Origin of the sequence: Staphylococcus sp. FSL H8-0121 (genome assembly GCF_038008425.1) — a bacterium.
Classification (GTDB): domain Bacteria; phylum Bacillota; class Bacilli; order Staphylococcales; family Staphylococcaceae; genus Staphylococcus; species Staphylococcus pasteuri.
Map to the genome: position 1 here is coordinate 518,065 of NZ_JBBOZB010000002.1, position 57,671 is coordinate 575,735.

The 57,671-nt window shown below is 31.4% G+C and carries 45 protein-coding genes and 1 pseudogene (2 of these 46 only partly in view); 6 read left to right on the plus strand and 40 right to left on the minus strand.

Annotated elements, in window-relative coordinates:
- Together LFT63_RS08000 and LFT63_RS08005 are read right to left on the minus strand one after the other, a co-directional pair.
- Nucleotides 1-845 carry the 5' portion of a putative glycoside hydrolase gene (locus tag LFT63_RS08000; protein WP_340768641.1) on the minus strand. The gene continues 373 nt to the left of window position 1, outside the view, so 845 of the gene's 1,218 nt are visible here — the first part of the coding sequence; the start codon lies at nt 843-845; its stop codon lies off the left edge, out of view.
- A gap of 157 nt (nt 846-1,002) precedes the next feature.
- Nucleotides 1,003-1,461: a topology modulation protein gene (locus tag LFT63_RS08005; protein ID WP_029055942.1), complete on the minus strand. Its 459-nt coding sequence runs from the start codon at nt 1,459-1,461 to the stop codon at nt 1,003-1,005.
- Between the two features lie 155 nt (nt 1,462-1,616).
- Between LFT63_RS08005 and LFT63_RS08010 the strand changes: the two genes are divergently transcribed.
- Nucleotides 1,617-2,507 (plus strand): fructose bisphosphate aldolase, encoded by an 891-nt coding sequence (locus LFT63_RS08010; protein ID WP_017636636.1) that lies wholly within the window; start codon nt 1,617-1,619, stop codon nt 2,505-2,507.
- A gap of 58 nt (nt 2,508-2,565) precedes the next feature.
- Here LFT63_RS08010 and LFT63_RS08015 read toward each other — a convergent pair whose 3' ends face one another.
- From LFT63_RS08015 to betB, 12 genes are all read right to left on the minus strand, one after another.
- Complete coding sequence (locus LFT63_RS08015) at nt 2,566-3,144, minus strand: PadR family transcriptional regulator (protein ID WP_046466965.1); 579 nt, start codon at nt 3,142-3,144, stop codon at nt 2,566-2,568.
- Between the two features lie 141 nt (nt 3,145-3,285).
- A complete protein-coding gene (locus LFT63_RS08020; protein ID WP_340768643.1) occupies nt 3,286-3,600 on the minus strand; it encodes a YciI family protein in 315 nt (104 codons plus the stop codon).
- Nucleotides 3,601-3,631: 31 nt separating this feature from the next.
- On the minus strand, nt 3,632-5,071 hold the full coding sequence (locus tag LFT63_RS08025) for a 6-phospho-beta-glucosidase (protein ID WP_117239221.1): 1,440 nt from the start codon (nt 5,069-5,071) through the stop codon (nt 3,632-3,634).
- A 127-nt stretch (nt 5,072-5,198) separates the two neighbouring features.
- The gene (gene lqo / locus LFT63_RS08030) at nt 5,199-6,692 is read right to left on the minus strand and encodes an L-lactate dehydrogenase (quinone) (RefSeq protein ID WP_017636644.1); all 1,494 of its coding nucleotides are present in this window, start codon (nt 6,690-6,692) and stop codon (nt 5,199-5,201) included.
- Nucleotides 6,693-6,948: 256 nt separating this feature from the next.
- Complete coding sequence (locus LFT63_RS08035; protein WP_029055938.1) at nt 6,949-7,773, minus strand: pyruvate, water dikinase regulatory protein; 825 nt, start codon at nt 7,771-7,773, stop codon at nt 6,949-6,951.
- Nucleotide 7,774: 1 nt separating this feature from the next.
- On the minus strand, nt 7,775-10,405 hold the full coding sequence (gene ppdK / locus LFT63_RS08040; protein ID WP_029055937.1) for a pyruvate, phosphate dikinase: 2,631 nt from the start codon (nt 10,403-10,405) through the stop codon (nt 7,775-7,777).
- A 240-nt stretch (nt 10,406-10,645) separates the two neighbouring features.
- Entirely contained in the window at nt 10,646-12,235 is a 1,590-nt protein-coding gene (gene mbcS / locus LFT63_RS08045) for an acyl-CoA synthetase MbcS (protein WP_029055936.1), read from the minus strand.
- A 173-nt stretch (nt 12,236-12,408) separates the two neighbouring features.
- Nucleotides 12,409-12,882 carry an antibiotic biosynthesis monooxygenase family protein gene (locus LFT63_RS08050; RefSeq protein WP_340768649.1) on the minus strand — a complete coding sequence of 158 codons (474 nt, stop codon included), beginning with the start codon at nt 12,880-12,882 and terminating at the stop codon, nt 12,409-12,411.
- Between the two features lie 31 nt (nt 12,883-12,913).
- Entirely contained in the window at nt 12,914-13,123 is a 210-nt protein-coding gene (locus tag LFT63_RS08055) for a YozE family protein (RefSeq protein WP_017636649.1), read from the minus strand.
- A 388-nt stretch (nt 13,124-13,511) separates the two neighbouring features.
- Nucleotides 13,512-14,687, minus strand: a complete 1,176-nt coding sequence (locus tag LFT63_RS08060) for an amidohydrolase (protein ID WP_029055935.1) — start codon at nt 14,685-14,687, stop codon at nt 13,512-13,514.
- Between the two features lie 156 nt (nt 14,688-14,843).
- The gene (gene betA / locus LFT63_RS08065) at nt 14,844-16,553 is read right to left on the minus strand and encodes a choline dehydrogenase (RefSeq protein ID WP_017636651.1); all 1,710 of its coding nucleotides are present in this window, start codon (nt 16,551-16,553) and stop codon (nt 14,844-14,846) included.
- A 144-nt stretch (nt 16,554-16,697) separates the two neighbouring features.
- Nucleotides 16,698-18,188, minus strand: coding sequence for a betaine-aldehyde dehydrogenase (gene betB / locus LFT63_RS08070; RefSeq protein WP_029055934.1), 1,491 nt, complete (start codon nt 18,186-18,188; stop codon nt 16,698-16,700).
- Between the two features lie 383 nt (nt 18,189-18,571).
- On the opposite strand from betB, the pseudogene cudC reads away from it, so the two are divergent.
- A pseudogene (gene cudC / locus LFT63_RS08075) lies at nt 18,572-19,129 on the plus strand (choline uptake/conversion transcriptional regulator CudC).
- 401 nt (nt 19,130-19,530) lie between these two features.
- Here cudC and LFT63_RS08080 read toward each other — a convergent pair.
- The 17 genes from LFT63_RS08080 to LFT63_RS08160 form a co-directional block, all read right to left on the minus strand.
- Nucleotides 19,531-21,153: a BCCT family transporter gene (locus tag LFT63_RS08080; RefSeq protein WP_017636654.1), complete on the minus strand. Its 1,623-nt coding sequence runs from the start codon at nt 21,151-21,153 to the stop codon at nt 19,531-19,533.
- A gap of 350 nt (nt 21,154-21,503) precedes the next feature.
- Nucleotides 21,504-22,796, minus strand: a complete 1,293-nt coding sequence (locus LFT63_RS08085) for an anaerobic C4-dicarboxylate transporter family protein (RefSeq protein ID WP_017636655.1) — start codon at nt 22,794-22,796, stop codon at nt 21,504-21,506.
- 736 nt (nt 22,797-23,532) lie between these two features.
- Nucleotides 23,533-24,096 (minus strand): anaerobic ribonucleoside-triphosphate reductase activating protein, encoded by a 564-nt coding sequence (gene nrdG / locus LFT63_RS08090; protein ID WP_029055930.1) that lies wholly within the window; start codon nt 24,094-24,096, stop codon nt 23,533-23,535.
- Nucleotides 24,093-25,943, minus strand: a complete 1,851-nt coding sequence (nrdD, locus tag LFT63_RS08095) for an anaerobic ribonucleoside-triphosphate reductase (protein WP_029055929.1) — start codon at nt 25,941-25,943, stop codon at nt 24,093-24,095. The genes nrdG and nrdD overlap by 4 nt, the downstream gene beginning before the upstream one ends.
- 283 nt (nt 25,944-26,226) lie before the next feature.
- The gene (locus tag LFT63_RS08100; RefSeq protein WP_017636659.1) at nt 26,227-27,018 is read right to left on the minus strand and encodes a CHAP domain-containing protein; all 792 of its coding nucleotides are present in this window, start codon (nt 27,016-27,018) and stop codon (nt 26,227-26,229) included.
- Nucleotides 27,019-27,373: 355 nt separating this feature from the next.
- Complete coding sequence (locus LFT63_RS08105) at nt 27,374-28,591, minus strand: ArgE/DapE family deacylase (protein WP_117239279.1); 1,218 nt, start codon at nt 28,589-28,591, stop codon at nt 27,374-27,376.
- Between the two features lie 250 nt (nt 28,592-28,841).
- Entirely contained in the window at nt 28,842-29,459 is a 618-nt protein-coding gene (locus LFT63_RS08110; RefSeq protein ID WP_029055927.1) for an NAD(P)-binding protein, read from the minus strand.
- Between the two features lie 20 nt (nt 29,460-29,479).
- The gene (locus LFT63_RS08115; RefSeq protein ID WP_340768657.1) at nt 29,480-31,345 is read right to left on the minus strand and encodes an assimilatory sulfite reductase (NADPH) flavoprotein subunit; all 1,866 of its coding nucleotides are present in this window, start codon (nt 31,343-31,345) and stop codon (nt 29,480-29,482) included.
- Nucleotides 31,346-31,868: 523 nt separating this feature from the next.
- A complete protein-coding gene (locus tag LFT63_RS08120; protein WP_026083450.1) occupies nt 31,869-32,636 on the minus strand; it encodes a zinc-ribbon domain-containing protein in 768 nt (255 codons plus the stop codon).
- Nucleotides 32,637-32,814: 178 nt separating this feature from the next.
- A complete protein-coding gene (locus LFT63_RS08125) occupies nt 32,815-33,936 on the minus strand; it encodes a 5,10-methylene-tetrahydrofolate dehydrogenase (RefSeq protein ID WP_340768660.1) in 1,122 nt (373 codons plus the stop codon).
- Nucleotides 33,936-35,120, minus strand: a complete 1,185-nt coding sequence (locus tag LFT63_RS08130) for a 5,10-methylene-tetrahydrofolate dehydrogenase (RefSeq protein ID WP_340768661.1) — start codon at nt 35,118-35,120, stop codon at nt 33,936-33,938. The genes LFT63_RS08125 and LFT63_RS08130 overlap by 1 nt, the downstream gene beginning before the upstream one ends.
- A 358-nt stretch (nt 35,121-35,478) precedes the next feature.
- On the minus strand, nt 35,479-36,096 hold the full coding sequence (locus LFT63_RS08135; protein WP_340768663.1) for a hypothetical protein: 618 nt from the start codon (nt 36,094-36,096) through the stop codon (nt 35,479-35,481).
- A 299-nt stretch (nt 36,097-36,395) separates the two neighbouring features.
- Complete coding sequence (locus LFT63_RS08140; RefSeq protein WP_029055923.1) at nt 36,396-38,402, minus strand: FtsX-like permease family protein; 2,007 nt, start codon at nt 38,400-38,402, stop codon at nt 36,396-36,398.
- A gap of 5 nt (nt 38,403-38,407) precedes the next feature.
- On the minus strand, nt 38,408-39,160 hold the full coding sequence (locus LFT63_RS08145) for an ABC transporter ATP-binding protein (RefSeq protein WP_029055922.1): 753 nt from the start codon (nt 39,158-39,160) through the stop codon (nt 38,408-38,410).
- Between the two features lie 106 nt (nt 39,161-39,266).
- Nucleotides 39,267-40,160 carry a sensor histidine kinase gene (locus LFT63_RS08150; RefSeq protein ID WP_029055921.1) on the minus strand — a complete coding sequence of 298 codons (894 nt, stop codon included), beginning with the start codon at nt 40,158-40,160 and terminating at the stop codon, nt 39,267-39,269.
- Between the two features lie 5 nt (nt 40,161-40,165).
- Nucleotides 40,166-40,831: a response regulator transcription factor gene (locus LFT63_RS08155; RefSeq protein ID WP_029055920.1), complete on the minus strand. Its 666-nt coding sequence runs from the start codon at nt 40,829-40,831 to the stop codon at nt 40,166-40,168.
- A gap of 21 nt (nt 40,832-40,852) precedes the next feature.
- Nucleotides 40,853-41,008: a hypothetical protein gene (locus tag LFT63_RS08160; RefSeq protein WP_340768667.1), complete on the minus strand. Its 156-nt coding sequence runs from the start codon at nt 41,006-41,008 to the stop codon at nt 40,853-40,855.
- A gap of 265 nt (nt 41,009-41,273) precedes the next feature.
- Here LFT63_RS08160 and LFT63_RS08165 point away from each other — a divergent pair, with 265 nt between their 5' ends.
- Nucleotides 41,274-42,728 (plus strand): alkaline phosphatase, encoded by a 1,455-nt coding sequence (locus LFT63_RS08165; protein ID WP_029055919.1) that lies wholly within the window; start codon nt 41,274-41,276, stop codon nt 42,726-42,728.
- 91 nt (nt 42,729-42,819) lie between these two features.
- On the opposite strand, the gene LFT63_RS08170 is transcribed toward LFT63_RS08165, so the two are convergent.
- Nucleotides 42,820-42,921, minus strand: a complete 102-nt coding sequence (locus LFT63_RS08170; protein ID WP_017637237.1) for an SE2200 family small protein — start codon at nt 42,919-42,921, stop codon at nt 42,820-42,822.
- 233 nt (nt 42,922-43,154) lie between these two features.
- Nucleotides 43,155-43,604 (minus strand): MarR family winged helix-turn-helix transcriptional regulator, encoded by a 450-nt coding sequence (locus LFT63_RS08175; protein WP_340768669.1) that lies wholly within the window; start codon nt 43,602-43,604, stop codon nt 43,155-43,157.
- A 166-nt stretch (nt 43,605-43,770) separates the two neighbouring features.
- On the opposite strand from LFT63_RS08175, the gene LFT63_RS08180 reads away from it, so the two are divergent.
- On the plus strand, nt 43,771-45,411 hold the full coding sequence (locus tag LFT63_RS08180; RefSeq protein WP_340768671.1) for an alpha-keto acid decarboxylase family protein: 1,641 nt from the start codon (nt 43,771-43,773) through the stop codon (nt 45,409-45,411).
- Nucleotides 45,412-45,497: 86 nt separating this feature from the next.
- On the opposite strand, the gene LFT63_RS08185 is transcribed toward LFT63_RS08180, so the two are convergent.
- From LFT63_RS08185 to LFT63_RS08205, 5 genes are all read right to left on the minus strand, one after another.
- A complete protein-coding gene (locus tag LFT63_RS08185) occupies nt 45,498-45,710 on the minus strand; it encodes a hypothetical protein (RefSeq protein WP_029055916.1) in 213 nt (70 codons plus the stop codon).
- Between the two features lie 23 nt (nt 45,711-45,733).
- Nucleotides 45,734-46,741, minus strand: a complete 1,008-nt coding sequence (gene argF / locus LFT63_RS08190) for an ornithine carbamoyltransferase (RefSeq protein ID WP_029055915.1) — start codon at nt 46,739-46,741, stop codon at nt 45,734-45,736.
- A gap of 415 nt (nt 46,742-47,156) precedes the next feature.
- On the minus strand, nt 47,157-48,677 hold the full coding sequence (locus LFT63_RS08195) for a M4 family metallopeptidase (RefSeq protein WP_340768675.1): 1,521 nt from the start codon (nt 48,675-48,677) through the stop codon (nt 47,157-47,159).
- Nucleotides 48,678-48,837: 160 nt separating this feature from the next.
- Entirely contained in the window at nt 48,838-49,401 is a 564-nt protein-coding gene (gene isaB / locus LFT63_RS08200) for an immunodominant staphylococcal antigen IsaB family protein (protein ID WP_046466945.1), read from the minus strand.
- A gap of 160 nt (nt 49,402-49,561) precedes the next feature.
- Complete coding sequence (locus LFT63_RS08205) at nt 49,562-50,797, minus strand: ArgE/DapE family deacylase (RefSeq protein WP_029055912.1); 1,236 nt, start codon at nt 50,795-50,797, stop codon at nt 49,562-49,564.
- 131 nt (nt 50,798-50,928) lie between these two features.
- Between LFT63_RS08205 and LFT63_RS08210 the strand changes: the two genes are divergently transcribed.
- Nucleotides 50,929-51,459, plus strand: coding sequence for a hypothetical protein (locus tag LFT63_RS08210; protein WP_244971514.1), 531 nt, complete (start codon nt 50,929-50,931; stop codon nt 51,457-51,459).
- 285 nt (nt 51,460-51,744) lie between these two features.
- On the opposite strand, the gene LFT63_RS08215 is transcribed toward LFT63_RS08210, so the two are convergent.
- On the minus strand, nt 51,745-54,606 hold the full coding sequence (locus LFT63_RS08215) for a YhgE/Pip domain-containing protein (RefSeq protein ID WP_029055910.1): 2,862 nt from the start codon (nt 54,604-54,606) through the stop codon (nt 51,745-51,747).
- Nucleotides 54,607-54,858: 252 nt separating this feature from the next.
- On the opposite strand from LFT63_RS08215, the gene LFT63_RS08220 reads away from it, so the two are divergent.
- On the plus strand, nt 54,859-56,916 hold the full coding sequence (locus tag LFT63_RS08220) for an amidase domain-containing protein (RefSeq protein WP_029055909.1): 2,058 nt from the start codon (nt 54,859-54,861) through the stop codon (nt 56,914-56,916).
- A 63-nt stretch (nt 56,917-56,979) separates the two neighbouring features.
- Here the strand turns inward: LFT63_RS08220 and LFT63_RS08225 are convergent, their stop codons facing one another.
- Nucleotides 56,980-57,671 carry the 3' portion of a cell wall anchor protein gene (locus LFT63_RS08225; protein WP_029055908.1) on the minus strand. Its footprint extends 1,327 nt past the window's final position, so the window shows 692 of its 2,019 coding nt (coding positions 1,328-2,019); its start codon lies beyond the right edge, outside the window — the gene reads right to left on this strand; the stop codon is at nt 56,980-56,982.

The following is a 57,671-nucleotide window of genomic DNA, read 5'->3' on the forward strand; positions in this document are numbered from 1 at the left end:
GCGTCAACATTTTTAGAGATTTTAGGGAAACTTTGTCCAATTCCTGGCGCATTTTTTACTAGTGCAGAATAACCAAAAACATCTGCAGATATTTTAACTTTATACGGTTTTAATTCTTTATGTGCATATTCTAAGTAATTTGTGACCGTATCTACACTTTGGTCACCTTTACTTAATTTACTGTTTTTATAATCGCCTTTATCATAATCTAATTGATCTGCTTCATTTTCAAAACCTTCAGGGAATCTAACATAATCATATTGAATATCTTGGAATCCGGCTTTTGCGGCTGCTTTTGAAATGTTTACATTATATTTCCAAACATCTTTGACAAATGGGTTAACAAAACTTTCTCCTTTGCCATTTTGCCAAACTGAGCCGTCCTTTTCTTTAAATGACCACTCTGGGTGTTCTTTAGCTAATTTAGTATCTTTAAATGTGACTATACGAGCAATGGGATAAATATCATTATCTTTCAATTTTTTCAATAATGGTTTTGCTTCTGCAATATCCATCGTATTTTTATCTATCAATTTATTACCTGTATTAAATTTCATAGTGACATTACCTTCGTCATCTTTAACATCGATAACCATTGCATTTAATTTTGCATCTTTTACATATTTAATCAATTGATCTATTTTCTCACCTTGTGTTGAATTACTCGTAACATAAATACCTTTAACACCATCTTTAGGGTATGCTACTTTATTCTTTTGGTTTGCTGTTTGTTCTGATTTATTAGTATCTTTATTATCATTGTTGCCATTATTGCTACCATTACTACAACCTGCGATAATTATTGAACTTGCTGCTAATGTCACCCATAATTTTTTATGATTCATCCCTAAACCCCTTATGTGTATTAAAAAAGATTTCTTAACCATTTTATGTTTTTAAACAATATATTAAATTAAAGAAAACTTTTCTTAATTATATATTAGCACATTGCATCATTTAATTTGTATTTTACATACATAAATTATCGGAAATAATTGTTGGTTATTTAATAATCCATAATTTCTCTGGATATTGACGTTTAATCGCTTTTATTTTTTCGTGATTTTCTTTAGGAAAGTCCCATATGTACTTTAGAAATTCTATACTCATTGTTTTAGGATTCGCACCGACATTTTTATTGGTTACAACGTGTTTGATATATCTTTTAACTGCTCTCAACATACACTTTAATCGTGTTTCTTGTAACCAAATTATTGTATCAGCCTTACACACTCTCATTTCTAAAGTATCTGTATAGTTTCCATCAATAATCCATTTATTTAACATTATTATTTTCTGAATTTCACTAATAAATTGTTGTTGGCTTATAGTTGAAATTGAATTTTTCCAAAATATGTCATCTAAATGATAAAGTGGTAAATTCATTTGATGGCTAAGTAGATTGCTTAAAGTTGATTTACCAGTTCCTGGACTACCAATGATTAGTATTCTTCTACACATCATCCCCACCACCTTTACGAACATTATTATAAGTCGATTTTTTGACTTTATACTATTATATTGTAATTTTCTTGAAATTTATAAGTTGAATCGCTTGAGAATCAGATTAATTTTTATCATACTGTAGATGAAAGTTAAGTTAAGGAGTGGAAAGTATGAATAAAGAACAATTAGAAAAAATGAAGAACGGTAAAGGCTTTATTGCAGCATTAGACCAAAGTGGTGGTAGTACACCTAAAGCTTTAAAAGAATATGGTATTAATGAAGATGAATATAGCAATGATGATGAAATGTTCAAACTTGTTCATGATATGCGTACACGCGTTGTAACTTCACCATCATTCTCAGCTGATAAAATTTTAGGTGCGATTCTTTTCGAACAAACTATGGATCGTGAAGTTGAAGGTAAATATACTGGAGACTATTTAGCTGATAAAGGTGTTGTTCCTTTCTTAAAAGTAGATAAAGGTTTAGCTGAAGAACAAAACGGTGTTCAATTAATGAAACCAATTGACGATTTAGACGACACTTTAGATCGTGCTAATGAACGTCATATTTTCGGTACTAAAATGCGTTCAAACATTTTAGAATTAAATGAACAAGGTATCAAAGATGTTGTTGAACAACAATTTGAATTCGCTAAAAAAATTATCGCTAAAGGTTTAGTTCCAATTATTGAACCTGAAGTAAATATCAACGCTAAAGATAAAGCAGAAATTGAAAATGTCTTAAAAGATGAACTTAAAAAAGGTTTAGACAATTTAGACAGCGATCAATTAGTTATGCTTAAATTAACTATCCCAACTCAACCTAACTTATATAAAGAATTAGCTCAACATCCAAATGTTGTACGTGTTGTAGTATTATCAGGCGGTTACAGCAGAGATGAAGCTAATAAATTATTAAAAGACAACGAAGATCTTATCGCAAGCTTCTCTCGTGCATTAGCTAGTGACTTAAGAGCTAGTCAATCACAAGAAGAATTCGATAAAGCATTAGGTGACGCAGTAGATTCAATCTATGATGCTTCAGTTAATAAAAACTAATATATTAATATAGAAAAGACACGTGATTAAATCACGTGTCTTTTTTTATTCTTATCTATTATTTAGTTAGTTGTTCTAATTTTTCTTTAGTTTCTTTAATAATCGCATCAAATTTTTCTTTTTTCTCGTTATCATTCATTGCTTGTTGTGATGCTTCCATAAATAATTTAAACACTTCATGTAGTTGTTTACGTGCTGCTTTCATTCCTTCAAAATCAGCATTTTTAAATTGTTCCATTCGTTTCTTAAAGTCTTCATTTTCAGGATTTTCTTCTAAAAATTGAGTACCTTCATCAGTAATAGAATATACTTTTTTATTTCCTTCTTTATGAATAGATACAAAATCTCTATCTTCTAACATTTGTAATATTGGATATACTGAACCTGGGCTAGGTGCATAGAATCCATTGAATCTTCCTTCTAAATCTTTAATAATTTGATACCCGTGTCTTGGTTCTTCTTGTAACATTTGTAAAATGACATATTGAAGATTTCCTTTTTTAAAAAATCTATCTTTGCCATTCATTTGTCTAAAGCCACCAAACTGTCCTGGTCCTCTACCAGGTCCTCCATTCATACCAAATCCTTCAAATCTTCTCATATGACCGTTCATTCTATTTTCATTTCTATTAAACATATTAATCACCTTTCTCTATTTCGATATATCAGTATCATAAACGATATATCGAAATAAGTCAACGATATATCGTTATTTTTATAATTTAAAAAAACACTATGAGTAATTTAACTCATAGTGCCATTTATAACAGCTATATTATTATTCATCAGGAGGTGTTATATAGATATTTTCAGGATTCCCAAACATTGGTGTCCATTTTTCGATAGTATAATCTGATACTAACCCTTGTTTCCAAAATGGATCAGCTTTCAACAATTCCATTAATTGTGCTTCATTGTCTGCTTTGATTACCAGATAAGCTTTTTTTTGATGATCATCATTATTTTCAATAGGTCCTGAAAGTAATAAATCTCCTGATTCAACAAGTTGATATAGATATATTGCATGATCTCTCACATGTTGTTTCCAATGTTCTATATCGGTGTGTACAAATTTTACTAAATAATAGGCCATCTTGCGTCTCCTTTAGTTTGTTATTATATTTCTATAAATCCTCACCATTGGTTTCAATCACGTGTTTGTACCAATCAAATGAATCTTTCTTAGTACGATCAAGTGTACCATTACCTTCATTATCTCGATCAACATGTATTAAACCATAACGTTTTTTCATTTCTCCTGTTGTAAATGAAATGATATCAATAATCCCCCAAGGTGTATAACCCATTAAATCTACGCCATCTTGATCAACCGCTTCAATTGAGGCTTGAATATGTTCTTTTAAATAATTGATTCGATAATCATCATGTATTTCTCCATTTTCATCAAACTCATCCACAGCACCAAAACCGTTTTCTACAATGAATAATGGAATTTGATAACGATTGTATAATACATTTAATGTAAATCTAAGTCCAACTGGATCAATTGCCCAACCCCAATCACTTGTTTGAATGTAAGGATTTTCAACTGAATTAGGTAGTCCTCCATTAACGATATTATCTTCAACACTTGTGTCACTATCAGATTTAACAACAGTAGACATATAATAGCTAAATCCAATATAATCTACAGTACCTTCACGTAAAATTTGATCATCACCTTCTACCCAACCAATATCCATATTCTCACGTTCGAACATTTTTGTAGCATAACCTGGGTAATAACCTCTTACTTGAACATCTGGGAAGAAGAATCTTAATCTACCAGCAATTTCTGCTTCCATCATATCTTTAGGGTTGCAACTATATGGATAAATTGGAACATGAGAAATCATAGCACCAATTTCAAAATCAGGGTTAATTTCTTTACCAATTTTAACAGCTTTAGCGCTAGCAATAAGTTCATTATGTGCAACTTGATATAGCACTTCTTCTTTATTATCATCTTCTGAAAGTAATACTCCAGAATTCGTCCATAGGAAAATTGGATTATTTAAATCCATTTGGTTATTAATTTCATTAAAAGTCATCCAATATTTAACTTTATTTTTATAACGTTTAAATACAGTTTCTGCAAAATGAGCAAAGAAATCTGCTACTTTTCTATTTTTAAAACCACCATATTCTCTAGCTAAATGAAGTGGCATTTCAAAATGAGATAATGTAATAATTGGTTGAATATCGTATTTTAGTAATTCATCAAATAAATCATCATAGAATTTCAAACCTTCTTCATTTGGTTCTACTTCATCGCCATTAGGGAATATTCTTGTCCACGCAATAGAAGTACGAAGACATTTCAATCCCATTTCACTAAATAATTTCACATCTTCTTTATAACGATGATAAAAATCGATACCTTCATGATTTGGATAATATTTATTAGGATCAACATCTTGTGTAATTTCACGTGCTTTACCATGTTCACCAGCTGTCATGACATCAATAACACTAAGACCTTTTCCACCTTGATCATATCCACCTTCAAATTGGTTGGCTGCTAACGCGCCACCCCATAGAAAATCTTTTGGTAATTTAGACATTTATAAAACCTCATTTCTCTATTTATTGGTTTTATTATAACAATTTATTTTTCAAATTTTCGATAAAATAAACAAAAAACTCAACCAAAGTGTTCGTTCAACTTTGGTTGAGTTATTCTATCTATTACTATTCGTAATAACCTAATTTTAGATCTTTTGAAGTTTGTTTACGGATTTTTCTCATTAATTGTTCATCTTCAATTAATGATTCACCGTATGAAGGAATCATTTTTTTGATTAATGGTTTCCATTCATCAGCATATTCAGCGAAGTTCTTTTCAAGTACTTCTAATGCTACTGATACTGAAGTTGATGCCCCTGGTGATTCACCTAATAATGCAATTACTGAGTGATCTTCAGAGTTTACTACTTCTGTACCAAATTGGATATAACCTTTACCGTGTTCTTTAGTATCTTTGATTACTTGAACACGTTTACCTGCTGTATAAACTTGCCAATCTTCATCACGTGCTTCTGGATAGAACGTACGTAAGTGGTTCATACAACCTTCTTTAGTCATAATCACTTGGTCGAATGAATATTTAATTAATGGTAAGTTTTTAACAGCAGATGCTAATAATGTTGTAATATTGTATGGTTTAACTGATTTGAATAAATCTAAGTTTGAACCGTTTTTAAGGAATTTAGGACCTACATTCGCAAATGGTCCAAATAACAATGTTCTTTCACCATCAATATAACGTGTATCTAAGTGAGGTACAGTCATTGGTGGTGTGCCTGGTGGTTCTTTACCATAAACTTTGGCATCGTGTTGTTTAATCACTTCTGGATTTGTACAAGCGATAAATTGTCCACTAATTGGGAACCCACCTAAATGTTTACTTTCAGGGATACCAGTTTTTTGTAATAGTGGAATTGCTCCGCCACCGGCACCAATAAATACATAGTCAGTTTCTTGTTCAAAAACTTCACCAGTGTTACGGTTTTTAATTTTAACTGACCATTTACCATTAGATAAACGTTCAAAATCAATGATTTCATGATTATAATGAACATCTACATTGTCAGTTTCTTGAAGGTGTTGAGCCATTTTACGAGTTAATTCACCGTAGTTAACATCTGTACCTTCATTAATTTTACTTGCTGCCATGTAGCTACCATCATCTTGACGGCCTTTCATCATTAATGGAATCCACTTTCTCATTACATCAATATCTTCTGTGTATTCGATATTATCGAACATTGGGAAAGCTTTCATTTTTTCATAACGGTCTTTTAAGAACTTAACGTTATTTTTACCTCTTACAAAGCTAATATGAGGTAATGGGTTAATGAATGCACGTGGATCTTCAATGTTTCCAGTTTTAACTAAATGACCCCAAAATTGTTTAGAAATCTCAAATTGTTCGTTGATTTCTTTTGCTTTTTCAATATCAATTGAACCATCAGGTTGTTGAACAGTATAGTTCAATTCACAAAGTGCGGCGTGACCTGTACCAGCATTGTTACGTTCATTAGAACTTTCAATACCAGGACGGTCTAAACGTTCATATAAATGAATATTCCAGTCTGGCGCAATTTCTTTTAGCATTGAACCGAATGTTGTACTAAGTACACCGGCACCAATTAAAATTACGTCTTTTTTGTCAGACTTTGCCATTTTGTTCACCTCTCCAATATAATAAATACTTACACCAGTCCACTAAAACTGTATTTTCAATCAAAGCTCAATACAATTTTTCTAACAATCCATCTCGCAAACTAGTCTTCTATTATTATGTTAAATCAAGCTATCGGAAAAGTAAATTATTATTCTTTATAATAATAGAAATTGGTTTTGTTTATGATTATATTTTATTCACAAAAGCATGCAAATCTATATATTACTTTACTTCATTTCATAATAGTTTTAACTTTTAGTCTTTCTGTTGTAAAAACCTTTCGATATAAAATGCCGATTCTTCTATCGATTTGTATTCTGTATTAATCACAATAGCATTTAATTTATTAAATATTTCTTCAGCGTAGGACAGTTCCTTCTTAATTCTTTCTAAACTATTGTAAGTTGATGTTTTAGAAATACCTAAAGCTTCTGCACGATTTTTTCTAATATTGGCAATATAATTAGGGCTTGCTGTTAATCCAAATACTTTTAAATTTTTATGTTGAAATACACTTTCAGGAATTGTAACTTCAGGTACTAATGGTATATTAGCAATTTTGTAACCTTTATTAGCTAAATACATACTTAACGGTGTTTTAGACGTTCTGGAAACACCGACAATTAATGCGTCCGCTTCTCCAATATCAGTAAAATGTTTACCGTCATCGTACTTCACAGAATACTCTATAGCTTCTATTCTATTAAAGTATTCTGTATTCATCTTACGTAACGCGCCACTTTCCATTAAAGGCGTATATGTCGTATGTTTTTCAATCATCGTAATTAATTCTGACATATAGTCTATATATGATAATTGATGTTCGTTCGCGTATTGATGTCCTAATGCATTAAATGATTCATTAACTAATGTTGTAACAACAATGGCATTTTTTTCACGTGCCAATTCTAATACGTTAAGAAACTCCATCTCATCTTTAATATAAGGAAATTTCTTAATTTCTATTTGTGTTAAATCTGGAAATTGAGTTAGCGTTGCATGAATCATTCGCTGAGCTGTTTCCCCTATTGAATCAGAAACAATATAAATCGTTAATTCTTGTTCATTATGTTCTTTCACCTTATCTCTCACTTTCTTCAGCTTGACTCTGAGCTGTAGCTAAGATTGCCCCAGGCACGCGGAATGGAGAACATGAAACATAATCAATAGATAACTGATTAAAACGATGAATTGATTTAGCATCGCCACCTAATTCTCCACAAACTCCAATTTTAATAGACGGATTGACTTGTTTAGCATTTGTTACGGCTAAGTTAATCAATTGACCTACACCATCATTATCTAATGTTTGGAATGGATCAAGCTGTAATATGTTATTTTCAGTATACACGTTTATAAATTTACCTGCATCATCTCTTGAGAAACCATATGTCAATTGTGTTAAATCGTTAGTTCCAAAGCTAAAGAAATCACAATGTTGTGCTAATTGGCCAGCAATCAGGCATGCTCTTGGTGTTTCAATCATTGTGCCAATTAAATATGGTACTTTGCTATTCGTTTCATTCTCTAAATCATTGATTGTTGTAATTAATTGTTTTTTTAGTGTCGTAAATTCCTCTACTGTAGAAACTAGTGGAATCATAATCTCAGGTTGGGATTCTATTTCTTGTTGTTGAAGGTTAAATACACTACTCATAATTGCTTCTACTTGCATCTCATATAATTCAGGATAAGTGACTGCCAAACGACATCCTCTATGACCTAACATTGGATTGACTTCATTCAAATCATTGATTCTTCTTTTTAAGTAATCAGTTGAGACATCTAATTGTTTGGCTACAATTTGAACATCCTCCTCTGAAGCTGGTAAAAATTCATGTAATGGTGGATCGAGTAAACGTACAATTGTTGGACGACCATCCGATAATTTAAAAATAGATTCAAAATCTTCTATTTGATATGTTTTAATTTTGTTTAATGCTTCAACACGTTCTTCATAATTTGACGCTAAAATAAATCTTCGCATTTCTACTAGTCGTTCAGCTCCAAAGAACATGTGCTCTGTTCTTACTAAACCAATACCTTTAGCATTAAATTCATACCCAGATTTAATATCTTGAGGAGTTTCAGCATTCATGCGTACTTGTAATCTAGCCGTTTCTTCAGACCACTGCATAAACTGTTCAAATTCATCACTATGTTCTGCACTTACTGTTTCAATTTCCCCTAGATATAAATCACCTGCACTACCATCTACGGATACAATATCTCCTTCACGTAAAACATCTCCATTAGGATAATTTACAGTTTTATTCACTGTATCTATCTCTACATCAGAACATCCAGTAACACAACATTTTCCCATACCTCTTGCAACGACTGCTGCATGAGATGTCATTCCACCATGAGTTGTTACTATAGCTTCACTAGCTACCATTCCTTCTATATCCTCTGGAGATGTTTCAGGTCTCATTAAAATCACCTTATTACCACTTTCTGCTTGTTCTTTAGCTTCCTCCGCAGAAAATACGAGTTGACCAGTAGCAGCCCCTGGACTGGCTGGAAGTCCCATTTTAGAAATTACAGTTGCCTGCTTTAATGATTCTTCTTTAAAGTTTGGATGTAAAAGTGTTTCAATTGATTTAACATCTACTTGAGTTACAGCTTCTTCTTTAGATATAAGACCTTCATTAACTAAATCAACTGCAACTTTTATTGCTGCTCGTGCTGTACGTTTACCATTACGTGTTTGAAGTAAGTATAGTTGTCCATTTTCAATAGTAAATTCAATATCTTGTAAGTCTTTATAATGTGTTTCTAATTGCTTTGTTACTTCGACAAAATTTTTATGTACATCAGGCATTTGGTCTTTTAATGTATTAATATCTTGTGGCGTACGTATACCTGCCACTACATCTTCACCTTGTGCGTTTAATAAGTACTCACCGAACAATTTATTTTCTCCAGTAACTGGATTCCTAGTAAACGCCACACCAGTACCGCTTTGTTCTCCACTATTACCAAACACCATTTCCTGTATATTTACAGCTGTACCTATGTCATGAGGAATATCATTCAAATCTCTATAGACACGTGCACGATCATTGTCCCAAGATTTAAATACTGCTTCAATTGCTTCTTTTAATTGCTTATAAGGATCTTGAGGAAATGGTTTACTACCATACTCCATATAAATATCTTTATACTTTTCACATATATGTTTTAATCCATCGGCAGTAATATCTGCATCTGACTCAAATTGATGTTTCTTCTTATAGTTATCAAAATATGTATCAAATCGATTCATTGGTACGCCGTATACAACGTCCCCAAACATTTGTAGTAAACGACGATAACAATCATATGCAAATCTGGCGTCATTAGTTTTATTTGCAAGTTTTTCAACGTTTTCGTCATTTAATCCTAAATTTAAAATCGTATCCATCATCCCAGGCATCGATATTTTTGCACCACTACGCACTGATACAAGTAATAAGTCTTCTTGAGATGAAAATGACTTACCTGTTCGATTTGAAAATGCGTTTAAATGTTCTTGTAATTGTGATGTCACATTATCAGATAACTGTCCACCTTGTTTCAAATAGTCAATACATGCTGCAGTTGTAATAGTAAAACCATCTGGAACTGGTAATCCTAACCGTTTCATTTCAGATAAATTCGCACCTTTACCTCCAAGTAAATCTTTCATAGTCTTATTACCTTCATCAAATGCATAAATTAATTTTTCCATAAATAAGCACCTCTCTTAATATGTCATACTAATCATTTTAGAGTATGTCATATTAAGCTAAAAAAGACAAGATTTATATGTAAACGTTTTCTATTAGTTAATAATATTGTCATAATTTGGTTATAAAACATTCTTAAATTAGAACTGTTTAAATATTAATATTATTTTGGTTAAATGTGTCATACTAATATCTATTAAAAAAGACACCACTTTAATTAAAGCGGTGTCTAATATACTTATTTATTCATGTTGTTGATTATATTTTTCAATTTCTGCATCTCTTAATTCTACACGTCTAATTTTACCTGAATTAGTTTTAGGTAAATCTTCTACAAATTCAATAGAACGAGGATACTTGTATGGTGCAACTTCATTTTTCGTAAATGTTTGAAGTTCTTTAATTAATTCTTCAGTTCCTTCATATCCATTTTGAAGAATAATAAATGCTTTTACAATATTACCTCTCAATTCATGAGGGCTTGCAACGACAGCACATTCTTTGACAGCTGGATGATTTGTTAAAGCATCTTCAACTTCAAATGGTCCAATCGTATAGCCAGAGCTAATGATAATGTCATCTTTACGACCTTCAAACCAGAAATAACCATCTTCATCTTGGTGTGCTAAATCTCCAGTAACATAGTAATCGCCTAATCTTGCTGAAGCAGTTCGTTCTGGTTCTTTATAGTAACCTTTAAACAGTGCAGGTAAGTCTAATGGGACTGCAATATTACCTTTAACATTGGCTTCTACTTCATTACCATCGTCATCAATAATTGTTGTATAACTTCCTGGTATAGATTTACCCATTGCTCCAGGTCGAGGTGCTGTATCTTTCAGGAATCCAATTAATAATGTACTTTCTGTTTGACCATATCCATCTCTAACAATAATATCAAAATATTTTTTAAACTGTTCTACAACTTCTCTATTTAATGGTTCACCTGCAGAAACTGCACTATGCAAATGTTCTAAATTATATTCATCAAGATTTTGTAGTTTAGCCATCATACGATACTCTGTAGGTGTACAGCATAGGACGTTAATTTGATAATCTTGTAATAATTCTAGATATGTTTCTGGTTTAAAACGACCATTATAAACAAATGCTGTTGCTCCAGAACCTAAAGTTGATAAGAAAGGACTCCATACCCATTTTTGCCATCCAGGTGCAGCAGTTGCCCAAACTAAATCATCTTCTTTAATACATAACCAATGTTTAGGTGCCATTTGTAGGTGGGCATAACCCCAACCATGTGAATGAGTAACTGCTTTTGGGTTTCCTGTAGTGCCTGATGTATAAGATAATATAGCAACATCTTCACGAGATGTGTCTGCTGCTTCAAGTTCATCACTAACATTTGCTTTTTCTTCCTCAATCGAAATCCAATCTTCGTGTGTATCACCAACGATAAATTTAGTAAGGCTTTGATATTCTTTTAATCCTTCAAATTCCTTAATAAATTTTCCAAATGAAATAACCGCATCAATTTCTCCATGACTTACACGATATTGTAAGTCTTTTGTACGTAACATTTCAGAACTTGGAATAATGGCAATACCTAATTTTAAAGCTGCAATGTATAATTCATAGGTAGCAATAGCTCTTGGCATCATAATTAAAACTTTGTCACCATATTTCAAACCATGCTTTTTAAATATATTACCTACTTTATTAGCATTTTTTATTAATTCCTGATAAGTCACTTCTATATGATCATGTTCTGAATCACGATAAATGATTGCTTTTTTAGATGCGTCTGAAGCATATTGTTCGATTGCAGATGTAATATTGTATTTTTCTGGTGCTAGTAAATCAGTTTTTTCCATTATATTACTCCCTTTCCTTAACATTCACTATTATATTATCAAATGTATAATCTCATTGATATATTTTACTCTTTAGTATCTATCTACTAAACTAAAATGATCTTTTATAATAAAAAAAGGACGGATCCGAAATAGCATTTACATAAAATGATTTCTGTCCGCCCTTCTATGATTTAAAATATATCTTCATAATCTAGCATTTGTTTTTTCAAATCTTCTAATTCTATTCTAATGTTATATGACAAATCACGATTCACAATTTGATTATCAACGCCTTGTTTAGTACCTCGTTTACGATGTGTTTGTGCGTATTCTGATGAATTTTGCCAGTCATAAAACGCTTGTCTCGATTCCCATAATGTAACAATAATATAATGTCTATGATTTGTTCGAGGTTTAAGGAAGCGCAATGCTTTAAACCCTGGTACATCTTGAAGGTGTTTTTGACGTGATAAGAATTTATCTTCAAATTGGTCTTCTTTATCTTCATTTACAAATAAATGATTGAGCACACAAAATGTATCATTTGATAATTGATTAATTGATTCTAAAATATCATAATATTGTGCATCATTATTTTTCTTAATCATAAATTCATCATTAGATTCATTCATTTTATACGTTTTATAATAATCATTTAGTAACATATTAGTTCCTTCATTCTAATTCATTTTACGTTTAAATATTTTGTTCATATATTGAAAGTGATCTTTTAACTATTTCTAGTATTTCATCATCTAAATTTGTTATTTGTTTAAAATAATTTAAAATATTCTTCGCTAATTTTTCTTCTTTTGGAAATTGTACATCTTTATCAACCCAAGCGGCTAGTTCTCCTAGAGGTGTTTGGTCTCCAGTAAATCCTTGTATAAACTCATAAAACGTCACTAAATTACCTCTTCTTACTTAATATATTAATGATATCACGAATTAGTAAATAAAACACCAATCAAAATTAAATAGTCTAATATATTTTTCTATTTGCAAAATAATGACGAAATTAATTAGTTCGTTTTTATATCATAAATTTCTCTTTAATACATTAGTTATTAATGTCTCGTTCATCAGTTTGCTTAATGATTTAAACAACGTTAAATATAAGTTTAAACATGGGTTTGATAAGTTAAAATATTAAAACTTATAAGCGCAATAGTCATATGTATGAGTAGCCCGCCAGTACTAATAGCAACATAGCACATAAGAGTGCTGTTAGACTGACGGGCATACTTATTATTTTAATTTACATATTTTAATCTGTAACTTATAGTCATCTATCTTAATTTAAATAGTCTAATACAACAGTACCTACTGCTTCAGCAGCAACTAACATAGATGATTCACTAATATTAAATTTAGGGTGATGGTGTGGATATACTTCGCCATCTTCTGGTGCTGCTCCTGAATAAATAAATGTACTTGGTAGTTCTACTGCATAAAATGCAAAGTCTTCAGAAGGTGGTTGTGCTTCACATTCTTCAACACCTTGAATGTCTGTTCCTTCTGCATTTTTAATTGTTTCAGCTACATAAGATGTGAATTCTGGATTGTTATATAATGCAGGGTAATCTTTGTTAAATTCGAAATCACATTTTACGCCAAATGAAGCTTCTAATCCTTCAACAAGATGTGTTAATTCTTTTTGAATTGTATCTCTTGTATCATCGGTAAGCGCACGCACGTCACCTTCAATTTCGATAGTGTCTTTAATCACATTGAATTGACCTTTACCATCGAAAGAACCAATTGTAACGACACCAGTTTCAAATGGACTTAAACGTCTAGATACAACTGTTTGTGCAGTTGTTACAAAGTTAGATCCTGCCACAATTGCGTCATTTGCCATGTGAGGTGATGAACCGTGACCGCCTCTACCATGAACTGTTAATCTAAAGTAAGCACGACCTGTTTGTACAAATTCTGGTTTGTAAAAAATTTTCCCAGCTTCCATCGTACTCATAACGTGAACACCTAATACATGGTCAACACCATCAAGCACACCATCTTTAATCATACCTTGCGCGCCACCTGGAGGCATTTCTTCAGCTGGTTGATGAATGACAATTACTTTACCGCTAAATTGATCTTTCATTTCAATTAATGTTTCGGCTAAAATAAGCATGTAAGCTGTATGTGCATCATGTCCACACGCATGCATAACACCATCATTTTTAGATGCAAATGATAATCCTGTTTCTTCTTTAATAGGTAGGGCATCAAAATCTGCACGAATTGCTAATGTTTTGCCAGGTTTACCACTATCGATAGTTACTTTGACACCATTTGGTCCCACATTTGTTTCCAATTTACAATCTTTATCTTTATAAAAGTCAGCAATATATTTTGGTGTTTCTTCTTCATGGAAGGATAATTCTGGATGTTGGTGAAGATGTCTTCTAATTTCTATCATTCGATCTTCTTTTTCGCGTAATTTTTCAACTAAAGTATTACTCATAAAATCCTCTCCTTTATCTATACATCTACATTATAATATGTTATTCCCGTTTATTGTTGTGTCACACTTTTATTGACTAAAAATGACATAAATTTAGAAAAAAATCACTCCAATATGAGCATTGTCATATTGAAGTGATTGAAATCATATAATTAATTAGTGCTTATAAAATGGATCGTTTTCTTTAGCGCCTGCCATTTCATCATGTACACCATGTTTATAATAATCTACATATTGAGGTTCTAAAGGTTTTCTACCTCGAATAATATCTGCAGCTTTTTCAGCTAACATAAGTACTGGTGCATGGATATTACCGTTAGTTGTTCTAGGCATAGCAGAAGCATCTACGACACGTAAATTTTCCATACCATGTACTTTCATAGTAAGTGGATCAACAACTGCCATTGGATCTGATGCTGGTCCCATTTTAGCACTACATGATGGATGTAATGCAGTTTCTCCGTCTTTACGCACCCAATCTAAAATTTCTTCATCTGTTTGTACAGAAGGTCCAGGTGAAATTTCTCCTGCATTAAATGGATCCATCGCTTTTTGAGATAAGATATTTCTTGCAACTCGAATAGCTTCTACCCATTCACGTTCGTCTTCTTTAGTTGAAAGATAATTAAATACTATACTTGGCTTTTCAAATGGATCTTTAGATTTAATTTTTAAGCTACCGCGTGAATTAGAGTACATAGGTCCAACGTGTACTTGATAACCGTGCGCTACTGGTGCTTTTTGACCATCATAGCGAACTGCGATTGGCAAGAAGTGGAACATTAAGTTAGGATAGTCTACTTCGTTATTTGAACGTACAAATCCTCCACCTTCAAAGTGGTTAGAAGCTGCTGCACCTTTTCGAGCAAAAATCCATTGCAATCCAATAAATGGCATACGTTTTACATCTAAACTAGGTTGTAAAGATACCGGTTCTTTACATTCATGTTGGATATACACTTCTAAATGGTCTTCGAAGTTCTCTCCAACGCCAGGTAAATGAACTCTAGGTTCAATACCTTTAGATTTTAAGAATTCTGAATCACCAATTCCAGATAATTGTAGCAATTGTGGTGTATTAAATGCGCCACCTGATAAAATAACTTCTTTGGCATTGATTGTTCTTTCTTTGCCGTTTTTCTTATAAGTCACACCTGTAGCTCTTCTACCATCAAAGTTAATTTTTGTTACGAATGCTCTTGTTTCTACATCTAAATTTTTACGTCTCATTGCAGGTCGTAAATATGCTCTTGATGCAGACATACGGCGTCCGTGATGAACTTGGCTATCAAATGGTCCGAAACCTTCTTGTCGGAATCCGTTTACGTCTGGTGTTTTATGATATCCTGCTTCAACCCCAGCATCAAAGAATGATTTGAATAATGGATTCGTTGCAGGACCTCGTTTTAATTTAATTGGTCCATCATGACCTCTGTATTTATCATAAGGCGCTGATCCATATGCTGTTTCTAACTTTTTAAAGTATGGTAAGCAATGTGCGAAATCCCAAGTTTCCATACCTTCTGGTTCTGCCCAACCTTCATAATCCATTGGGTTACCTCTTTGGAAGATCATTCCGTTAATTGAACTTGAACCACCTAACACTTTACCTCGTGCATGGTCAACTTTACGTCCCATGTGCGGTTCTTCTTCAGTTTGGTAAATCCAATCATATAAAGGATTTCCTGAAGGGAACATTAATGCTGCTGGCATTTGAATAAATAAATCCCAGAAATAGTCACTGCGTCCCGCTTCTAATACTAATACATTTTTATCTTTATCTTCACTTAGTCGTGCACCTAAAACTGAACCTGCACTACCTCCGCCAATGATAATATAATCATATGAATCATGTTTTCTACTCATCACAAATAACCTCCGAAATTAATTTTTTTAGTTTTTATATTCATCTCTTTCATAGTTATCTTGAATCGTTCTTACATATGTAAGAGGCCGAATGACCTATTAAGTAATAGCGCATCATTCAAACCTCTGAATAATTGTTATGTTTTATTTACTAAAGAAGTTAACTGGTTCTGGGTTTGTATTAGTTAAGATATGTTTAGTAGATAAATACTCTTCTAGGCCTTCTTTACCAAGTTCTCTACCAATACCTGATTGTTTATATCCACCCCATGGTGCTTGTGCAAAGTAAGGATGGAAATCGTTAATCCAAACTGTACCTAATTTCAATTTATTAGCTACACGTTGTGCTTTACCAATATCTTTACTAAATACAGCGCCTGCTAATCCATATATTGAATCGTTAGCTAAACGAATTGCTTCTGCTTCATCTGCAAATCCTTCAACAGTAACAACTGGTCCAAATACTTCTTCTTGCACTATACGCATAGATGTATCGCAATCTGTAATTACCGTAGGCTCGAAGAATAATCCATCTTGTAAATCTTTTCTTTCAGGACGTTTGCCACCTATAGCAATTGTTGCACCTTCATCTTTTGCAATTTGCATATAATTTTCAATTTTATCTCTATGTTCTTGAGAAATAACTGGTCCCATTTCAGTATCATCATCAAAGCCATTACCTAATTTAATTTTACTAACGCGATCTATAAGTGCTTTTTCAAATTTTTCTTTGATATCGTTGTGAACTAAAATTCTAGAACCCGCTGAGCATACTTGACCAGCGTGGAAGTAACCACCATTTAATGCTTGGTCTACTGCTAATTCAAAGTCAGCATCATCAAAAATAACATTAGGGTTCTTACCACCAAGTTCTAAAGCTACATTAGTTACGTGGTCTGCAGCCTGTTTCATGATATGTTTACCTGTTTTAATGCCACCTGTAAATGACACTAAATCTACTTCTTCGTGACCTGACATGACGTCACCAATTTCAGCACCTGAACCTAATACTAAGTTAATTGTACCTTTAGGAAATCCTACTTCTTCCATTAGTTCAAAGACACGAATTGTTGTTAAAGGCGTAATTTCACTTGGTTTCATTACTAATGAACAACCTGTTGCTAAGGCCGGTGCGATTTTCCAAGATGCTTGTAATAAAGGATAATTCCATGGTGTGATTTGAGTCACTACGCCTACTGGTTCTTTAACAACTTTACTTTCTGAATTTGGAATTGGCGTATTGATGATTTCTCCGCCATCTTTATCTGCTAAACCAGCAAAATACATAAATACATTATGGATGTCATCCATATCTGCGTATGACTCTTCCAATGTTTTACCAGTATCTAATGTTTCTAATTTAGCTAATTCGTCACGATGTTCTTTAATTTTATCTGCAATCGCTCTGACTTTTTGACCTCTGACTTCACCTGTTTCTGAAGATAACTCGCCATCTTCAAATGATCTTCTTGCAGCTAAAATTGCTCGTTCTACATCTTCTTTTGTACCTTCAGCTACTGTAAAAATAACTTCTTGATTATATGGATTAATAATCTCTCTCGTATTTTTATTTGAGCTGTCTACCCATTCACCATCAATATATTGGCGATTAGACAAGTCCTTTACAAGTTCCATCAAATGACCTCCGTTAAGTTTGTTAAATTTTTATTTAACGAATTTTACAGAATTATGTTAGCATAGAAATTGAAAATATGTCAATTTATCAAAAAGGTCTGGAGAATAAAGTATCACTCCTATTCTTAATAGGTTAGTGATACTTACGCATTAGCTTTAGCTAAGGTGTACCTTTTTAATCTCAGCAGATTCGAATTGGTGAGAAACAAAGAAATGGTAAAGAACTTCTTTTCATATATTCATCAATAAATAATGATAATATATAGTCGTTTTTCATCTCTTTAAAATAAAATATATAAAATGTTGGCATATAAAAAATGAAATCATGTTAAATTTGTTGTGATACGTGGTAAAATAAAATAATTATTATTGGAGGTACAGTCATGACACAATCGAATAACTACTCATCTCAAGTCGAGCAAGCCAAAGACTTGGTCATTAATTCCATTGGAGAAACTATGGATTTATATGGAATTAATCGTAGTGTCGGCAACCTTTACGGTATCATGGTGTTTGAAGGAAGTATGACACTTGATGAAATGCGACAACAACTATAAATGAGTAAACCTAGCATGAGTGCAGGGGTTAAAAAATTACAAGAATATGATATCGTCAAACAACAATTTACAAGAGGTAGTAGAAAGCAACACTTTATCGCTGAAAAAGATTTCTTCACTTTCTTTCGTAATTTCTTCACTAAAAAATGGGAAAGAGAAATTGACACTAATATGGAAGCTGTTAAAGATGCGGAAACACTTCTAAAACCGCTACTGGATAACAACGATTTAACTGATGAAGAACGTCAAGACATTAATAAAGTCAAAGCACAACTCGACCATTCAAAGGTTTATTACGAGTGGTTAGCTCAGCTTAGCGAAGCCTTAGAAACCGGTGAAATATTTAAATACTTCCCTATTCCAGAACATAATGATGATAAATAAAAATCAGCCTGGGACATAAATCAATGTCTCAGGCTACAATTATATATAGGCAGTAGTTGACTGATAAAGTAATTCTTTTTCTTTAGAAATTAGAATTACTTATGCATGAGTGTTAACTCATGTAATCCTTAGTGGAACACCTTAGCTAAAGCTAATGTGTAAGTATCACTAAACTATTAAAATAGTAGTGACACTTTATTTTTCAACTCTAGTCAACCTTGCCGGGGTGGGACAACGATAAAGAAATACTTTTTCTTTAGAAATTAGTATTTCTTAAGCATGAGTTCAACTCATGTGTTCCATTAATGTACACCTTAGCTAAAGCTAATGTGTAAGTACTACTAACCTAATAAAATTAGGAGTAGTGCTTTATATTTCTGTCCCGCTCCCATTTTCTTATTCTATAAATTATCGTCTTGTTCTTCTTCTCTAACTTGAACAATCCTCAATGAGCGTCTTTCTATTTCTTTATGTTTTTCAGCACGCGTTTGTAACTTGATACGATCGTTACCTAGAGTAATCAAGAATGAAATCATCATAAATATAAATATAACTATCAGCGGTACACTGGCTAATATGGAAGCTGTTTTTAGAACTTCTAATGCTCGCTCCCCGCCTACTAACATTAATGAGAATGGTAATAGACATAATGCAAATGCCCAAAATAAACGATTGGCTCTTAATGGTTCGCCGATTACTTTTTTCTGAGATGCAGCAGCTAAAATATATGATCCTGAATCAAATGTTGTTGCTAAGAATAAGAATGCTGATACTAGGAATAGAACAATAATCAGCGATGGGAATGGTAGTTGATGCATCACTTCAATAATTGTCGACTCTGTACTGTGATGATTTAAAAAATCTACTACGTTAAATTGTCCTGAAATTTGTAAATAAACAGCATAATTACCAAAAATACCGAAGAATAGAACACAACCTAAGGTACCATATAACATTGTACCTAGTACTACTTCTTTTAATGTTCTACCTTTTGAAATTCGAGCAATAAATAACCCTATAAATGGTGCATAAACTAACCACCATGACCAATAGAAAATAGTCCAATCTTGTGGGAAATGAGACTCTTTACGGTGCCCTATTCCTCCAAATGGTTCAACCCAAGTTGCCATATGGAAAAAGTCATTAATCATATTCCCTAATCCAGTAACTGTTGTTTCCATAATAAATATTGTTGGTCCTACGATGAATACAAATGCTAATAGTAGGAACGATAACCAAACGTTGACGTCACTTAATTTTTGAATACCTTTTTTCAGTCCAGTATAAGAGCTAACTGCAAAGACAACAGTAATCGTCAAGAGAATGATTGAACGCATAATCATGTTATGACCATCAAGTCCTGTAAGTCTTTCAATACCTGCTGAAATCATAGGCACACCTAATGCTAAGGATGTTGCCGCGCCGCCTAATAATCCAAAGATAAATAGGATATCAACTACTTTACCGACAAATTTGTCAGTTTGGCCTTTTAAAATTGGACGGCATGCTTGGCTAATTTTATAAATTGGTTGTTTTTTTACAAATACTAAATAACCAATTGGTAATGCTGGTAGCACATAAATTGCCCACGCTATTGGTCCCCAATGGAACATGCCATATTGGGTTGCGTATTGGAGAGCCTCATCAGACATACCTTTAGCGCCGTTTGGTGGCACTTGATAATAGAATGCCCATTCAATGACACCCCAATATAAAATATCTGAACCTATTCCTGCACAGAATAACATTGCTGCCCAAGTGAAAGTATTAAATTCTGGTTTATCAGTTGCTTTACCTAAGGTAACATTACCGTACTTGCCAAATGCTATGTATAATACGAAACAAAATATAACTAAACCTAAAAACAAATAAACAGAACCAATGGAATTTGAAATAGCACTATTGATATCTGTAATAATTGTTTCACTTGCTTTCGGGAAAACCATCATAGGTATAACAGCTATAAGTAATACTACGACTACACCTATAAAGGTCGTCCAGTCCATAACTTTTTCCTTTTTCAATCGTGATCCCCCTAATACTAAATGATTTATGAATCTTGATGTTCTAAAAGTTACACGCTCAAAATTATTCGATTCACAAAATTGACAATAACGAACATTTAATAATAATGCAAATTACATACAAACAATAACAACAGTCAAATTGAATATTTATATAATTTCCGTCATATAATTCATCACTATTAATTGTCGTGACAACAGTGTTAAGTTTAGATTTAACGTATTGAACAAACTTTACTTTAGTTTAATATTGAATTTTTATACGAAATAAAAGAATATTTATTTATTTCAAATAAAAAAACTATCTTTCATACGAATGATGAAAGATAGTTGCTTTATTTATATATTTGTTAATAACCTAATAAGAATTTTAATGCAAAACCAATGATGATAGATACGACAATGACAAAGAATCCTGGAATGATGAAACTAGTTGGTCTTGTTCTACCTGTCTCATCTAATTCAACTGCAAACAATAATGTTGGTTGTGCAGGAATTACAAAGTTAACATTAAGTGTTTGGATCATTGCGACAAAATAAATAGGCGGAATACCTAAACTCATAACGATAGGTACCATTATAGATGCAGTCGCAGTTTGAGAAATAACAATCATCGCAACAACTGAAACTAAAATAATAACTAACCAGGGTGTATTACTAATTGTTGCACCAATATCTTGTTTTAATATTTTCAAGTTATTCGGTGCATTAAATATAGTTGCACCTAACCAACCTGGTCCTAATACAGCAAATAAAGCACCAAATGCTGACTGTGTAATATGAGAAGTTAAAATGTCAGAAGTGTTAATTTTGGCTAGTAATAAGTTTGTTGCTGCACTTAAATACATAAAGAATTGAACAATATCAGTCATTTCAACATTAACGGTTTTACCGTTCACATTAAATGATGGCATCAAATTTGGAAAAATGCCGAATGTTAAAATACACAATACACACAATAAGAATGCTAGCACGCCAAATTTAACCTTTTTAGAAAATTGACTTTGCAACGTTTCTTCAGGTAACTCAACTAACTTATGTGATGGTATTGGTTCTTTTTTACCGACAAACGTACAAAATACACTTAATAAAAGCATACTCAATATAGCAGTAGGTAATACGATACTTAAATATTTACCCATTGAAATTTCATAACCTGCTAATACAGAAATGATGTATGCTGTAGCTGATGCAGCTGGACTACATAAAAGTGCTAAATTAGCTGTCAAAACTGATGCAGTTAAAGCCTTTTTAGGCTGTATATGGGCTTTTTGAGCGGTCTTTGCAATAATTGGTTCTAATGATAAAGCAATATTTGCAGTACCTATACCAAAAACAAAGATAAATACAATCATAGGTGCGATAAAAATGATTGATTTAGGAAATCTTTCGATAACTTTTGATGCAATATATACTAGATAATCAATACCTCCAGTAGCTTGTAACGTACCTCCTGCTATACCTATTGAAAGTATAATCAATACTGCAGTTACTGGTGCTGAACCTGGTGGCAATTGAAACCCGAAGATCATAATAAGTTGGGCTACGATGGCAAAGATTCCACAGCCAAGCGCGCCAGCTGTTCTTAAACCGAGTAGCACTGCTAAAATCATAATGATGATTTCTATTATAAATAGTAGCAATTCATGAACCCCTAATCTTTATTGAAGTTAAATTTTGGAACATTAATATTTTATCACTTTAATATGTGATAAGTATATATTTTCATATTTGATTATAAAATCAAAATCATGTTTTTGTATGTATAAAATATCTATCAGAACTGTTGTATCAATGGTTTTAATACAGTCAAAAATTAGTAACAATTGAGAAAATACATAATTTTAGTGTCTAGGACATAAAATTTTTGGACAAGTGAAAAAGTTTTTTAATATAACATGACATATAAATACGTAGTATTTATGGCGAGCCTCCTGAGGGAACAGTACTAGTTGAAGACCTTAGAAATTCTCACAGATTTATCTGTGTAGTATTTCTGGCTGAAACTGTACCCTAGGAAGGGACCATACACAGAGAAACTGATTAAATCAGTTTCTACAAGCAAAGCAAGTTGGGCATAGCGAAGCCATAAAATACGAAGTATTGGATATAAAGAAAGCACTAAAATGATTAAAATAAATCATCTTAGTGTTATTATTTTAGGTTTTATGTCTCAGGTATGTCTCATTTCACTTATTCATTTATTCTGTTTCTTCGCTTGACGTCGCTTTTTATAAATAGTTTCTTCGATGATTGAACCTGCGATAAGACCGATGGCGATAATCCATTTACCAATTAGTAACCACATAATGTCTCACCTTCTCTATCATTGACTTACTATTATATTTCCCTATTCAACTATTTTAATTCATCACATGATTATACATACTCAAATGTTGATGGACCGCTATAAATATATTCAACTACATGATGGTTCTTTAAAGAAAGTGGCACATCAATGACTCTTTGATTTAATGATCCTTTATAAGGTAAGTTAGGACGATACAATTGTGTTATAAACATTCCATCCACTAAAACGTCTACATATTCTAATAATTGATGACGTTTACCTTTATTTTGCGCTAAATATTCATATTGAAACCCAGTCCATACCCATATAGACTTTTGCTGTCCAAAATGTTGTCGAAACGTTTGTACTAACTTCAAGGTTACGTCTAAATTACAAAATGGTTCTCCACCTAAAATACTTATGCCACTTATAAAATTAGGTTCACAATATGTGATAATTTCTTCTAATATATCATCTGTAAAAGGTTCTCCATATCTAAAATTTTGTGCAGCTTCGTTATAACAATTAAGACATTGAAATGGACAACCAGAAACGTAGACACTACAACGTACGCCTTCTCCATCTACAAAACTATGCGTCTCTATTTTAGCGATATATCCACGCCCATTTTCAATTTTCAAATAAGATTTCATGCTTTAGATTCCTTCATATGTTTAACACGGGCGCACATTTCTTTATGTCTACCTTCAATGACAGGACGTTGTACTGGATTACCTAAATAGCCACATGTACGTTTAACTACATCTACTGTTTCTGGGTTATCATTGCCGCATTGTGGACATTTATAACCTTTCTTAGTAGACTCAAAATCTCCATCAAAGCCACATTCATAACAATGGTCAATAGGAATATTGGTTCCTAGGTACCCTACTCTTTCATAAGCGTAATCCCATACTGTCTCTAATGCCTTAATATTATGATTCAATTTTGGGTATTCGCAATAATGTATAAAGCCACCGCTCGCATAATATGGATAATCCTTTTCAAAATCAATTTTTTCAAATGGTGTAATATCTTTTCTTACATCATAATGAAATGAATTTTGGTAATAACCTTTATCTGTGATATCTGGAATGTCACCGAACCGTTCTTTATCTAATCGACAGAAGCGATCTGTCAAAGATTCACTCGGTGTACTATAAATACTGAACCAAATATCATATTGATTGGTCCATTGTTCTTGAAGACGTTTCATTTCCTTTAATATTTCTAGCGTAAATGCTTTAGCTTCTTGATTATCCTCCCATTCAGGTCCATAAAAAACTGTTGCAGTTTCATATAACCCAATGTAACCCATAGAAATGGTAGCTCTTTTATTTTTGAATAAAGTATCGACTTGGTCATCATCGTTAAGTTTGTATTTAAATGCACCACTTCTATACAGAATAGGAGCATTATTGACTGTAGCACTTTTTAGTCGTTCAATTCTATATACTAATGCATCATGCATTAATGTCATTTTGTCGTAAAATAGTTTCCAAAACGTCGTCATATCCCCTTCTGATTCTAAAGCTATTCTAGGTAAATTTAATGTCACAACACCTAAATTACAACGACCATTATTTTCAAATTCTCCTTTGTCATTGCGCCAACTTGGTAAAAATGATCGACATCCCATTGGTGCCTTAAAATCACCTAATAACTCAACAATTTTATCGTAATTTAAAATATCTGGATACATACGTTTCGTTGAACATTCCAATGCGAGTTGCTTAATATCATAGTTAGGATCATTTTGCTTCAAATTCACACCATCTTTAATCGAAAATACTAATTTTGGGAAAATAGCTGTTACCCTATCTTTACCTAGTCCTTTAATTCTTGTATTCAAAATAGCTTGCTGTATTTTTCGACTTAATCGATCAGTTCCTAATCCAAAACCTAAAGTCACAAAAGGTGTTTGGCCATTTGATGTATATAAAGTATTAATTTCATATTCCAAACTTTCTATAGCATCGTTAATATCTTTTGTAACTTGTTCGTCTATATACTTTTGAATCTGGTCTTCTTTCACATAATTATGAGCCATTTCACTATGATGCCGTTCATTACTTTCTGCGTATTTACTAAGTAATTCGTCTACACGATCAACTGTACAACCACCGTATTGACTACTAGAAACATTAGCAATAATTTGTACAAGTTGTGCTGACGCTGTTTGAATGGATTTAGGAGAAGTTACATTAGCATTACCGATTTCAAAGCCATTTTTTAACATACTTTCTGCATCTATAAGACAACAATTCGTTAAAGGTTGAAATGGATGATAATCTAAATCATGAAAATGAATATCACCACTTTCATGTGCTTGCGCTATATGTTTAGGTAATAAGTAATTTAAAGCATATGATTTAGAAACAATTCCTGCTGTTAAATCTCTCATTGTGGAAAATGTATTACTATCTTTATTAGCATTTTCATTTACAATAGTTGGGTCTTTTTCTATAAGTCCAGTTAATGATTGTTCTAGTTGATTCATCTTTTCACTCTTTTCTATATATAGTGTTTAATTTAAACTTAATCCACTATATATAGTTATTCAATGAATAACTCGACACTTAACCAAACTGTCATAAAGTTTTTACTAATTAATGAACAACTATAAAATAATACTTACATTATTGATGGCAATCCAATTGATAACAATGAGTGCGCTACTTATCAATACTATTATTTTAATCAGCATAAATAACTTATTTTTTTTAATAAAAAAAAGACAAACCCACCTCATGGTAAGTTTGTCTTAATAAACTCAATCTATATTATGAAATATAGTTGTATGAACCAGCTTGGCTAGCTGAAATTGTACGAGTTGATACGTTACCTGGTCCACCATTATAGTTCATTTCTGAAACTTTAATTGAACCATCAGAATTTACATTTTCAACATAAGCAACGTGACCATATGCACCTTGTGATGTTTGCATGATTGCACCTTGTTTAGGTGAATTACTTACATTGTAACCATCTTGTGCAGCAGCGTTTGCCCAGTTGCTAGCGTTGCCCCAGTTAGAACTAATTTTTCCGCCAACTTTGTCATATACATAATAAGTACATTGACCAGCTGTGTATGCATTTGAACCAGAGCTTGATTGACCTGAAAATGCAGTTGAATTATTTGATGATGGCGCATTTTGTGTAGTTACTTTAATATTTTTATCTGATGTTGAATAATCAGCACCTAATCCGCCACCTTGGTTATTTGAATTATTTGCTGTATAAGATTGTGTAGATTGATTATTATTTGTTGTAGCGTTATTTGAATTGTAGCTTTGAGTTCCTTGGTTACCATATGAATAACTATAGTAATTACCTTGTTGTGGTTGTTGAGCTTGTTGTTGATTTTGTTGGTTCTGTTGGTTAGGGCTCCAATTACCTTTCCAATCGTAATTGTAATTACCTTGTTGGTCTATTGTGTATGTGTATTCATATGAATAGGGATCATTAGGATTATATCCATTATTATTGTTTTCTGCTGCATCTGCATCATGTTGCATTAAACCAAAAGTTGCGAAACCTGCTGTTGCGATTGTAGCTGTAGCGATTTTTTTCATTTTAAATATCCTCCTAAAGATTGATATAACTATTTATTCTCTTTATCTCGTGGCTACCTTCAATTTTCAATTAATAAAAGTTTTTTACTCGTTAAATAACGACAAGTCACACTCTAACAGACATACAAGGGTTTGTGGTCAATGTTAATGTTTTGTAAATGAATCATAATAATCCAACATTTTTTGTAAAATTGTTGGATATCGTTGTAATGGCTTTCAATTCATTGCCTAGGCTATTATTTAATTATATTTATATTATTTATTACTGTTTATGTAATTTATCTGACAATTACAGACATAAAAATACTAAGATAATAGCTTTATTTCTACTATTATCTTAGTATTTGATAATCTGTTAATGTTGATTCAAATAATTCAATATAACTTGTTGATACATATCTATATAATCTAAATATCTAGATTTATAAACATATTCGTCTGTTTGATGTGCCAACGTTATATGTCCTGGTCCAATAATAGCTAAATCAAAATCTTCATCTTTATCCCCTAGTAATTCTGCTGCATCTGTTGCACCAACCATACCTGATACTTTGAAGTCGTGATTATATTCTAAAAATGTGTTTATTAAACGATTATCTTTATGCGTATAAACTGTAGGATGATTAACAGTGACTTCTACAGATAATCTTTCACTGTCTATTTCTTTTACAGTATCTTTAAATAACTTTTCAATAGCAACATTATCATATTCTGGCACTGTTCTTATATTAAATTCTGCGTAGGCAGATTCTGGCACTGTATTGAATTGCTCGCCTCCTCTAATAATTGAGTTTACAATTACTAGGCCTGCTGCCACATCTTCCTTTAGGTCACCATCATTATAATGACCTTGCTCTCTAATACATTCATCAATATAAGGATGAACATCAAGCGAATGTTCTTTTTCGTTCTTTTTGATTTCAACATATTTTTCTTTAATCCTTTGTATGAATGCAATTAATGAATTGATTGCGTTGTGCCCTAATGATGGTAAAGATGAATGTGCCGGTACGCCTTTAGATGTTACTTTTAATCCCATAGATCCCTTTGTTGCGTAAAAAGCGAAACCATCTGATGGTTCAGCAATGATCATTCCATCTAAATCATTAACATATCCTTGTTCTTTAAATAATTGAGCACCTGACATTTCTTTTTCTTCTGCAGCAGTAGCCATTAATCTAATTGTCCCTTTTTGTAAACGACCCGATTCCTTAATCTCAATCATGGCTATAATTAATGCTGCTAATCCACCTTTCATATCTGTTGTTCCACGTCCATACAACTTGTCATCTTCTTCAGTTAATTTAAAAGGATCATATTTCCATTCATTATAATCTCCTGCGTCAACTACATCCATGTGTCCTGATATAGCAATTTTAGGCTTTCCTTCACCTATTTCAGCAACTAAATTAGCACGACGATTGTCAACTTTTATTATTTTCGAATCAATATCATATTTGTTCAATAATGCTTTAAAATAATTACAAACCTCAAGCTCATTATCATTTTCAGTATTTATTTCTACAATATCAGCTAAAATTTTTATTTTATCTTCTTCTGAAAATACACTCATGTCATCATCCCCATTGTATTTCATGTAATTAATCACTTTACATTAAATATTTCACTTACAACCAATAAATAAACACTATTTTAAATATGTTTTTCATTGTATAAAGATTTTTTTGGAAAAACGAAGAGGATACGATGAAATATCAACTTTCTTCATCGTACCCTCTATTAATTAAATAACGAATTTTTTACTGTTTATAGACATAGTTAAATGTATTATTAAAACTCTTATAAATACTTCAAGACGTCCCCTATCTATATAAATTCATAGATTCAAGCCAACTTATAAATGATTGTTGTTCCGCTTGATTAAAATACTTTTCAGACAAAATATCTTTAAGTAGTTGCTGTTTCTTAGACGGATTTACTACTTTCATTTTAATTAATTGTCTTGCCTCATATAAGAAATCAATATAATTCTCATAAGATTTGTCATATGTTTCAGATAAATCTTGAATAATTTGTTTTCCTAATTTGGGACTTGCACCTTCTGTGGAGACACTGATAGTTAATCTTCCTCTTCTAAGTTGATTAGGAAACGTTATATTACCTTGTTGGGCATTACCAACATGATTAAATAGTGTGTGAGGGGATATATGATTTTTAATTTCATCGTTAACATGCGCTTGATTTGTAGCGGCAATCACTAGGTCGGCATTGTTTACATCTGATGCTTCAAAAGATTTTTCTTCCCACGTAATCTGTTGCTGTCGTACTAGTTGTTCCAATATATCTGTAATATGCGGACTGACTACATGAATTTGTGATGTATATTCAAGGAGCAAACTTACGCGACGAGTAGCAATTTTTCCGCCTCCAATAACAACTACATTCATATTTGTTAAATCAATCATTATTGGCATTTGCATGCGTAATCCCCATTTCTATTTTAATAGACATCTCTTTGATATCTATTTTCTTTTTTCATTTGTTTTAGATAATCTTCAGCTTCTGTTTCAGATAAATTTTGTTCTTTTATCAATACTTCTTTAATTGTTTGATGTACATCTTTAGCCATTTGTTTTTCGTCTCCACAAATGTAAATAGCCGCTCCGTTTTGAATCCATTCATTAAATTGCTCACTATTTTCTAAAATACGATGTTGTACGTACACTTTGTGTTCAGTATCTCTAGAAAAAGCAACATCTAGTTGAGTTAGATAACCTTTATCCAACCACTCTTGCCAATCTTCCTGGTATAGAAAATCCGTTTCAAAATGTTGTTCACCGAAGAATAGCCATGTATTTCCTTTTAATCCAAGTTCTTCTCTTTCTTGCATATAACTTCTAAATGGTGCAATGCCTGTTCCTGGTCCAATCATGATAACTGGAATATCACTATCTTGAGGGAATTTAAAATTCGGATTACGTTTTAAATAAATTGGTACTGTATCACCCGGTTGAAGGCGTTCTGCAAATTCTACAGAGCATACACCTTTTCTATTACGACCATGTGATTGATATCTAACTGCACCGACCGTAATATGTACTTCATCAGGTATCGCTTTATAACTACTTGAAATTGAATACTCTCTAGGCGGTAATTTTCTCAATAATTGGAATAGGTTATCTGGTTGTAATTCTGTTGTATCAAAATCATTTAATAAATCGATAAGATCTCGACCATCAATATAATTTTGAATCCATTCTTTATCTTGAACTCTCTCTTTTAAATCATCATTATCAAATAACACAGCAGCATTTTCTAACAATGGCTTTGTTAGTTTCGTAATTTCAAAGTAGGATGATAATGCTTCTTCTAAGTTAAGTGTATCTCCATCATCATTGATAAGTACTTGGTCTTCATAATCCCAACCTAATGTACTGATTAATAACTCTACTATAGCTGGATCGTTTTGTGGTAACACAACAATACAATCCCCTGGTTCAAAGTCTTCACCAAAATTATCTAATAGTAATTCAACATGACGTGTTTCTTTATTTGATCCTTCACCATTTAAATTAATATTTTCTAATACTTCCGCTTCATAAGGATTTGATTTAGAATATTTTCTTTCTTTTGCTAATTTTATAGACTCACTTACCACCTGTTCACTCTCTGTATCTTCAGGTTTAGAACCAATTGAATTAATCACATTGGCCATCCATTTTTCAGCGTCTTCTTCATAATCTACATCATAATCTATACGGTCATAGATACGTTCAGCACCTAATTCATCTAATCTAATGTCAAAATCTTTACCAGCTTGACAGAAATATTCATAGGTTTGATCACCTAAAGCTAATACTGAAAATCTTACACCATCTAATTTTGGTGCTTCGCGTCTATGTAACGCTTCGTGAAATTCAAATGCATTGTCTGGTGGGTCACCTTCGCCATATGTTGAGGTAATAATAAATAAGTCTTCTACTTTCTTAAGATCAGAAGTATTGAAATCTTCCATTGATTTTAATGTGACATCGTTTCCTAGGTTCACAAGTCTTTCTTCAAATATTTCAGCCAAACTTTGTGCATTTCCTGTTTCAGAACCATATAAAATGGTAATTGTTCGCGATTCTGGAGTAACTTCTGGTTCCTTTTCAGCTAGTAGCGCTTCAGTCTGTTGGTTACTTTGTACTGAATCACTTGAGTTCAACGTGGAAGTTGATTCTTTTTCATTATTTGACACTTGTTCACTAGCTAAAATGTATCCACTTAACCACATTTTTTGTTCGGGAGATAGTGTTTGAAGTAATTCATTAAGTTGTTCTGCTTGTTCCTCATTGAAAGGACTATTTGTGATGTTAATCTTCACTGTTTCCACCTCTTATCTTCAATACTAAATTCTTTAAATCCGTACTTTATATATGAAATGATTTGTCGTTCTATATTTTTTATTAATTTTAAATTTAAACGTTCAATCTGTAAGCGTTCAAATACTAATAGCTAATCATCTTAAAATTCTATTATACATATTAATTTTTAAGTCGGATTCGATTACTTTCATTATGTACCAAAACGTTAAAACAGTAAATGATAGTGTAATTACATCTCTTTTTTAGTACCATTTGATACGATTTGATTTCAAATTTAAAGATAAGTGGTTTATAAACAGTATCTTACTTAACATTTCTCAGGAAATAATACCTTTATTGTTATCAATTATGCGTTAACTCGCATAAAAACAGTATTATCACCTTGATATTTTGAAAGATATAGCTGTGTAAAATACCAAACTAAAAGATTTCCTAAGAAATCACGAATAAAAAAACTGCCCACAAAGTCATATACTTTGTCGACAGTCTGATTCAACCAGATTTAACTGATTATTTATCCAATTACAATTGATCCATATTTTCAATTAAAGTGATTTTGCCTTTTTTACTATGCACAACGACTGAGAAATCATTATCTTTATTACTATCGTAAATCAATTCATCGCCTTTACGTTCATCTGGCTCATTATATACGTCTGTAAAATCATCTTCTGATACATTCGAAGGTGCTACACCCACTCGATCAACTTTATCACCAGAATATAACACGGCTAAATCACCATATTTTTCATAATATGTTTGGCCCCCATCAACTTTGCCTGTAGGCTTGCCAAATTTACTTTCAACTTCTTTTCTCGTCATATCTTCATAAATGCCTTTGTAACCATCAGTAGAAGCAGATTTCATATAACCTTGATCGAAGTTACTACTAAATACATCAATCGTTGGTGCTTTTTCTGAACCTTTTTTATCATTTGATGCGTTATCATTTGATTTACTAGTATCTTTAGATTTTTTATTTGTCTCTGTAGTTTGATTATCGTCAGAACTATTATTGATTACATTGTTATAAAAATAATAAGCGCCATATAACAATGCTGCTATCAATAGAATAAAGATAATTGATAAAATCACGATCCATATCGGTTTTTTAGTCTTTTTATTTTGTTGAGGGTTATATTGATTACGATCTGGATACTGTTGATTAGTTTGTTCATTTTGTGATGCCGATGAAGTTGCTTTATCCTGATTATTTAAAGACTTCCCACATTTATTACAAAATGCTTGCCCAGACTTTAATTCATTTCCACAATTGGGACAATATTTCATTTTCATCGTTCCCTTCTCTCAATAATCGTTCACAGTTTATAGTTTTAAAAATATTGTTATACAATATTTTAAATTAATTTATGTAAAATGACTATCTTTTCTTTTACATTTTTAAAATTAATTGTTTTAATCCTATCAATTAATAAAAAAGTACCGCTCTAAAAAAGGGCGATACTTTTTATGAATCCTGGTCTTGATGTGTGTCTTCATATCGAATGCGTTGTCGATAACCATACGTACTTTCTTTTATTAATTTTTCATCGAGTAATCCAGCACCAATAGCACCTGCTACTGTGGAAATAGATGCTGCAAACCAAGGAATGCTTAAATATAAATCAGGGCCAGCTGGACCTTTAAGACTAATTTGTTTTCCTAAGAAATCTGCTGGTAAAAGAACTAATTCTGCGAATAAAAACATTAAATAGAGAATAATATAATATATGATAATTGCAATAAACAATGTCATAACAGTTGTTAAATTATATAATAAGGTGATTCTTTTATTTTTGCTGTGCTTTGAAGATTCCCACAGATCATGTGACACCATAATCCATAGCAACATACCTAATATTGCAATAATAGAGATACCAAATAATCGCCACATTGAGAAATTGTCAGCCAACTGCCACATGGTAGTAAATATTAAACCAAAGGCGCCTGTAGTAAAAGCGATAGCTACAATATTACTTAAACTAGCCATCATATTGAGTGGATTGTTCGCAAATGTCATGCCGCTAACTAACCTAAACATACCTCTTGTTCTAGAGCTTGATAAATATCGTGTATGATGAGTCTCTGTATTTTCTAAATATACTTGCGTTTTATCGATTTTAGATAAAGGAAACTGTTGCTTTATACTTTGTTCAATATTGTTATTTTCATCATAGTCACGATGATCTTGTTCAGCATGATGCACTTCATTGATAATTGTTAAAATCGCACTTTTAAAACGCTTTTTAACTGGTCTCCAACCAAATGCAGGATAAGAAAAGATAGCAGCACCATTTTTCATATTAATATCTACAGCTATCACACGATGTTGATGAAAAATAGGTAAATCTGTAATTGCAAGAACGTAATCCCACTCACGTTCATCGTGATACTCTTGAACTTTACTAAATATATCTTCTACATTTTCAGCATAACCAGTCAGAGGATCGACAACTAAGTCAATTTCCCATTCATATTGATTTTCATTTTGTTCAGATAAAATATCAGGAACATCTTCCATTATTTTTTCTGCAAGTGCTTCTGTAACACCAGGTGCTACTACTAAACCAATCATTTTTCGTTGCGACATTAGCGTCCCTCCTCTCTGTGCTCTTGTTTCTTGCCTTTGTTTAAATCATCATTACGATCATCACTTGAAGATTGCTGTTCCACTTCTTGATGTGATGGATCATGTTGCTGTTCTTCCTCTTGTTGTTCTTCTTGAGCTTCTTTATAACGTTGGTACTGACGATATGAATAAGTAATCTTACGGATTTTTTCTTCATTTTCAACTGTAGATCCCATTGCACCAGCTAATAAACCAAGTGAGGAAACAAACCAAATTAATCTAACGTAATTCATAAATGTAAATTCAGCTTGTGCACTTGTCCAACTATTAAATAAACTTACTGGTACGAATAAGGTAATACTTATAGTTAACAGTATATATAATACAAAATAGTTAATAAGAGTAATGACAACAAGTGTCAACATTGTAGTCGCATTATATATCCATCTATAAGTCCTTTGAGATTTAGCTGTTTTTCTTTCAATTAATCTATGGGCGTAAAAAAGCCAACCTGCCATCCCAACTATTGATATAATCATTAAGATAATAAATCTTAATGGTGAATAAATAACACTGAGTTCCCATGGCATTGAAAAAATTGAGACATATGTTCCAGTCGCAAAGGCTACAGAAATAATTTTTTTAAAGTTAAATACATTCTTCCACGGCTTATTTGCTCGTGTTAAGCCACATATTAACTGAATCCAACTTATTAACATTAATGTATTGATATAGCGTCTTTTAGCGGATTCATCTTCTGCAGGTTCAACAGAACGTAAATGTATGAGGGGGTGTGTACTAGGTTTCTTTAAGGGTTCATTATAATAAAGTTGTTCAATCATAGTTGTGATACTACTGATTAACTTTCGTTTTAAATCAATTGCTCCTAATGAGGGTAATGACAACATTGCAACTTGTTTGTCATTATCAAAATCACTCACTACAACTCTTTTTCCTGAAATACTTGGAAGATCCGTCACACATATTGCAAAATCCCAATTTTTTTCATTTTTAATTTGTTCAGCTTTATCAACACTTTCGTGTACATCTTCCGCAGATCCAATGATTAAATCTTCTTTTACATCAAAGTTCCACTGACTATCATCGTTAATTCGTTGTGATAATAAGCGTTTTACTTTAGGAATGATTTTTGTCACATGCTCGTGCACTACGCCTGGAGATGGTACTAAACCTACTGTATACATCGTCATACCTCCTTTCTTTATATAATTTTTGAAACTTTGGTCTAATTACCTATTATTAATAAAAATAGCAGAAACTATTTTAGTATATATAAATATAATGATATGCAAATCTTATTATTACCTAACTTTTCCTTTTTAAACCTTTTAAAAAGAATTAGCAGACAATAATACATAATAACTGTATTTATTAACATTTACAAACAATCTTTTTATACATTTACTTTTTTTAGCAAATAATAGTCTAAAATAAATAAGTTTAATCTCAAACACAAAACACCTTGAAAGGAACTCAATTGATTTCCTTTCAAGGTGTTGAATTAAAAATAAGCCTATTTACTTTTTATAGATATTACTTTAATTATTTCTCTTTATTATCGTTAAAACGACGTGTTACTTCGTCAGTGAAATCATCTTTGTTAGAATCGTCTTTTTTTAATTTATCTTTTTGACGACTTAATTCTTCGTGATGATTATGTTCATTAAAGTGATCATCTTCTCTATGTTCTTCTTCATATGAATCACGATGATTGTCTACATTGTTATCTCTTTGTTTATCATCTTTTAAATGATTATCTATATCTTCACGATGTTCTCTATGAACATTGTCTTCTTTACGTTGATTGTCATAATCATTATGATTATCTACTACACGGTCATTTCTTTTTTCATCAGTTTCATGATGACGTTGATTATCGTTATGTTGATCATTAGTATGATGTTCATTATTTCTATGCTTGTCATCATTATGATTGTCTACTTGTTTGTTTTTTCTAACTAATAACATAATACCAGCAATTATCCAGAATAATGCTGCTATCCAGTTCATCACTAATGATAGGACTCCTGCAATTAATAATAAGATACCTGCTAATTTTGCATGTTTTTTTATTAATAACGTTGCAATTATTGCAATTACAAAAATAACTAAACCGTATATTAGACCTACTTTAAAGATTGAAGGTAATAATTCAGACATGTGTGATGTTTAGTCTACGGCCGGATTAGAAGCTGCTTGTTCTTTCGCTTGTCTTTTTATTTCACTTTGCACTTCACTTCTTCCACCAAATAATGATGCTACCCCTAAAATTAATATTACAAATAATTAAGTAATGATCCCTAACCAAGCAAGGATGCGTTCAATTGTTCTTTTCATCAATTTACACCTCTTTCTCTATTTCTTAATCATTACCCAAATGAATATTAATATATGCTTAAATTATTAAATTAAATTCATAAAATTTTAATTATCCCTATTATATCAATGTTTAATAAGTATTATTTCTTTAATTGTTTTACTAATTTTGTAAATAAATAAGATGTCATTTTATACATAATAAAATAAATTATACCTACAATGAGAACAATACTTATAAAGCTTGTAATATATATACCTATGTATACTTCTCCAAACAAACCTAAAATTTCATATATAATTTTAGAAGCAAATAATGTATGAATGATAGCTACGATAAAAGGAATACTAAATAACCATATTAATTGTTGATCCAATATGTGTTTGATTTTCTGATTATCAATACCTAAATGTTCCATAGTAAGATAATTTTGAACATCTTCTTGTGCTTCAGAAACTTGCTTGTAATAAATAATTAAAAATATGCCAATAAATAGAACTAATGATACTAAACTTCCAACAAATATAAGTCCTCCATTAATGTTGTACCAAACGTTCTTAAATTGCTCATAAGTACTAATATCTATATCATGTTTTCGTTCAATCTCATGTATTATCGGTGAATCATTTCCTTTTAACTCATAGTCATTAAACTCTATCGTCGTATTTGTTAAATGCATGTTCGATTGTGATGTCGACTTGTTATAGTAGTTAACTATTTGATTTAATTCCCTATCATTTTTCACTATCAAATTAATATTTTCACTGAATCTTAGAGAATTAACGTTAGTCTGATGGACACGTTTTATATGGTAAGGTTTACCTTGTATGACTATTTTGTCAGAATCATCTAGAATATTCATATTAGTGTTTACGCCAACTTCATTATCTTTAAGATGGAGATGACGATTAAATTGATTATAGTCATTTAAATTCATAACCGTTATAAATACATTTTTATTACTCCCTGGATCAATATTAAATTTATTTGGTGTTTCACTCGGTTTTAATAATCTTTGATATTCTGAATTAGCATCCAAATATACATTAAACAATGATTGCGTATACACTTTAGGCGTATCGGCATTCGTCTTCTGTTTAATATCATTAATTACTTTTTTTACTTTTTTAGCCGTTTGTTGATTATGATGAAAGTCGCCATCTACACTTGTAACGTATTGATTTTTCCACATTTCATTTACATTTTTATCTAAACCTCTATATGTAGTTACTGTCATCCCTAAAGTAACAATTAAGAAAGTACAAAGTAGTGCTATGCTCGCCAAACCAATAGCATTAGATTTCATGCGTGTTCTTAGACCAGAAATTAAAAAGAAATGCTTAGGTTGATAATAATACTTTGGCAACTTTTGTAATCTTTCTATTATGAGCACACTGAATGAAACAAATAATAAATAAGTACCAGAAAATACGAAAAATATAGCTATAAACAATGCAAAAAAAGATTCAACAGGCGTATTGTCCTGCAATGCAATTCTATAACCATTGCCCACAAGAATAATGCCTACAAGTAGAAGTATATAATTGATCACTTTTTTAAAACGTCGCTTGTGATGAGCCTTTTTATTAATTAATTGCATAGGATTTTGTAGCGTGATTTTAAATTGATTAATCATAAAAAGTAATAACATCACTATAAATAACAACAGTAATGTAATCCACATTGCTTTAACATCAAATGGATATGCACGTAAACTAGTTTGATGACCTGTCGTAATTTTATTGATTAACATAAAGAATAATGATCCAAATAAATATCCACCCACGATACTAATTATCGTTATAAGGCAGTATTTTATTATATGTTCAATAAGTAACATCACTCTAATATGTTTCTTTTCCATTCCTAAAATAAGATACAGTGAAAATGTCTTTTGTTGTTGTTTCATTACAAATTGATTGGCATAAATGATAAAAATGACAGCTAATAATGACATGAATACATTACCAATAATTGCAAACATACCTAGCATTTGGTGATGTTGTTGTATATATGAATTAGTCGTAATAGATAATAATATGTATTCTATAGCAAATATAATACTTGAAGATAAAATAAATGGTAAGATGATATGTCGTTGTGTTACAAAATGACGCTTAACCATAGTCCAAATCATCGAAAAGGGCATCTCATTTACTCCCTCCCATTATTTAAGATAGCTAAACTATCAGCAATTCGCTTTTGATATTCTGATTGTCTTTCTTCTCCACGATAAATTTCATGGTACAAACGTCCATCTTTTATAAATATGACTCTATTCGCATATGAAGCATCAATATTAGAATGAGTCACCATCAAAATCGTTTGTAATTGTTGTTGATTAATTTGTTGAAATAATTGCATTAAATGTTTTGAACTTTTCGAATCAAGTGCACCAGTGGGCTCATCAGCTAATAAAATTTGGGGTTGTGTAATAAGCGCTCTTGCTATAGCTACTCGTTGCTTTTGTCCTCCAGAAATTTGGTTAGGAAATTGATTTAATATATCACTAATATTAAGACGCTGAGCTAAGTTATCAATACGCTGTTGCATAACTTTAACTGGTTTATTAGCTAAAACTAATGGCATTAAAATATTATCTTTGTTAGTCATTGAATCTAATAAATTAAAGTCTTGAAAGACAAAACCTAATTGTTCCCGTCGAAATGAAGCGATATCTTTCGATTTCAGTGATGCTAATGATTGACCATTGATTTGAATCGTTCCTTCTGTAAATTGATCGAACGTCGCAATAAGTTGAAGTAAAGTTGTTTTTCCAGAACCTGATTCTCCCATAATAGCTACAAATTCACCTTTATCAACAAATAAATTCATATCACTTAATGCTTCTGTCCTATTTAGCCCCTTGCCAAACACTTTTTTAACTTGCTTCACTTCTAATAACATATGGACGCTCCTTTCCTAATCATTACCTATTTTATATTAAAAAATAACCAACAACATTTATAATTTCTTACAAATTTTGTTGGTTACCTTACAATTTTGAAAGTTATCATTCTCTTGGAAAATCAATCGTAAATTGCGTACCACTGTTTAATTTTGATTCTACTTCAACGTTTAAATTAAGATGTTGAGATATGTGTTTAACAATAAATAAACCTATACCACTAGATGATTCATTAAGACTCCCATTATATCCAGAATATCCTTTGTCAAAGATTTTCGGTAAATCTGCTTGGCTAATACCTATACCATTATCTTTGATATGTAATTGTTTTGTTTCTGAGTTAAAGTTAATCCAAATATCTTTGCCACGTGCATACTTTAATGCATTATTTAACAACTGTTCTATTAATATAGATGCCCATTGTGCATCGGTTAATACGTTATCATCAACTGATTGATAATGGATTTTAGTATTTTGTTCAATAAAATGTACACGATACTTCATAATTAAAGGCTTGATTAACTCGTCAATTTTTACTTCTGAAATACTCATATCAGAAGCTTCATTAAGTAATTTCAAATAACTTAATGCTAGACTAGTATAATTATCTATTTGTACTATTTCTTGTCTTACTTGATTAACAACATTATGTTCATTACGTTCTAATAATAATTGGGTGGCAGTAATAGGTGTTTTAATTTGATGTACCCATGTTAAAAAATAACTTTCAATATCTTTTTGATATTCAGCTTGTCGTTTTTTTGTTTCAAATAATTCTTCTTCAAGTACCTCTATTTTATGTTTAAGATTAACTTGTTTTTGAAATCCTAAATAACTAATCCACCAATAAATCAGCATAATAAATAAAACAATAGCAATACCAAGCAGCAATGCACTCATTGAAAGTGAAAATACAAAAAAGATCACAGCAAATAATAATAATATTAATGTGACGATTGCAACTTCATTTTTAATTGTTTTTATAAAAGGTAACATCATTTTATTTACACCCTATATCCAACATTTTTCTTCGTTTCAATAAAGTCTTTTAAACCAATTTGATTTAATTTCTTGCGCAGTCGCGTCATATTAACGGCTAATGTATTATCATCTATATAATTTTCAGATTCCCAACATTTTTCAATCAAAGCATTGCGTTTAACGAATTTCCCTTCATTTTGGAATAATAACTTTATGATTTGAAGTTCTGTTAAAGATAATTGTATTGCTTCTTCGTTATAAATAATTTTGGCCTCATCAATAATTAACTTACAACCTTTGACAGTTAATTCATCATTGGAAACTGCTAAATCATAGGTGCGACGAAGTAAAGCTTGGACTTTAGCAACCGTTAATGATAAATTAAATGGCTTTTCTATGAAGTCATCGCCACCCATTTGGATAGCCATAATTTGATCCATATTATCCGTTCGAGAACTGATAAATATAATAGGCACATTAGAAATCTTTCTTATTTCTTGGCACCAATGAAATCCATTTAATGTCGGTAGATTAATATCTAACAATACTAAGTCAGGTTGATATGTGATGAAGTCATCTAAAATATTTGAGAATTGTTTAGCTATACTTACCTCATAATTCCAATTTTTAAGTTCATTAGCTAAACTTTCTGCAATGACAAAATCATCTTCTACTATAAAAATCTTCATTAAGATACACCTTTCGTTGCGCTAAATTGATTTATCTTTTTCACCAGTTTGATGTTGAATATGATTTTCATTTTGATTGTTTTTAGCTTCTTGGTTCTTTTTCCTTCTTTTTTCTTCATAAATACTTAAAGCAATAAAACCTACTATAAATAATGGGGATAACATCACAAATATCATTTTCTTCACCTCAGTCATATTAGCTTAAGAAGTTACGATGGTAAATACACACCTTAATTTCTCTTACTACACTGTATTTATTATCTATTTTACATCTTTATTATAAAAAATACATTTGTTATGAGTGATTTACTTTTACATTTCTTAATGTAATTAAAATTTATTATAGATTTACAATCTATTTACATGAATATCATAAACAGTCAAAATTATTTTCTTATAATTAAAATGTAATAAGTATATACATATTTTAGGAGGCTTTTTAATGAAATCTTTTAAACATATTGGTAAGTATTTGTTGTCGGGTAGCATAGTCGCTGCAACATTATTAAGTACGACAAATATATCTTCAGCTTCAGAAACAAATGCTGATAAAAGTAAGGATAAAAACAAAGATGACGCAGTAGCCTTCGGTAATACTAAAAATCCAAAAAATGTCATCTTTTTAGTGGGTGATGGTATGGGTCCATCATTTAATACGGCCTATCGTTATTACCAAAATGATCCATCTGCAAAATCTATGAATCCTACCACTTTTGATAAATACTTAAAGGGTACGAATCGTACATATCCAAACGATCCTAAAGAAAACGTGACAGACTCAGCTGCAGGAGCAACTGCATTTAGTTCTGGTCATAAAACGTATAATGGTGCCATTGGTGTAGACGAAAATAAGAAAAAAGTTAAAACAGTTTTAGAAGACGCTAAAGAAAAAGGCAAATCAACTGGATTAGTATCAACTGCTGAACTCACTGACGCAACACCAGCTGCCTATGCTTCTCATGTAGATTCAAGAGATAAAAAAGACGAGATTGCTAAACAATTTTATAAAGATAAAATTAATGGCAAACATAAGGTCGATGTACTTTTAGGTGGTGGCTCTAAATACTTTGGCAAAGAGAACGGCAATCTTGATGAAAAATTTAAAAAAGATGGCTACGATGTTGTATCTAACAAAAATGAGCTTAATCAATCTAGCAAAAAACAAGTATTAGGGTTGTTCTCAGAAGAAGATATGCCGCTTCAAATTGATGCGCCAAATAGTAACCCATTATTAGTTGATATGGAAAAAAGTGCTTTAAGTAAACTTGAAAAAAATGATAAAGGATTCTTCCTAATGGTAGAAGGTGCTTCTATTGATAAATCTGCTCATCCAAATGATGTAACAGGTGTCATGTCTGAAATGCAAGGCTTTGATAAAGCATTTTCAAATGCTATTGATTATGCGAAAAATCATAAAGATACACTAGTTGTGGCTACAGCTGACCATTCTACTGGTGGTATGACAATTGCAAAAGGCAAAGATTATAAATGGAATCCTCAAGCCATACATCAAATGAAACATTCTGGCTCATATATGACTAAAGAAATCGCATCAGGAAAAGATCCTGAAAAAGTTATTAAAGAAGGCTATGGCATTGATTTCCCTAAAGAACAAATGGATAAAGTTAAAAAAGAAGCTAAAAAGCTTAAAAAATTAACTAAAAAAAGTAAAGATGACGAAGATCCTAAAGTAGAAGAACAAACAACACATCTTCAAGATGCAATCCAAAAACCAATTAATGATGAATCTCATACTGGTTGGACAACATATGGTCATACTGGTGAAGATGTTAATACTTATGCATATGGTCCTGGTTCTAAAAAATTCACAGGTAATAAAGAAAATACTGATAGTGCTAAAAACATATTCGACTTTTTCGCTAATGACGTCAAATAATGATTTTAAAAAATGATTTTAAAAAAATCCGGGATGAGTAATACCTCATCTCGGATTAATTTCATGTATACAGTTATATTAAATATCTAAATTAATATTCAATATTTGGCGCTTGGTTTACATGGTTTTGATATCTTTTAAAAGCATAGTAACCTGCACCAACTAAAGTTAAAAGTATAGCTAATTTTTTCATCATCAAAACTCCTTTTCAATTTATTCATTTCAATTATCGCTTTGAAATTCTTATGACATAATTATACACTTTTTTCCAATAATTTTAAAAACCTTAATCTAATAGGATTGAAAAAACATAAATTAAATTTAATATACTTAGCACAAATATACAGAATGAGTATGAATGACAACTGCTTCAGGAGAACTTTTTAATTAGATATAAAACGATATAAGTTTATAAAATATCTTTTATTACTCTTGTCCTTTTAAATGCTCTATATGTTTAAAACCATCTCTTCGAATTGCTAGTTCTTCCATAATATCGTACCAATTATGACCTACTTTTTGTTGGATTGTTTGTAATAAGTGATCTTGAGCATAATTAAGTTCATTGATTAACGCGTTCCCAATGTTAGTTGAATATAATTGTTTTACTCGACGATCTTTGTCGGACGTTTTCTCTATGATAAGTCCCTTTTCTTTTAAAGTTCTTAATGTAGCATGTGAACCTTGTTTTGAGATTTCCAAAGTTTGTAATAACTCTTTAATAGTAATACCTGGTAATTTATTGATAAAAAATAAAAACCGGTGATGCTGACGACTCATGCCATATTGTTCAATAATGTCGTCGGCAGTTGTAACAAAGGTTTTATATGCGAAGTAAAACAACATATGTTCATAATCATTTTTATTTGTCGACATTTGCTTTCTTTCCTTTTCTTATGTTTAAGACTTATTATAATAAAAATTCAGTATTTCGTCATGTTTATACTTATAACTAGAAAGGTCAAGTTAGTTGACTTTATAATCTTAAAAAGTTATCTTTTAAATGTAATATACAAATACATAAACGAAGGTGGAATGAGTTATGAAACAACGTGTAGGACAATATTTGATGGATGCAGTACACGCTGCAGGAGTAGATAAAATATTCGGTGTCCCTGGCGATTTTAACTTAGCCTTTTTAGACGATATAATTTCACATGAACACGTAGAGTGGATTGGCAATACGAATGAATTAAACGCTAGCTATGCTGCAGATGGTTATTCACGAATCAATGGTTTAGGTGCATTAGTCACTACTTTTGGTGTAGGTGAATTAAGTGCTGTCAACGGTATTGCAGGTTCTTATGCCGAACGCGTACCTGTTATTGCAATTACTGGGGCACCTACTCGAGCGGTTGAATCTGCTGGTAAATATGTTCACCACTCATTAGGTGAAGGTAAATTTGATGATTACAGAAAAATGTTTGAACCCATTACTACAGCTCAAGGATACATTACACCTGACAATGCAACGACAGAAATTCCAAGACTAATTCAAGAAGCTATAAATGAACGTCGCCCAGTTCATATCCATTTGCCTATTGATGTAGCTATGACTGAAATAGATGTGACTTCAACGTTCCAACCTAAGCAACCAACAGAACAAGATATCTCTAGCTATATCAAAATGATTGAAGATAAATTGAACGCTGCTAAGCAACCTGTTATTATTGCAGGTCATGAAATTAATAGTTTTGGCCTACATTCAGAGTTAGAACGATTTGTTAATCAAACAAATATACCAGTAGCACAACTTTCTTTAGGTAAAGGTGCTTTTAATGAGGAAAATGAACACTACCTTGGGATCTTTGATGGTAGTATCGCTGAAGAAAATGTTAAAAACTATGTTAACCAAAGTGATGCCATCTTAAATATTGGCGCTAAATTAACTGACTCTGCAACAGCAGGTTTCTCTTATGAATTCGATATAGATGATGTCGTAATGTTAAATCACAACTATTTTAAAATGAATGAAACAACTTCAAACGATATTGCTTTACCTAACTTATTAAAAGGATTAATGAATATTTCATATAAAAATACATCTGATTTCCCTTCATATGTTAGAGAAGAAAATAACGATTATATATTAGATGATCAACCTTTAACACAAGCAACTTATTTCAAGATGATGCAAAAATTCATACAACTTGATGATATTTTAATAGCTGATCAAGGAACGTCATTCTTCGGTGCATATGACTTATCTTTATATAAAGATAATACATTTATAGGTCAACCTTTATGGGGCTCAATTGGTTATACATTACCTGCCACACTAGGCACTCAAATTGCTGCGCCTAACAGAAGAAATATTTTATTAATCGGAGATGGCTCATTACAATTAACTGTCCAATCATTATCTACTATGATTAGACAGCAATTGAAACCTGTTATATTTGTTATTAATAACGATGGTTATACGGTTGAAAGATTAATCCATGGTATGAAAGAACCTTATAATGATATTCATATGTGGGATTATAAAGCGTTACCTGCTGTGTTTGGTGGCGACAATGTTGCAGTTCATGATGTCAACACATCCCATGAACTTAAAGATGCTTTTGAAAACATAAACGCTAATAATGATCGTATGCATTTCGTCGAAGTCAAAATGGCTGTTGAAGATGCACCAACTAAATTAAGCGATATTGCAAAAACATTTGCTTCACAAAATAAATAATTAAGCATTAACTTCATATAACAACTTACTGGTATAGAATTCCTCTTGAATAATGAAATTTAGTTCATTATTCAAGAGGATTGTTTTTATTGATACTGAACCATTTTTTCTTCTTCTAATTTTTCAATAACATGATTAATAGTCTGTTCCTGGATTTCTGTTTTAATTTGTTCATGTATTTCATCTTTAATCATAGGATATAAATGATCAATAATTTGTTTACTTGCAATTTCACCTATCTCTATTTCATATTTTTGATAAAGAAACGATTTTAATTCTTTAGAGACTTCTATAATCATATATATCACCTCTTTTTAATAATTTATTTTAATCCTCCTAAAGTTAATGCCATTATTGCTTTAATTGAATGTAAACGATTCTCTGCTTGCTTAAAAATAATAGAATACGAACTATTAAATACTTCATCAGTAATCTCCATTTCAGAGAGTCCATATTTCTGATAAACTTCGTTACCTACTTTAGTTTGTGTATTATGGAAAGCTGGCAAACAATGTAGTACTTTTACATTCGGATTTTGAACTTTTTTAATTATTGACATGTTCACTTGATAAGGTTTTAACATTGCTACACGTTCTTCTATAACATTTTCAGGTTCTCCCATTGAAAACCAAACATCAGTATATAGAGCATCTGTTTGATATATTGTATTATCTATTTCACTACTTAATTGTATTGTCGCCCCAGTTTGTTGTGCGTATTCTTTAGCCATAGTTACTACTTTTTCTTGTGGTAATCGTGACTTAGGTGCAACAATGTTTATATTGACACCTAATAAAGCGCCTGTAACTAATAAATCACTAGCAACATTATTTTGAGCGTCACCCATAAAAGTCAACGTTTTTCCTTCCAATGTACCCCATTCCTCTTTTAAAGTCATGAAGTCAGCTAACATTTGAGTAGGATGCCATTCATTCGTTAATCCATTCCAAACTGGTACATTTGCATATCTTGCGAATGTTTCCACATCATCATGTTCATGCCCTCTAAATTCAATGCCATCATACATACTTCCCAATACTTTAGCAGTATCATAAATAGATTCTTTTTTACCTAAATGAATTTCATTTTGACCAAAATAATCAACATTCATTCCTAAATCATGTGCTGCTACACTGAAAGCAGCTCGAGTACGTGTTGATGGTTTTTCAAAAATAATAGCTATATTTTTATTAGTAAGTAATTGATGTGGTTGATTATTTTTCTTTTCATCTTTTAATAGTCGTGCTTTTTCAATAATATAATTCAATTCTTCTTTAGTATAATCAGTCGATTTTAAAAAACATTTACCTTCAAAGTTAAATTCTCTCATGTCATCAACTCCTTGATAACATATTACAATAAAATTAATATAGATTCAATATAATGATTATTTATGCATAAATTAAAAAGTGCTTTTCCCTTTGTTATTCTGATTAGTTGCTATCTAAACGGAAACAAAATACGTTTTCTATGTATATATGTTTTTGTAATATAAAACTATTTCATGATGTTTCTCATGAAACATTTTAAAAGTAAAAGACTAAGCAACAGTCATGTAATTATTTTTTCAAAAATATTTTTCTACAGTTCAAACTAGTTAATATAGTTATTTATATCTTCTTGGTTTCACTTTGAAATTAAGACTACTCGATGTCTACCGTAAGACAAACCTAAGTGTGACGTATATTAAAAAAGCCTTTCATTGTCTCATTCACAATGAAAAGCTTTTAACTAAATAAATATCATTAAACGCCGACATCTTCCCATGATTGATTTACTTTGTCTGCAGTGGATTTATCATATAAATCAAGTGCTGCTTGATGTAATGATTTTTTTGCATCTTCAAAATCAGAATTTGAAGAAAGATATTGTGTTAATGTTCGATAATAAATTTGTTCTGCTTTATCTTTACCAATACGTTTGATAGTTAAGTACGCAGCTTTGTTAGGTATACCAGAATTGGTATGTACTCCGCCATTATCTTCTTGAGTTTTTGAATAATGTTTCATATTAGATGGTTGATCATATTGTTCTGGTTTAGACATACTTCTAAGTGCATCACCTTTAACATTAGGTGTGTATATATCTTCACCTATTAAAAAGTTATCACTATCAATAAAGTATGCAAAGGTATCAGAAATACTTTCATTTAAGGCTCCCGGTTGATTTTCATATACTAAATCCGCTGTTTCTTGAGTGATTCCATGTGTAATTTCATGTGCTACAACATCTTTAGCACCAGAGAATGGTAAATAATTTTCATTATCGCCATCACCATAAATCATTTTGTCTCCAATCCATGCAGCATTATTTCGATTATCTTCATTTTCAAATTGGTTAACATGTGTCAGTGAATCGATAGTACTTCCTTTATCATCATAAGATTCTCGCCCAAATTTATTTTTATAATACTCGTAAACGTCTTTAGCATAGTCATTAGCGTCTACACCAGCTCGTTGGGACTGATTTACAAAGTTTTTATCCTTATCAGTCATTAGTTTCGAATCACCTGATTTATCATTATAGTCATAAGCTGAAATTTTACCTTGATGTGTCACATCTTGCAGTGCATAACCTTTCTTTTGACTATTGATATTAATTTTTTTGTTTTTATTTAGTACACTTTTGCCTGTACCTTTAGTAGCAGCATGTTGCATATTATTTAATTTATCAACGACCTCACCTGTTTGAGCATCTACTTGTATAGTCCAGTGAGATATTTTAGGGTATGTTGTTACGATTTCAATATTATAAACATATTTATTATGTTGACCACTAATTTGGATATTATTCTCTTTAACAACATTATCTTTAAAGTTTTTAGCTTTATTTGATGACATTGAAATAGATTCGAATGCTTTATTCAGAGCTTCGTTTTTATTAATTTCAATACTATTACTAGGCTTAATTTCACCACCACTCGTATTTCCGTTGATAAGAACTACTTTCCCTTTTGGATCTGTATGTATTTTAACTTCTCTATCAGGCACATATGTATTTTTAAACTTTGGCTGTGAAGTGTAATGGGTATAACCTAATTGGTCAGTTTTCACCTCAACAGTTTTGTAATGTTTATATTGTTTTTTCGCATTTTTATCATTAGGTAATACTTTTAATGCTTGGAATGCTTTATGTTTTTCTGTAATTTCTATTTTACTTTTAGTTGATGACTGTTCGATCTTAGCATCGGCATTTCCACTATAAATAGAACTGCTTAATGTTAATAATGAGATGCCTGAAATAGCAATTTTTGAAATTTTATTCATAGAACTCCTCCATTTATTCACAAAATTTATAATCTCCCCCAATAATATTTATATTTTTCAAAAAAGTAAATGCAAATTCCATAAAATACTTTGAATATTCTTTATAAAACACAATAAAAAAGACGTCATTTAATATATGACGTCTGTAAAAAATCTTATTTTATTTAATTTTTTTGATAGCTTTATCTTCTTTTATAGCTACTTTAGTTTTTTCATAACCAATTACTATACGGTCAATTTTACCTTTAGAAGAGTCAAACCATACTGTTTCACCTTTTTTATTAGGTTGGTAATAATAGATACCAGTATTATTGTTTTTACCATTATTTACTTTTTTCAAATCTTTACCATATGATTTTTGTAAATCAGTTAGCTTCAATTGTTTTTTCAATGGAATATCAACTAGTGAAGCCTTTTTAGTTTTTTTATCATATTGGCGGAATAATTGATCTGATTTAACAATATTTTTTGTTGAATTTGTTGATGCAATTTTTATACCATTAAATGTTACGTTTTGAGCTTTGATAGCATTTTTGAAGTTTTTATCTAATACGAATTTTGCATCGTAACCTGCGTCACCTTTATAAGTATAATATGCATTATGTTGTTGTGTAGTTGCTGCATGAGCAGTAGTATTTATAACTGGCGTCGCACTCGCTGATGCACTTAATAATGTTCCAAAAGCTAATGTAGACGCAATAATTGTTTTAGTCTTTTTATTCATGAGAGTACCTCACTTTCTTTATCTGTTACTATTTCTCTCAATGAGACTTCTAAATTATACGCTATCGGTCAAAGACATACAATTAAAAGCAATTGTTATTACATATTTGTAATATTCAAATTGTTGATGAACATAAAACACTTGTAAACATAATTAATTTTTAACATTCTTCTAAATATGTAGTTAGCAGTTGGATATAATAGTCTATGAATTTTAAATAATCCGCTTTATTCACACACTCGTCGATTTGATGAGGTCCTTTTCCTGGTCCAATCATTAAAAATGGAAAAGCATCTGTTTTACCTTTTAATAAATTAGATGCATCTGTAACTGCAACAGTTGGTGTAATCACTAATTCAGATTGATTGAAGTAATTTGTCGCTAACTGATGTCCTAATTTAAACAAGCGATTGTCTCCAGTAGTCACTACAGGATCCAAATCTAAATATATGTCGTGCGTTAATTTTGCTCCTTTATCATTTGCCATGTTGATATATTTTTCAAATAAAGCTTTAACTTTTTCATTATTGTATTCAGGAATCGTTCTAATATTATATTCAGCAGTTGCATAATCTGGAACTGAATTTACTTGAGTGCCACCTTTAATGATGCTATTTGTCATAACAAGACCTTGTATTCTAGTTTGCACTTCTTCTTTACTAACATAACTAGGTAACTGACTAGCCATTTGGTCGACCATATTACCATAGTTTAATGCTGTCCCTTTTATATTTTGAGTGATTTCTTCGTATTCTTTATTAATATTTTGAATAAATTCAATCAGTGGTGTGATCGCATTTTCTCCCATAAACGGTGTTGAGCTATGGCTTGAACGACCTTTAGATGTAATTCTAATATCCATAGAACCCTTATGTGCATATACAATACTAGGATATGATGGCTCGGCTATCACAAGTGCATCTACGTCATCCATATAACCTTTACGATATAATTGCTCTGATCCAGCTTGTTCCATTTCTTCTCCAGCAGTTGCTAATAATTTAATTGTTCCTTTAGGTAATTGGCCACTTTCTTTAATTTCTATCATTGCTATCACTAATGCTGCTAGCCCTGACTTCATATCAGCAGCACCTCTGCCGTATAAATAGCCATCTCGTTCTGTTAACTCAAACGGAGGCGATGTCCATTCCTCATGATTTCCTTCATGTACAACATCCATGTGCCCTGAAACTGCAATTACTGGCTTTCCTGAGCCAATTGTTGCAATAAGATTTGCACGTTTATCTGATACTCTGTCTATTTCAGATTCAATATTATATTTGTTAAGACATTGCTGTAAATACAACGCTACCTCTAATTCATTATCATTAACTGTAGGAATAGATACAATATCTGATAAAATTTTTACTTTTTCTTCGTTAGTTAATACAGCCATAAATTTCACTTTCTTTCCTATCATATTTGAAGTCAATTAACATTCTTCATTAAAAATATAATTAAATGATATGTTCTTATTCAGAAAATTGATTATAATATAATTAATTATCATCGAAGTTAATGGAGGATATGCTTTTGAAAAAAATATTAGCAAGTATTGTCGTTTTAGCACTTGTAATAGCATTAGGATTTTCTGTTTTCGCAGCTTTAACTCATCAAAATAAATCATCACATCACAAAACAAATCATCAAACTGAAGACAAAGATAAAAAGAAAGACTCTAAAGATAAAAAACAAACAACTACTAAACAGCAGGAGCCTGTTCAAACTGAGCCTTCATCGTCTCAACAACCAAGTAATACACGCTCTAATAGTTCAGCTAGTCAACAAACGATTCAAAAATCAAATAAAAATAATAATCAAACGTCTCAAAATCAATCAACACAAGCCAAACAATCAACACAACCTGCACAATCTTCACAACGTAGTAGTAATCAACCAACTCGTTCACAACAACCATCAGCATCTAAGAAACAAAATCAATCTAATACGAGTACAGAAACTCCTAAAGCTAACAATGGACAAACTACTAACCAAAATGCGAATCACTCATCGCAGAATAACAGTAGTAATTCAAATAAACAGAACAAATCAGAATAAAATAAGAAATAGGGTTAGGTCATTCTCACACAGGCTCAATGAGCTGAATGTCTAATCCTTTTTTGTTTTGATTTTAATTAAATCTCACTTCAATCTTTCCACTTAGCGCTAACTATTTCATCAAAATCATCACTTATTATCTTCATATCAATGAATTATATTAATATATTATAATATTATTTAAAAATGATTTTGTGTGCAAGTAACTTCTCTTAAGAAAATCACAAAAAAATTCTAGCACCAAGACATTAATTAACTGTCTTAAGTGCTAGAATCTAATTGTTATTATTCGGTTACATTACTTTCATCAACTTTAGCTGAGACTTTTCTCATTAGAGGATCAGTAATCGGTTTAAGTACTACACCTATAATTATAAACGCTAATCCAAATGCTGCTAAAATAATCACTTTTGTAATTAAAATTTCAGGCACAATACCTCCTACTGTTTCACGTAAAGCGTCAATAGCGTAAGTAAATGGCAAGTACGGTGATATCGTTTGGAAGAATTTAGGCGTTGTTTGAATTGGGAACGTTCCGCCACCGCCTGCAATTTGTAATACTAAGAAAATAATGGCAATTGCTTTACCTGGATTTCCTAATAACGATACACATGTATAGATAATTGAGTTAAATACTAACGAGCAGAACACTGCTATCGTTACGAATAATAATGGTGATTCAACAGCTGCTTTTAATATTACCAAATCTCCTATAGATACAATTAATGATTGAACAATACCTAATAAGAAGAAAAAGCCTGCTTTGCCCATGAAAATTTCGCGTGGTGTGAGTATCGGTTTCAATGATTCATGTTTATTGTCTACTGATAATAAACTCACCATCAATAACCCACCTACCCATATAGATAATGCAGTGTAGAATGGTGTCATTCCTGATCCATAATCTTTAACTGGGAAGACATCTGTTGTCTTTTTATTAATTGGATGAGCAATGACATCAGCTTGTTTTTTCAAATCATTTTTTAGAGTATCGATTAAATTATCAACAGCGTCATCTTTATCCAATTGCTTGAAAATTTTATTTGCTTTTTTCAAGTCTTTTTCAACGCCTGGTAATTTATTTTCAGAGAAGTCGGCTAAATTAGACAATGCCTCTTTAGCTCTAGGTTGATTTTTATCTAGTAGATTAACTGCATTATCATATCTACTGAACAATGATGGTAAATTATCATTTACTGATTGTGTTGCATTAGCTAGGCGTTGTTCTAATCCAGGTAAGTCGTTTCTAACAAAATCTGCGGCCTTACCAACGTCTTTCTTCACGGTTGGGAAGTATGCTTGTGCTGTTTTCATGGCATTGATATAAGCTTGTTCTATGCTAGGTAATGCTGTTTGAATACGCTCAATTCGTTTTTGACCGCTATTTAAAATACTTTGACCTGAATTAATCACTTGATTAATTGAATTTAATTTAGATTGTACATTTGATAATGTTTGTTGTCCTTCAGATAATTGTGCAGTAATGTCATTTGAGATATTTAATAAGTTTTGGTTTAATTCCTTCTTAATATACGTACGGAATTGACTTAATGCACTGTTTGTATCTTTGATATTTTTTAATACATTAACCGCTTCTGCTTTACCAGAACTTCCATTTGATAAGGCATTGATTAATTGGTTTGTAGTTCTTAATTGCTTGTTCAAATGATTGTTTGCAGATTTAATTTGTTTAATTTCCTTAGACAAATCAACATCTTCATTTTTCTCAAGTTCTGATAAGATATCTATAAATTGTTGATTATATTTTGTAGCATTTTCTAATCTTGATTTAATATTATCTAATGGTTCTTTAAACTCAGATGGCTTATCTGATGACAAAATACCATAAGATACATTTTTCAGCGCATCCATATCTTTTTGTGATGCGTTTGCTTGTACATCACTCATATTGGATAGTGATAATAACGATTCAGTCAATGCAGTATTCATTGATTTCACATCATTTGAAGTAACAAACTCATTAGAATTACTATTTTCATTATTACCAGATGTACTCAATGATTTCGTTTTAATATTTGAATTATAACTATGTCCTTCATCATGCTGTTTACCATGTGCACTCTGTTGACTTGTATTAGTTTGTTGTCGTAAGTCTTGGTTCACATTATTATTAGCATTTTGTGCTCGTCCAGCTGCGTCTTGGTAATCACCAACTCTATTTTGAACTTGAGTTAAAAATCCTTTAGCATCAGTCAATTGATCGTTTGCTTCATCAATACCTTGTCCTGCAATAGATACCCCTTTATTTATTTTAGGGAATTGTGCTGGTACATCATTCGCTGCAACATTCAAGACGCGTTCAATGTTAGGCATATAATTATTTAAAGCTAAAATTAATTTTGCCCTTTCGTTTAATGCAGGAATTGATGCATTGACTTGATTGAGTTTTTCTTGTGCATCTAAAATATCACCTTTATAATTACCAAGATTTCTAAATTGATTCGCATATTGATCAAGGTCATCCTGATGGTCATTTAAGTAGATAATTTTATCTTTAAATTTATTTATTTCTGGTAATGATTTATTAGCTGCGTACACTGCATTTTTAATTTTATTAATTGTAGGTACTTCGTCTTCAATTTTCAATCCTACTTTATTTGCTTCTGCAAGTAACGCTTTGGTCACAGTTTGGTTAAATTGTTCATTGGCTTTTTCTACTACCATCGAAGAACCTGTATCTGTTAGTTTTGCAGCTACAGCATTAATTTTTTGATTAACTTTGAAATCAACATCCGCCTTTTCAGGATGCTTTCTTAAAGTACCTGTAATTTGGTGTGTAAACTTACTTGGTATGTATATGCCTGCATAGTATTTCCCCATTTTTATTTCATGATCAGCTTTTTCTCGACTTACAAATTGCCAATCAAAGCTATCATTTTTCTTAAGGGTTTGTACCATTTTGTTACCGACGTTAATTTCTTTTCCTCTTACTTTGTCACCTTTATCTTCATTAACAATTGCCACTTTAATATGTCCAGTATTACCATACGGATCCCACATTGCCCACAAGTTAAACCAAGCATAAAATGAAGGTAATATAGCTAAACCAGCTAAAATCACCCAAACTGCCGGTGTCTTAGCAATTTTCTTTAAATCCGTTTTAAACAGTTTCAGTGCGTTTTTCATTGTCACACTCCTAAAAACAATTTATTAACTTTTCTACCTATTTTGTCACAGTCTTTATACTCATTTTATCAAATGTTATTTTACATTTTTCTAAAAACAATTTATTTTTCTTATAAAGGTTAGTATAATACATTTTGTTAGGTTATTATAATTCGTTGATATGTATCAACTATAAATGCCATAAATTAAATTATATCAAATTCAAGGTATATAGCACAATAATATTTAAATTTTCAAGGGAGCTTAATATAGATGTCTAAAGACAAATTCTTAATTTATTTACTTTCAACTACTTTAATCGTGCCATCTCTAACAACAGCACCCATAGCCCATGCTGAAGATGATCAAACACCTACACATTCATCATCTTCACAACGCACTCAATCTCAAAGTAATGCTAATAAAAAGAGTGGTCAAGTTACTTCATCAACAAATGATAATAATGACGAAGAAGATAAAGACAAAGATCATGATACCTCTCAAAGTGATAAAGAAGCTAAAAATAAATCTTCACGTCATGATTCTAAAAATAATCAATCAAAAGAAGAGAATCATTCATCACATCATTCTACACAAACATCTGTCACTGATGATAATTATAAAAAATCCCATCAGCCAACTAATGTTATCAATCAATTTTATGATGGATTATCTTCTTCACAATCTGATTTCAATCGTTTGTGGTCACCAGATAAATATGACAATAGTTTTAGTTTAACGACATTAATTCAAAATCTATTTCATTTTGACACTGATATTTCAGACTATGAACAACCAACTCGCGATGAAGAGAAAGATAATCAAAATTCCGATGATCAAGATACTAACGATGATGTAACGAGTGACGAAAGTAAAAGTAATTTAGATAACGCATCATCTAATAACAATTTAGAACAAGATGACAATAATCAAAACGATCAAACTACATCAAATGATGATCAAACAGATCATGATAACAATGATTCTCATAATGCAACACAAGAAACAAATGATGATGCATCTCAAAGCTCAAACACGAGCCATTCAAGTCAATCTAATACTAAAAATGACGATAATACTGATTCATCAAATCAAAGTATCTCAGATTCTGCGATTGATTCTATTTTAGATGAATATAGTGAAGATGCAAAGAAGACACAAAATCAATACCAATCTTCTAAAAATAAAAAAACTCGCAATGAGAATCATTCAGAAGAAAAACACAATGACGATACACAACAAGATATCAAGAACCCTCAATTACCAACACCTGACGAATTAAAACACAAAACGAAACCAGCACAATCATTTGAGAGTGATTTTAAAAAGTCTAATACACGTTCAACTGGTCTATTCCAACAATTACCAACATTACAAGATGGTCATTTAACAGATGGAGATATCAATATTGTAGATAGTAAAAACACAAGAGACTTTATAAAATCTATCGCCAAAGACGCTCATCAAATAGGACAAAAAGAAGATATTTATGCTTCAGTTATGATGGCACAAGCAATCCTAGAATCTGACTCAGGTAACAGTACGCTTGCTCAAAAACCTAACTTCAATTTATTTGGAATTAAAGGCGATTATCATGGTCAATCTGTTTCATTTAACACATTAGAAGCTGATAGCTCAAATAATATGTATAATATAACAGCTGGATTCCGTAAATATCCTAATACCAAAGCTTCATTAGAAGATTATGCTAATTTAATTAAAGGCGGTATCGATGGTAATCCAACAATTTATCAACCGACATGGAAAAGTAAGGCATCTACATATCAGTCAGCAACATCACACTTATCACGTACGTATGCCACTGATCCAAATTATGCTAAAAAATTAAATAGTATTATTAAACATTATCATTTAACTGACTTTGATAAGAAAAAAATGCCAAGTTTAGATAAATATAATCATTCTATTAAGAATGACGATCAGTCACAATCAAGTTTCAAACCATTCGAAGAAAGTCAGGGTAGTGCTGGCTATCCGCAAGGTCAATGTACTTGGTATGTAGACCAACGTATGAAACAATTTAACGAATATATCCATAGTAATATGGGAGATGCTCATAATTGGAATAACCGTGCAGAAAAAGAAGGCTACCATGTGTCATCAACACCTAAAAAGCACACTGCTGTCGTTTTTGAAGCTGGTCAATTAGGTGCAGACACGCAATATGGCCATGTAGCTTTTGTAGAAAAAGTTAATTCAGATGGTTCAATTATTATCTCAGAATCTAATGTTAAAGGATTAGGTGTTATTTCATATAGAACAATTGATGCGAGTGATGCTTCACAACTTGATTATATTACTGGTAAATAATTTCAAACTATAAATAATGGACGAGACAATATTAAATTTGCCTCGTCCATTTTTATTTTGATGTTACTGTTGATGATGTTTTCGCTTATGTCTGCTTATCCAAATAAGACTTGCCCCGAATAATGCAACAACAATTGAAATTGGCATCCAGTGTTGTTTGATTGTTTGTCCTGCTTCTGGTAATGATAGATTACCGTCATCATTAAATAACCCTTCTAACAGACCATCTCCAGAACCTAGTGTCAATCCCTTTTCTGGTGTAGGTGTTGGTATATCTTCAATTCCATCCAATAAACTACGTCCTGAATTTAATTGATCCAATAAGCTTGAATTATTATTATTCGAATGTTGATTGATTCTATCAAAGATACTCGGTCTATCTTTAATAGGAGATATAATGTAATCTAAATCTTTCTTAGCACTATCAACTTTATGTTGTAATTGTAGTAAGTCATTTGCTTTACCGTTAATTGCAGATTTAATTAAGTCTAACGTACTCGCTTTATCGGTTTGAATACGATTAATGATGTCTGCCAACACTTTGGCTTTTCCTTGTTCAATACGAGTTGCTAATATCGTTTCAATGGCTTGTCTTTTATCTTTAGCATTATTTAATACGTCATTTAAGATATCATCTGCAGTGACGTTCCCTTGTTTATCAATTTGCTGTTTTAACTGATCTATAATTTGTTGATTATTTAAATTTCCATTTGCTAGTTGATTGGCGATACGTTCTGCTTCTTTGTCACCTAATC

Bases quoted from the DNA above. Each gene is read 5' to 3' on its own strand.
- LFT63_RS08005 (WP_029055942.1), bottom strand. From the start codon at position 1,461: ATGTGTAGAAGAATACTAATCATTGGTAGTCCAGGAACTGGTAAATCA.
- LFT63_RS08010 (WP_017636636.1), top strand. From the start codon at position 1,617: ATGAATAAAGAACAATTAGAAAAAATGAAGAACGGTAAAGGCTTTATT.
- LFT63_RS08015 (WP_046466965.1), bottom strand. From the start codon at position 3,144: ATGTTTAATAGAAATGAAAATAGAATGAACGGTCATATGAGAAGATTT.
- LFT63_RS08020 (WP_340768643.1), bottom strand. From the start codon at position 3,600: ATGGCCTATTATTTAGTAAAATTTGTACACACCGATATAGAACATTGG.
- LFT63_RS08025 (WP_117239221.1), bottom strand. From the start codon at position 5,071: ATGTCTAAATTACCAAAAGATTTTCTATGGGGTGGCGCGTTAGCAGCC.
- lqo (WP_017636644.1), bottom strand. From the start codon at position 6,692: ATGGCAAAGTCTGACAAAAAAGACGTAATTTTAATTGGTGCCGGTGTA.
- ppdK (WP_029055937.1), bottom strand. From the start codon at position 10,405: ATGGAAAAATTAATTTATGCATTTGATGAAGGTAATAAGACTATGAAA.
- mbcS (WP_029055936.1), bottom strand. From the start codon at position 12,235: ATGGAAAAAACTGATTTACTAGCACCAGAAAAATACAATATTACATCT.
- LFT63_RS08050 (WP_340768649.1), bottom strand. From the start codon at position 12,882: ATGTTACTAAATGATTATTATAAAACGTATAAAATGAATGAATCTAAT.
- LFT63_RS08060 (WP_029055935.1), bottom strand. From the start codon at position 14,687: ATGAGTAATACTTTAGTTGAAAAATTACGCGAAAAAGAAGATCGAATG.
- betA (WP_017636651.1), bottom strand. From the start codon at position 16,553: ATGAGTAGAAAACATGATTCATATGATTATATTATCATTGGCGGAGGT.
- betB (WP_029055934.1), bottom strand. From the start codon at position 18,188: ATGGAACTTGTAAAGGACTTGTCTAATCGCCAATATATTGATGGTGAA.
- nrdG (WP_029055930.1), bottom strand. From the start codon at position 24,096: ATGAAATCTTATTTGAAAATTGAAAATGGGCGTGGATATATCGCTAAA.
- nrdD (WP_029055929.1), bottom strand. From the start codon at position 25,943: ATGAATCAACTAGAACAATCATTAACTGGACTTATAGAAAAAGACCCA.
- LFT63_RS08100 (WP_017636659.1), bottom strand. From the start codon at position 27,018: ATGAAAAAAATCGCTACAGCTACAATCGCAACAGCAGGTTTCGCAACT.
- LFT63_RS08105 (WP_117239279.1), bottom strand. From the start codon at position 28,591: ATGAGTGTATTTTCAGAAGAAGATAAAATAAAAATTTTAGCTGATATT.
- LFT63_RS08110 (WP_029055927.1), bottom strand. From the start codon at position 29,459: ATGCAAATGCCAATAATGATTGATTTAACAAATATGAATGTAGTTGTT.
- LFT63_RS08120 (WP_026083450.1), bottom strand. From the start codon at position 32,636: ATGAAATATTGTCCCAATTGTGGAAATGAATTAAAGTCTGGGCAAGCA.
- LFT63_RS08125 (WP_340768660.1), bottom strand. From the start codon at position 33,936: ATGTCGCAACGAAAAATGATTGGTTTAGTAGTAGCACCTGGTGTTACA.
- LFT63_RS08130 (WP_340768661.1), bottom strand. From the start codon at position 35,120: ATGTATACAGTAGGTTTAGTACCATCTCCAGGCGTAGTGCACGAGCAT.
- LFT63_RS08135 (WP_340768663.1), bottom strand. From the start codon at position 36,096: ATGTCTGAATTATTACCTTCAATCTTTAAAGTAGGTCTAATATACGGT.
- LFT63_RS08140 (WP_029055923.1), bottom strand. From the start codon at position 38,402: ATGCCCTTTTCGATGATTTGGACTATGGTTAAGCGTCATTTTGTAACA.
- LFT63_RS08145 (WP_029055922.1), bottom strand. From the start codon at position 39,160: ATGTTATTAGAAGTGAAGCAAGTTAAAAAAGTGTTTGGCAAGGGGCTA.
- LFT63_RS08150 (WP_029055921.1), bottom strand. From the start codon at position 40,160: ATGATGTTACCTTTTATAAAAACAATTAAAAATGAAGTTGCAATCGTC.
- LFT63_RS08155 (WP_029055920.1), bottom strand. From the start codon at position 40,831: ATGAAGATTTTTATAGTAGAAGATGATTTTGTCATTGCAGAAAGTTTA.
- LFT63_RS08160 (WP_340768667.1), bottom strand. From the start codon at position 41,008: ATGATATTTGTGATGTTATCCCCATTATTTATAGTAGGTTTTATTGCT.
- LFT63_RS08165 (WP_029055919.1), top strand. From the start codon at position 41,274: ATGAAATCTTTTAAACATATTGGTAAGTATTTGTTGTCGGGTAGCATA.
- LFT63_RS08170 (WP_017637237.1), bottom strand. From the start codon at position 42,921: ATGAAAAAATTAGCTATACTTTTAACTTTAGTTGGTGCAGGTTACTAT.
- LFT63_RS08175 (WP_340768669.1), bottom strand. From the start codon at position 43,604: ATGTCGACAAATAAAAATGATTATGAACATATGTTGTTTTACTTCGCA.
- LFT63_RS08180 (WP_340768671.1), top strand. From the start codon at position 43,771: ATGAAACAACGTGTAGGACAATATTTGATGGATGCAGTACACGCTGCA.
- LFT63_RS08185 (WP_029055916.1), bottom strand. From the start codon at position 45,710: ATGATTATAGAAGTCTCTAAAGAATTAAAATCGTTTCTTTATCAAAAA.
- argF (WP_029055915.1), bottom strand. From the start codon at position 46,741: ATGAGAGAATTTAACTTTGAAGGTAAATGTTTTTTAAAATCGACTGAT.
- LFT63_RS08195 (WP_340768675.1), bottom strand. From the start codon at position 48,677: ATGAATAAAATTTCAAAAATTGCTATTTCAGGCATCTCATTATTAACA.
- isaB (WP_046466945.1), bottom strand. From the start codon at position 49,401: ATGAATAAAAAGACTAAAACAATTATTGCGTCTACATTAGCTTTTGGA.
- LFT63_RS08205 (WP_029055912.1), bottom strand. From the start codon at position 50,797: ATGGCTGTATTAACTAACGAAGAAAAAGTAAAAATTTTATCAGATATT.
- LFT63_RS08210 (WP_244971514.1), top strand. From the start codon at position 50,929: ATGCTTTTGAAAAAAATATTAGCAAGTATTGTCGTTTTAGCACTTGTA.
- LFT63_RS08215 (WP_029055910.1), bottom strand. From the start codon at position 54,606: ATGAAAAACGCACTGAAACTGTTTAAAACGGATTTAAAGAAAATTGCT.
- LFT63_RS08220 (WP_029055909.1), top strand. From the start codon at position 54,859: ATGTCTAAAGACAAATTCTTAATTTATTTACTTTCAACTACTTTAATC.